We start from the raw sequence: 57,192 nt of genomic DNA, 5'->3' as shown, positions 1-57,192 counted from the left end.
CCCATCTTTACTGGCAGAATACAAGCGAGTTCGTGTTACAACTTAGGGAAGCGCCGTATACCGAACGGTACGTGCGGTGCTGTGGAAGGTCGGAACGGGAATTAATCCCGTTCCTCCTATCCGATTTCGTAATCATTTACAACTTAAGGTTGTAAAATTGAGTTATGAGGAAATTATTTTAATCATTTTTCTTATTGTGCCATTCTTTATGAAGGCATAGGTAGGTCACTTTATCCAAGTGCTATTCCTCTTAAAATATACGTTTATATGAATTCTAAAGATGAATAATTGGAATACCTGTAAAAACGAAATTGTGCAGCACCATTCAAATCATTGGCTGGTCAAAAAAATGAAGTTAACAAGGTGATAGTAATAAAAAAATATTCTAATTTAAATTAGGACTTTTGGGGAAGTTAGCAACATGCGCATATTTAGGTCCCAAACTTATTAAGGCTTTTTTCCAAAGATCTTCTCCATCTGTGATAAAGGTAAGTTCTGAACTAAATTTATTGTGTACTGCCCAAGAGTTTTGATTGATTTCATCTAAAAGTTGATGTTCTGCCCAACCTGAGTAGCCTAAGAAAAATTTAATTTCATCAGTCGACAGATAACCATCATTAATCATCGAAATAGCCATGTCAAAATCTCCGCCCCAATATATATCATTATAGATGTGCGTGCCATCTGTTATTTTGTCAATTGCGCGGTGCAAAAAGAAAATAGCATTATTTTGCACAGGACCACCAATGTATAAGGGGAAATCAACTACTTTTTCATCCATCACATCAGATAACAACAATTGAGAGCGATGATTGAGAATCATACCTACAGAGCCATCATTATTGTGCTCACATAGTAATACCACCGAACGTTCAAAATTTGGATCTAGCATGAATGGTTCTGACAATAATAAACTACCTTGTTTTGGATCGTGTGTATTGAACATTATTCTATTTCCTTTTTAATCATAATAAAACTACAAAAAAATAATTATCAAAAAATAAAATACAATTATTTAATCGACTTTGTAGGTAGATATTTATAACGCTTTTAGTAAGTTTGTGCTACACTTTATTCAGAATTAATGGCGATAGAACATAAAGATATAGCAGCAATTCGTGAAGATTATGCAATGGGTTCTTTATCGGAACTTGATGTTTTAGAAAATCCTACCCAACAATTCCAAGTTTGGTTTGAACAAGCGTTATCTGCACAAGTATTGGAGCCTAATGCGATGGTTTTGGCTACCATTAATAATCAGGGCTATCCATCGACACGAGTTGTGTTATTAAAAGATATAAAAGCAGAGGGATTTAGTTTTTTTACAAATTATACTAGTCAAAAAGGACAAGATTTAGCGCGTAATTCTAAAGTAAGTTTATTGTTTTTTTGGGGAGAGTTGCAACGTCAGGTTCGCATTGAAGGAGATGTCGAATTTTTGCCAAAAGATGATTCGGATGAATATTTTGCATCACGTCCCAAAGGTAGTCAGATAGGTGCTTGGTCTTCACCACAATCTCAGATAATAGCTAGTAGATCTATACTAGAAGATAGAGTGAAGGAAAAGGAAATTGAATTTGAACAGATGGAAACAATTCCAAGGCCCTCATTCTGGGGTGGTTATCTTGTAAAACCATTTAGAATGGAATTTTGGCAAGGGAGAAGTTCAAGATTACATGATAGGATAGTGTACCAAAAAGAAAATGATACATGGACGAAAAACAGATTAGCACCATGATAGATAAATTATTACAAGATTTGCAAAACAAGTTTGGTGAATCTATACACGCTGTAGAAGGAGCAAAGCAAGCAACTTTAATTGTCTCATCTTCAATTTTAGTTGAACTATCTAAATATTTAAGAGATTCTTCAGCATATTATTACGATTTTTTAGCTAATATAACGGCTGTAGATTATTATCCAGAAAATCGTTTTGCTTTAGTATATAACCTGACATCTTTGCCTTACCAAACACAATTGACAATTCGTGTGGAATTACCTGTAACGAATCGCGAAGAGAATAATTTGCCTGAAGTGCCATCAGTGAGTTCAATTTGGCGTACGGCCGATTGGCACGAACGCGAAGCATATGATTTAATGGGAATATATTTTACTGATCATCCAGATTTACGCCGTATTCTATTGCCAGATGATTGGGAAGGTTTTCCATTGCGCAAAGATTATGAAGATGCAGAATATTATCACGGTATTCCAATAAAAGGAGAATAATATGCTTGAAAAATATAATCAAGGTTATCAAAAATATATATCCAAAATAGCAAGTGTGGGCTCGACAGAGATGGTTATTAATATGGGGCCACAACATCCATCTACACATGGGGTATTACGATTGGAGCTCATAACGGATGGAGAAATCGTTACAGATGTTATACCACATTTAGGTTATTTACATCGTTGCTTTGACAAGCATGCGGAGTCAATGAATTATGGTAAGTCTATTCCATTTACAGATCGTTTGGATTATCTATCATCCATGAATAACAGTCATAGCTTTGTGATGGGAGTCGAACGAATGCTTGGTATGGAGGATAAACTGCCGAAACGAGTAGAATACATCCGAGTATTGGTATGCGAATTGAATCGAATAGCTTCGCATTTAATAGCTATAGGAACATACGGAATCGATATAGGTGCATTTACACCTTTCATGTGGTGTTTTAGAGATAGGGAGCATATAATGAATATGTTAGAATGGGCTTCTGGATCTCGTATGCTATACAACTATATTTGGGTAGGGGGACTTTTTTATGATCTTCCGGTTGGTTTTGAAGAAAGATGTAAGGACTTTGTTAAATATTTTCGTCCAAAATTGGATGAATTGGATGAAATTTTGACGAATAATCAAATTTTTATTGAAAGAACGGCAAATATTGGAGTTTTACCAGCTAATGTAGCTATAAATTATGGTTGTTCTGGCCCAATGTTGCGGGCAAGTGGAATAAAATGGGACTTAAGACGAGTTGATGGTTATTCTGTCTATCCAGAACTGGATTTTGATATTCCTACAGGATCAGGGGCGATGGGGAGTCTAGGCGATTGCTGGGATAGATACAAAGTAAGAGTTGATGAAGTTTGCGAATCTTTAAAAATTATTGAACAATGTTTGGATCGATTAATGTCGGATTTTGCGCGTTTGCCTGATTTTGACCCGAGGGCACTAGTGCCAAAAAAAATTAATTTAAAAGCACAGTCTTACTATATGCGTGCTGAAAATCCAAAAGGAGAGTTAGGTTTTTATTTTGAAACGCAAGATAAAACTGATGTTCCAAGACGTGTTAAAGCGCGTGGGCCAAGTTTTAACAATTTGTCTGTACTGCCGGAATTAGGAAAAGGTGTTCTTATTGCGGATTTAATCGCGATTTTAGGTTCTATCGATATTGTGTTAGGTGAGGTAGATAGATAATTAATAAAAACGCATAAAAACGCATAAAAAATTTGCATAGTAAACTAAATTTTGTACTTTTGTGTTCTCATAATTTAAGTTTATAATTGGTTAATAGGTGAGTCTATCGCAGCCCTGCGGTAGGCTCATTCTTTTTATATAAACTCTCCTTAATTTTTTTTATATTCATCTGTGTTAATTCCGATAGACTATGTTGCGCTTATTGTTTATCTTCTGCCTAATGATGCATATTCAATTTGTCATCGGACAATTGTGGAATGCCCCTGAAAATAAGCAGCATAGTATTATTCCTTTTGAGTTCGTTAATAATTTGATAATCGTATCTGTTCAGTTGAACAATGAGCCTTTGTCTTTTATATTGGATAATGGTGTAAAGGAAACATTATTATTTGGAGAGGTCGATTCTTTACGGTTAAAAAATACATCATCATTCGTGTTCCAAGGCTTTGGAACTGGCCAACCGATTAAAGGATTGATGTCTAAAGAAAATAAACTTCAAATTGGAAATATTGTGGATAGCAGTCACCATTTATATGTTATTACAGATACGGCGTTTAATTTGTCTAAGAATATAGGTGTGCACGTGCACGGTATTTTAGGAAGTGCTTTTTTTCGTAATAATGTAGTCGCAATAGACTATTTGAAGAAGAAGATTGTATTTGCAAGAGATGTTTCTAAGCTGGGATTAAGAATGTCTAAATTCAATAAATTTTCTATTAGAGTGGAGAACGACAGGGCTTATGCTTTTGTAAATATACAACCACGCGATAAGAAATTGTTTAATCAAAAATTGTTATTGGATTTAGGGAACTCTAATCCCATGATGCTTTTTGAATCGGTAATTCCTCATTATGAAATCGATACGCCATCCATAAGAGATTATTTGGGGGTAGGATTTAACGGGGCCGTATATGGTGTGAAGAATAAAATAGAACTTGTGTCGTTCGGTTCCTATGAAATTCCTTATCCTATTGTTTCCTATCCCGACACTAATAGTTACGATAAAAATAAAATTGCTAAAGATAGAGTTGGATCTATTGGAAATCAAATTTTAAGTAGATTTTATATAGTGTTTGACTATCCTAATAATGTTTTCTATTTAAGACCAAACAGAAATTTTAAGAAAGCTTTCACACTAGACATGAGCGGTCTGGAAATAGTGCATTCGGGCTTTGATTTTGTGCGACATCGTTATACGAATTTTACAAATAAAGGAGATGATGGTGGGGTGAGTATTAATTTTAGTAATGAAGTAAATTACCTCATAGAATTACATGCTAATTATATAATCGATCAGGTAAGACCCAAATCTCCAGCAGAAAAAGTTGGATTGACTGTAGGAGATAAACTCCTAAAGGTAAATGGACGAAGAGTCGGTAAAATGAAATTGCAGGATATCAAAAATAAATTGCAATCAGGTGATGGCAAAATTACACGATTAGAAATTGAAAGAGCAGGTAAGAAAATAGATTTTCAATTTAGATTAGTAGATCCTTTAGCTAAATGAGGGATTAGTTACACATGATTTTTTCCAAGAAAGTTAAATAATATATAAACTACCGAACTAATAATTGCTGGCCATGTATTTTGTCAGATATCTTGTTGATAGGTAACAACTCAACACATTTATAAAAATCCCTCAAAAGCTGTGTGCTGATGAGGAATTTTTCAATCAAATATATGTTGATTACTCGAAGTATTCTTTTATTCTTTCGAAGAATGATTTTTCACTTTTGCCAGGTTGTGGTTTGAAATTTGAAGAACCTTTTAGTTTTTCAAGAATTTCACGTTCTTCCGGTGATACCGCTTTCGGTGTCCAGATATTCACATAGATTAATTGGTCACCTTTATGGTAAGAATTAACTTCTGGAATACCTTTACCTTTCAAACGTAAGATTTTGCCACCTTGCGTTCCTGGGTCGATTTTGATTTTAGCTTTACCGTCGATAGTAGGTACTTCTACACTTGTACCTAAGGCTGCATCGGCAAAATTGATATACAAATCGTAAATAACGTTTACGCCATCACGTTTCAAAGATTCGTGAGGAACTTCTTCGACTAAGATAATCAAGTCTCCAGGAATACCACCACGAGGAGCCGCATTACCTTTGCCACTCATGGACAATTGCATGCCTTCGCTTACACCCGCAGGGATATTGATAGAGATTGTCTCTTCACCTCTTTCCAATCCATCACCTTTACATGTTGTACATTTCGCAGTGATTTCAACTCCTTCACCATTACAAGTAGGACAGGTACTAGTAGTTTGCATTTGTCCCAAAATCGTATTGGTAACTCGTCTTACCGAACCTGCACCGCCACATGTTTTACAAGTGTGGAATGAAGATTTATCTTTTGCTCCAGAGCCATCGCAAGTCTTACAAACAATTTGTTTATTGACTTTGACTTTCTTTTCTACGCCTTTGGCAATTTCTTCTAAAGTTAGTTTAACTTTAATGCGAAGATTCGTTCCTTTTTGCACACGACGACCACCACGTGAGCCTCCGCCACCGCCAAAGAAACTTTCAAATGGATTGCCTCCACCAAAAATGTCACCAAATTGGCTGAATATGTCATCCATATTCATACCACCTCCAGCACCACCAAATCCCGCAGAATTGCCTGCATGACCAAATTGGTCATAACGCGCTTTCTTGTCTGCGTTACTTAATACTTCGTAGGCTTCAGCTGCTTCTTTGAATTTTTCTTCTGCTTCAGCATTACCCGGGTTTTTATCTGGGTGATACTTTATCGCTAATTTGCGATATGCCGATTTTATTTCTGCAGCGTCAGCTTGGCGTGATACGCCAAGTACGTCATAATAATCTCTCTTTGACATTTACTTGTATATTATTGTCCAATCACTACTTTAGCGAAACGGATTACTTTATCATTTAATGTATAACCTTTTTCCACGACATCAATTACTTTATTCTTCATGTCTTCTGACGGAGAAGGGATAGCTGTAATTGCTTCTTGGAAATCAGCATCGAACGTTTCACCAATAACAGTCATTTCTTTCAAACCTTCGTTTTCTAAGATTTTTCTGAATTTGCTGTTTACTAATTCCACACCTTGTTTCACTGATTCTACATCTTGGGCTGTTGCCATAGCGTTTAATGCTCTATCAAAATCATCTAATACAGTCAATAATTTTGAAATCACTTTTTCGCCAGCAGTCGATATTAACTCGACACGCTCTTTAGATGTACGTTTTTTATAATTATCAAATTCTGCAAATAAACGAGCAAATTTGTCATTCGCTTCTGCCAATTGATTCGATAAAATCTCCTCTTGTGATAATTCAGCAGCTTGCTCTTTTGCAGTTTCTTGCTCTTGATTCTTTTCGTTTTGTTCTAAATTCTCGTCTTGAATGTTCTCTTTTTCGTTCATCATCACACTATTTTTAAGATATTTGAATAGCTCAAATACTTTTACCAATAATTTTGCCATTATAAAAATATCCGACACCTTGTCAGTGTTTGTTGTGCTAACACTTCCAAAATGTCGGATTACATAAGTTTTGTCAGTTTATTTAAATGCTTACGTTGTCGTGCAATCCACCATCACCTGTGCGAAGAATGCGTGATGGCATATTACGTATGATTTGATAGTCATGCGTAGCCATCAATACAGCTGTGCCAGATGCCGCAATGTCACGTAGCAATAATACAATTTCTTCTGAAGTAGCAGGGTCAAGGTTGCCTGTTGGCTCATCCGCAAGAATAATTTCAGGGTCATTGAGCAAAGCACGTGCAATTACAATGCGTTGTTGCTCACCTCCCGAAAGTTCATGAGGCATTTTGTGCAATTTAGAGCGTAAACCTACTTTTTCCAAAACATCAATCATTTTGTTTTGGATGAGATTTTTATCTGTCCAACCTGTCGCTTTTAAGGCAAATTCTAAGTTTTTCTCAACTGTTCTGTCATTCAATAAATGAAAATCTTGGAATACAATACCTAATTTACGACGCAAGAAAGGTACATCGTTTTCTTTCAATTTCTTTAAATCAAAACCAGCTACAACACCTTCGCCATCTGCGATATGTAATTCACCATAAATGATTTTTAGTAAAGAACTTTTACCAGAACCCGATTGACCGATTAGATAAATAAATTCGCCATGACCAATTTCTAGATTGACATTGGAAAGGACTAAATGCTTTTGTTGGTATATATCTACGTTTTTAAGACGTATTACTGTATTATTTGCCATTTATTCTAAAGTTCAATTTTTTTTATTTGACCAAAAGGTAACTCTTGAACAATTTTCATGATTTCTTCTGCTTTGTCTTCAAGACCAATTTTCACTAAAGATTTGTCCGGTCTGTCTACTCTGAAATATGCCAATAAAGTAAATGAATCATCACGCAATTGCACATAATCAGGGATTTTAGCTACACCTTTTACTTTTATCACATACATAGATAACAAAGTTAGAATTTTTTACCAATTGCTTATCAACCAAACGTTATTATTTCAATATTATTGGTTGTCCGTCAAAAATTGCAATGTATTAATGCCATCTGCATAATCATCTAAGGCTGGACATTGACTACCGCCTAATGAAAATAGGGGAGTGTCTATGTTAAGATTTGCCATTGATGTCACACATTGTATGTTTTCTTTTCTCTCGTTGATATAAGTTTCAACTTCGGATAAGTCCGTGTATTCTTGGTAGAAAATAACTGCCAAAGGCGACGCAATGTTTTCATCTTGTTTCAACAATAAGAAGCCATTGTCATAATGTTTGTCCCCATTGACAAGGTAAATAGACTTATTATAATCGTAATTGTTATTGTATTTGTAATGGTCTTTTATTTCGCTGTATTTTTCAATCGCTTCAAAAAATGTTGCTATTGGATATTCTTTAGGAATAAATAATTTGGAGACCGAACGACAACCCAAGCCAAAGTAGTCAAAGATATCATCTCCTAAATTCGATAGTTGTTCAGCTGATTCATTGCCTGTCAAAACAGCGATAGAATTTCTGTTTTTGCGGATAATATGTGGTTTTTTGCCAAAATAATATTCAAAATAACGAGCTGTATTATTAGAACCTGTTGCGATAACCAAATCAAAATTCGCTAATCGCTCTACAATTTGGATTTGTTGTTGAAACTGTGGCTCTATTTCTATAAGCTTATTCAAAACAAGCGTACTTAAGCCAGCATCATCCGAAGAAAGTTTGATTTGTGCTGTATAACCTAAAATCAATGTAGATAAAACATCATGAAAACCGACCAATGGAATATTTCCAGCTAAAACTAAACCAACAACTTTTGAAGTATTTGTTACGTTATAAGGAGCCGTCCAGTTTTCAAGCTTTTCAATTGTTAGATTTTGTCCTAAGGCTTGAAATTGTTTCAATATATTTTCTTTCGTGTACCAAGGGTTACGATTTTGTATACTTTCGATGTGCCAAATGGTGTCTTGGTCGAGTTGAAGCATCCATTCTCCTAGCTTCGCAAATGCCTTAATTCTATCGTTCTTTGTCAAAATATGTTATTTAGAATAATTCTGATAATTTTTTGCTTTATCTTTGTTTTGTCAAATAAGTAGAAAGCCTACTAGATTTGTATACTTTTATTATGAAAGTTGGAAATCGATTTTTACTTTTGACATTACAAAATTAGTTTATTTATTATAATTGTGAGGTTATAAATGGCGATAAAAATTACAGACGAATGCATTAATTGCGGGGCTTGCGAGCCAGAATGTCCAAATAATGCGATATATGATGCTGGTGTTCCTTGGAAATTCTCGGATGGAACGTCTTTAGAAGGTGTGATAGACTTTGGTGATGGTGTTACTATTGATGCTTCTGCATCACAAGACGCTGTTTCTGATGAAGTGTATTATATTGTTTCTGACAAATGTACAGAGTGTGTTGGTTTTCATGATGAACCTCAATGTGCTGCTGTATGTCCAGTAGACTGTTGTGTAGAGGACGAAGAGGTAGTAGAATCTGAAGAAGAATTATTAGCTAAGAAAGCTTGGTTACACGCTGAATAGCAGTTAGATATTGTTTTTTTATGAAAGGCACGATTATTTATCGTGCCTTTTCTGTTTGTGTTCCTTAGGTATTTTTCTATTTTTGTTTAGTATTTAAAATTTTACTCCATGTCAAAAAAGAACGTGGGTTATGTAATGCTGATTACGATAACCATTGCCATTATTATTACCTTACTGTACGAATTTAATATTGTAAATGTTGCGCCTGAAGTAATGATGGCGGTTAGATGGGTTACTGCTGCAGTATTAACACTTAATGCTTTAGTCAGAAGAAATCTTACAACTTGGATATTGACTTGTTTAGTTCTTGGAGTTTTTGTCGGATTGGATTTTCCAAATTTGGCGATTTCTATGCAACCATTAAGTCAAGGATTTATCAAGTTGGTAAAAACTATCGTTGGACCAATCTTATTCGCGACATTAGTATTTGGGATTGCAGGACATTCAGATTTAAAGTCCGTAGGACGTATGGCTTGGAAGTCTATGTTGTACTTTTTCTGTGCCACAACATGTGCGATATTTATCGGTCTTGCTGTAATCAACATTACCGAAGCGGGAGTGGGTATTGATGTGGCGAATATGCCTCACGAAGAGCTTCCAACTACATCGGCTGTCTCAGCTGCAGACGAAAAAGCATTGACTCATATTAGTGAAAATGTACATTGGGTGTACAAATTCAATGCTTTCGTGCGTGATACATTTCCAGAAAATATCGTAAAATCTGTATATGAAAACAAAGTGTTACAAATAGTAATTTTTGGTGTTTTGTTTGGTATAGGTTTAGCAATGGTAGAGGAAAAGAAACGTAAACCATTGGTTGACTTCACGGAAAGTCTTTCTGAAGCTATGTTCAAATTTACCAATCTAGTCATGCTTTTTGCACCAATTGGTGTAGGAGCGGCGATGGCGTATACAGTTGGTCATTTGGGGGTGGATATATTGAAAAATCTCTTTATGCTCTTAATGAGTTTGTATATCGCGCTGTTAGCTTTCTTGTTTTTAATTTTATTGCCTATTGCTTTATATTTGAAAGTTCCTCTTAAGAAGTTTATTGAAGCTATAAAAGAACCTGTATCGATTGCTTTTGCGACGACGAGTTCGGATGCGGCATTGCCAAAGGCTATGGAAAATATGGAACGTTTTGGTGTGCCACGAAAAGTTGTTTCTTTCGTTATTCCTACTGGATATAGTTTTAATCTGGATGGTACGTCATTGTATCTTTCATTAGCTTCTATATTCGTAGCGCAAGCGGCTGGAATTGATTTGAGCATTGGTCAACAATTGATGATTGCTTTTACGCTGATGATTACCTCCAAAGGTGTAGCTGCTGTGCCTCGTGCTTCGTTAATTGTATTAATTGCGACAGCTGACCAATTCGGTCTGCCAACATTCGTCATCGCGGCAATATTGGGTATTGATGAGTTAATGGATATGGCTAGAACATCTGTGAATGTAATTGGAAACTGTTTGGCTACAGTAGTAGTGTCGAAATGGGAGGGTGAATTTGATGAAACAGCTTCACAAGACCCTGACTTTTTGACTAAGCCAATGGATTAATCTTAATCTTAAGTTTAAAATATTAATATAGGTCGCAGTTTTTGCGACCTTTTTTTGTAAATTGAGACTTAGAAATTCAAGGAACCTTTATGGGAATTGCATCAAAAAATATACAGCATATAAAAATCGAGGGAGCATGTTCAAAATGTCAAAGTGAAAATTCATTAGTCGTTAAGATTCATCAAAAGTACCTGCAGTACAAATCTCTTTCAATAGTACCGATTGGAAAACGTTTTGAAATAAGTTTTGGTAATTGTTATAATAACCTCACAGTTGAGCAATTAGATAATAATACTTTGACAAGTTATCAAAATTCTATTAAAAATGTAAAGACGCCATTATGGACATTTTCATGGATATTTGTGTTAATTATACTTGTTTTCTGTTGTATTGCATTTGTTTTATATAACAAATCACGAAAGGTAGATCTTATTAAGAATCCTTTAATAGGTGATGTTTATGAAATTAAAGAAGGTAAAAGGCAATATACGTTGTATAAAGTGGTAAGTGTAAATGAAGGGAAAGTAGATGTAATTATAAATGAATATACGGCGGATAATGTGAAAGCAATTGATGATTTGTTTGATAGACCATATTTAAATGATACGATAAGTTTACCCATTACTTCACTACTAAATTTAATTGATGTTGGTAGGTTATTTGAGATTCATCGTAATAAGTAACAAAACTGTTTCATTAATATTTATCGCATTTATCCCTGGTTAATTATCATTATTTTTCGCTTATGAAAAACCTATTTCTAAGTATTGTTATTTTATTGTTTCAGACAGCTCAATTGACACAAGCGCAGGATTTTAATTTGTTAGAGGCTGAATTTTCAAAGTCTACAATATTACCTCGTCATCATTTTGGTTTTTGCTTGTACGATTTGGATAGTAATAAAGTCGTATTTGGAAAGAAGGAAAATCAGCATTTTACTCCTGCGTCTAATACAAAGACTTATACGTTGTTCAGTTCTTTGAAGCATTTGGGAGACTCTATTGCCGGTGTTCATTATGTCGAAAGAGGAGATTCGCTTATATTTTGGGGTACAGGAGACCCGACATTTTTGCATCCTAAATTGGATACACGCAAGGTTTATGATTTCTTGAAGTATAGTGAAAAAAAGTTGTTTTATGTGATTCAAGAAGCGAGTGAGCCAGTTTATAGAAATGGTTGGTCAATAGAAGATTATCAAGAATATTATCAACCTGAAATTGCTCCTTTTCCTATTTATGGGAATATCGTAAATATTCGTGCTCAAGGTCGTGGGCTGGTAGCAACACCAAGTTTTTTTGATAAGCAAATTGGTATTCGTGAGCGTATGCATAGAAGCTTCTGGGTATCTAGAAAATTGAATAGTAATCAATTCGAGATGACTAATCTCAATGTTCCTAAAAATTACAGTACAAATAAGCCTTTTATTTGGTCTGATAGTTTAGTTGTGCAATTGCTTCAAGATACGCTGAAAAGAGAGGTTGGTATGCTTGCAAATTACGAAAGACCACATGATTTGAAGACCGTATATTCGACGAGTAGAAATGTGGTTTTGCGTGAAATGATGTTGCCTAGTGACAATTTCTTGGCAGAACATTTAACGATGTTGATTTCTGATAAAGTCTTTAATGGATTTTATACCGATTCGTTACGCAATCATATGCAAAAGAACTATTACGATAATTTTCAGGATACTATATTTTTGCGTGATGGGAGTGGTTTATCAACTTATAATAAGATTACGCCACGCAATATGGTTGATTTATTGTTAGCTATCAAAGATTTAGTTCCAGATGATAGTCAACGTTATTTATTTTTTCCGGCAGGGGGAGTGGATGGCACATTAAAATCCGCGTATTCGTTAGACCAAGGTGTTCCATTTATTTGGGCAAAGACAGGGACGATTAATTCTGTGCATTGTCAATCGGGCTATATAGAGACGCGAACAGGTAGAAAATATGCTTTTTCATTTTTGAATAATAATTATGCAGTTCCAACATCGTATATTCGAAGAGAAATGGTTCGCATTATGACGTTTATTCGTCAGAATTATTAAAAAGAGTAGCTATTTCCGGTTAATATGGAGGAATTTCAAAAGAACGATAAAAAGTTAATCCGTTCATGGGCAATGTTTGATTGGGCAAATTCTGCTTACAATCTTGTAATCACATCAACCATCTTTCCGATTTACTACATCACGATTACCTCGTCAAGTGATGGTGGAAGTGATTATGTGAATTTCTTTGGTTTTGAGGTAATTAATACGGTTTTGTCAAATTATGCTTTGGCTTTTGCGTATTTGGTAATGGTATTAGCACTTCCTTTTTTATCTTCATATGCAGATGCCAATGGTAGGAAGCTTCAGGTTATGAAACTTTTTACCTATATAGGTTCTATAGCTTGTATGGGATTGTTTTTCTTCAAATTAGATACCTTAGAATTAGGCATAATTTGCTTCACATTGGCGGCAATGGGATACATAGGCGGCGTTGCAGTCAATAATTCATACCTACCGATAATCGCGACACCAGATAAACAAGATGCTGTCAGTGCCAAAGGTTTTGCCTATGGATATGTTGGCTGTGTGACCATACAAGTCATTTGTTTTGTATTTGTATTAAAACCAGAATGGTTTGGAATTACAGACGCATCATTTCCTGCTCGATTATCATTTTTGTTGGTAGGACTTTGGTGGTTAGGATTTTCGATGATTCCATTTAGAGCATTACCTAATAATTCGACTTCAATGGCTGCAAAAGGTGTTACTCTTTTCCAAAGAGTAAACGCCGAGTTTAGAAGTGTATTACAGCAAGTAAGAGCAAATCAAGGTATTAAAAGATTTTTGCCAGCATATTTTTTCAATTCTGTAGGTGTCCAAACCATTATGGTGGTGGCGACAATGTTTGGGCAAAAGGAGTTGGATTTAGAGCAGCAATCGTTGATTATAACGATTATTTTGATTCAATTGGTTGCTATTATTGGTGCATTTATTATGTCTAGATTAGCTAAATATTGGGGTAATATTGTAGTGTTGCTTTTGGTTACATTATTATGGGCAAGTATTTGTGTTTCTGCCTATTATTTGAGTAGTGCGACTCAATTTTATGGATTGGCTGTGATGGTTGGTTTATTGATGGGAGGGATACAGTCACTGTCTCGCTCAACTTATTCCAAAATGCTTCCTGAAAATCTAGAAGACACGACTGCATTTTTCAGTTTTTATGATATTACAGAGAAGTTGGGGATCGTGGTAGGATTGGTTTGTTTTGGTTTGATTGAGCAACTAACGCACAATATCAGATACTCCGCTTTATCGCTCTCGATTTTCTTTATTTTAGGATTTTTACTATTATTGAGGGTGCTAAAATTTAATTCAACTCTTAAAACAAGTGTCAATGCGTAGAAAGGTGGAATTGTTTATCCCTTGTTTTATAGATCAATTGTATCCGGAAACAGCTTTTAATACCGTAAAATTACTGGAGAGAGCAGGATGTGAAGTGGTTTATAATACAGAACAAACATGTTGTGGACAGCCTGCGTACAATGCAGGTTTTTGGGATGATGCCAAGGAAGTTGGAACTAAATTTTTGAAAGATTTCTCGACCGAAAATTACATTGTATCACCATCAGCATCATGTGTAGGTATGGTAAAAGGTGGCTATGATGATTTGTTTACAAATTCAATAGAGCATAATACATGCCGAAGCCTACAACGCAACATATTTGAGATATCAGATTTTTTAGTTAATGTGTTGAAAAAAGAATATTTCGGTGCGGAATTGGTTGGTACGGCAGTATATCATGATTCATGTTCTGCTCTTCGCGAATGCAAAATAAAGGATGAACCGCGCAAATTGCTTTCGCAAGTCGGTGGACTTGATATTGTAGAAATGAAAGACCAAGAGAGCTGTTGTGGATTTGGAGGTTCGTTTGCGGTGAAATTTGAAGGTATATCGAGTGCCATGGCAGAACAAAAAGTCTTAAATGCGCAAGCGGTCAATGCGGATTATATTATTTCTACGGATTCATCGTGCTTATTGCAAATTCAAGGTTACATAGACAAACACCATATTCCCATAAAAACGATGCATTTGGTCGATGTGCTGACATCAGGTTGGGCAAATATTTAACAAAGATATAAACACTAATACTTTATAAACATGAATACTAGAAGAGAATTTCTAAGAAACTTGGGGTTGGTTGCTGCAGGAGTGACTGTCGCTCCGTCATTAGACTTACTTGCAGCAAAGAAACCTTGGTTTGAGATTTCGTTAGCACAATGGTCATTACACAAAACTTTGTTTAAGGGTGATTTGAAAAATATTGATTTTCCTCAATTTACTGCTGAGAAATTTGGTATTTACGGCGTTGAATATGTCAATCAATTCTTTAAGGATAAAGCGCAGGATATGACTTACTTGAAGGATTTGAAAAATCGTGCAAAATCAAGTGGTGTTAAGAATGTGTTAATCATGGTCGATGGTGAAGGAAATTTAGGTGATGAAGATAATTCAAAAAGATTGCAAGCTGTAGAAAATCATTATAAATGGATTGATGCTGCGAATTTTCTAGGTTGTACTTCTATTCGTGTCAATGCAGCTGGTAAAGGCTCAAAAGAAGAAGTAGCTAAGCGCGTCGTAGAAAGCTTATCTACCTTAGCTGATTATGGAAAAAAAGCCAAAATCAATGTAATTGTTGAGAATCATGGAGGTATTTCATCACATGGTGATTGGTTAGCTGGGGTATTAAAATCTGTTGGTAAGAAAAACTGTGGTTCTTTACCTGATTTTGGTAATTTCTATGAATATGATCGTTATCAAGGTGTTATCGATTTGATGCCATATGCCAAAGGTGTAAGTGCTAAAGCCAATGTATTTGATGCGAATGGAAACGAGCGTAATATAGATTACGACAGAATGATGAAAATTGTTAAAGACGCTAAATATAAAGGTTTCGTAGGTATCGAGTACGAAGGCTCTGAATTAAGCGAAATAGATGGTATTATCGCTACTAAAAAATTATTAGAAAGATATAAATAGGCGAGTATGCTGAAGAATTGCTTTCTTATTGTTTTTCTTCTGGTCTTAACGAAGGTGTCCTCAGGACAAAACCTTCAAAAGATGCAAATATGGCAAGACAGCTTAACTAATTTAGGTAAAGCAATCTATGCACATAAATCAGATGTGGAACGGTTAGAAAGCAATTTTTTATTCGTTAAAACATTAGTTTCAGCTCTAAAGGAAACAAATTCGTATTTTTTCAATTTTGAGCAGTTGAATATGATATCGGCTGTAAGAAGTCCCGATGATAGTTTTCGTGTTTTTTCTTGGAATATTCCATTGCAAGATGGATCTTTTTTGTTCTACGGCAGTATTCAATTCAAATCGGGTACACTCAAACTTCTACCATTACTTGATAAAACATTTGAAATTTCTGATGTAAATAAGAACATTGTTGATTCTAAAAATTGGTATGGAGCACAGTATTATGATATAATTGCTTTAAAACCTAATCAGTATTTGTTATTGGGATGGAAAGGGCATAATGCTTCTGTTAGCCAAAAAGTAATTGAAGTATTAAGTTTAGACTCTAGTGGTAATGTGAAATTAGGTCAAGGTATTTTCGATGATGATTCTACTATAGTGCGCAAGATTTTTTCTTATGCAAAGGACGCTACTATGCTTTTACGCTTTAATAAACAGGAAAATAGAATTGAATTTGATCATTTAATTCCATTAGATGGCGGAAAGAAAGATCAGAATGTGCCAGATTTGTCTCATGATGCTTACAAGTTGAAAAATAATAAGTTAGAGCTATTGAAAAATATTACTATATTAAATTTAGAAAACTAAAATATAAATTATTAGTGACAGATAAAGATTCTGTCTGCTGAAGATTAGGCTGTAATTTTTTTGAGAGGTTAGGTATATATTCAAAAAAAATCTTTTCTTTGTCGCTGTTAAGTAGTGAAATTTTTCATTTTAATCAAAAATTATGATTCAACAAAACGAAGAATTATTAGAACCGCATTTGGATAAATTGGGTGCTAGCAATAAGAAGGTGTTTGGTCATCCTGCCGCATTATTTGTATTGTTCTTTACAGAAATGTGGGAGCGATTCAGTTATTATGGTATGCGCGCCTTATTGACTGTATTTTTAATCACCGAAATTACTAAAGGTGGATGGGGATGGACAAATGCAGATGCAATGAGTTTATATGGTTGGTATACAGGTTTAGTGTATGCAACACCAGTGTTAGGGGGGATAATAGCTGACAAGTTAACTGGATTTAAGAAAGCTATTCTTATTGGTGCTTTATTGATGACATTGGGTCACGCATCTATGGCTTTAGAAGGTTTTGAGAAAAATTTCTTTTATATCGGTCTTGGGTTAATGATATTAGGTAACGGTATGTTCAAACCAAATATATCTTCTATGGTTGGACAGCTATATCCTGACAAAAGTTCTAAAAAAGACGCTGGATATACCATTTTTTACATGGGGATCAATGCAGGCGCTTTTTTAGGTTCATTATTGTGTGGTTACTTAGGGGAAAAAATTGGATGGCATTATGGATTTGGTTTAGCGGGTGTCTTCATGTTCTTTGGTATGTTGCAATTCTATTTTGGTCAAAAAATATTTGGGGTAATTGGGGATAAACCAAAAACAGCAGAAGAATTAGCAGCAGCTAAAAAAGATGATACTGAAGAAGAACTTCCTAAAAATGTAGTTCGTGATAGATTATTTGTGGTAGCGGTATTGATGATTGCAAGTATATTTTTCTTCTTGGCATTCGAACAAGCAGGTGGTTCACTAAGTATATTTGCTAAGGACTTTACACAACGTGTATTAGAAGGTAGTGCAGCTACATCTTTCAAATGGATTGATGCAATATTAACTATATTTCCTATTGTGGTTGTAACTTACGTGTTGTTATCATTAGCTAAGAAAATTTTTAAAGACTATCCGTTAACAATTTTATTTACACTAATATCTTTTGCTTCAATCGCAGTTTTAGGACTTTGGAAAGTACAAAGAGAGTTTACGTCTTTAGAAACAGAAGTAACGGTGTCGTGGTTTCAAATTTTAAATGCTTTCTTTATCGTAATGTTTGCATCTGCATTCAGTAAGTTATGGGAACGTGTGTGGAATCCTTCTGGTCCTATTAAATTTGCATTAGGATTGTTCTTAGTTGGATTTAGTTTTGTTGTGGTTGCATACGGAGCTATGGATATCCCTGCTGGCGCTGCAGCGGGAGCTGTGCGTGTTAGTATGGTGTGGTTGATTTTGGCGTATTTCTTCCAAACAATGGGCGAACTGTGTTTATCTCCAGTTGGATTATCCTACGTAAGTAAACTATCTCCGAAAAAATTATTAGGACTAATCTTTGGTTTTTGGTTCTTAGCTTCTGCGATTTCAAATAAAATTGCTGGTGTAATGGGAGGTATGATCGATAAAATTTCAGCAGAATATTCGTTGTCAACATTCTTCTTAATTATCGCTATCATGCCAATTGCTGTAGCGTTAATTTTGGTGCTTATGAATCCAATGCTTAAAAAGAAAATGCACGGAATTAATTAATACACTTCATTTTTAAATAATAACGCCCATTGTTTTAAAACAATGGGCGTTATTATTTTTAGATTACTGTTCGTTATCAAATTTGATAGTTGTACTTTTGAATTAAAATATAAAAAAAATAGTAATGAGTCATATTACAGACGAAAATTTTGCAGAACAGCTCAGAAAGGATGGTATAGATGACAGTATGGTGCTAGGTCATCCATCTGGATTATTTGTATTATTTTTTACCGAGATGTGGGAACGTTTTTCATTTTATGGAATGCGTGTGTTATTGGTGTTGTTTCTAACAGCAGCTATTACGGGAGGAAATCCAGGATTAGGTTGGTCAGCTGAAAATGCTGGAGCGTTGTATTCTACCTATGCGATGTTGCTTTATATTACTCCAATATTTGGCGGTATCATAGCAGATAGATTTATTGGTTACAGATGGGCGGTAGTGATTGGGTCTATCGTTATGACGTTGGGACACGTAGCGATGTTCTTTGATGGACAGATACCTTTGTATTTGGGATTAGGATTGCTTGTAATAGGTACTGGTTTTTTCAAACCTAATATGACTTCAATTTTATCGGAGATGTACAAAAAATTCCCGCAAAAGAAGGATGGTGCTTATACTATTTTCTATATGGGTGTGAATGCAGGTGCATTTTTCGGTATGATGCTTTGTGGATATTTAGCGAGTAACTTGGGTTGGCATTATGGTTTTGGTTTGGCGGCAGTTTTCATGGGATTGGGTACGCTTCAATTTTGGTTAGCAAAACCTTTGTTTGGTACAATTGGTGAAGTGCCTAAAAGAGCTTCTGAATCAGCTGTAACGAATTCTGCTGATAAAGAAGATGATGGTAAAAGAAATCCTTTTTCTACACTTGACTACATCTTGATTGTTATTACGACTATTGTCGGTTTATTATTTGCTTTTGATGCTCCTTTATATGTAATTGGTCAAATAGATTTACTTCCAGCTGTTGATATGTCTTTCTTGGGGCTTGATACATTGAGGGGTATGTATGTGTTGACTATTGCAGGATTATTACTTTTCATCGGTTTGATAATATCACGCTTAGCTCGATATGAAAAAGTGGTGAGAGATAGAATGATAGCAGTAATCATTTTTGCATTCTTTACTATCTTCTTTTGGATGAGTTTTGAACAAGGAGCTTCTTCATTGGTAATATTTGCAAGAGATAGTGTTGATCGTTCATTAGCAGGAACTTCTTTAACTATTTTCAATACGATTAATACGTTATTGACAGTCGTTCCTTTAATTCTGATTTCATATGTTTTGTATTTATTGGCTAAAGGTACTTGGAAAAAAGCGCCTTCTACAAATATTGTTTTAGCTATTACATTTGCTTTTGTATGGCTCGTGGCAGGATGGATGTTGTACAACGAGTTCACAAAAGAATCATCAGAAATTGATCCCTCATGGTTCTCAATTTTAAATTCCTTTTTCATTATTACATTCGCTTCCTCAGTTTCTAAAATTTGGGATTCTAAATTTAATCCACCAGCAGCAGTAAAATATGGATTAGGGTTAATCATTATGGCAATAGGTTTTGGCTTGTTGGCATATGGAGCACACGGTATAGCTGAAGGTATTAAAGTATCAATGGTTTGGTTAATTTTAGCATACTTATTCCATACTTTAGGTGAATTGTGTTTGTCACCAGTAGGATTATCTTATGTATCTAAATTAGTTCCAGCACGTATGATAGCATTCATGTTTGGTATGTGGTATTTGGCGATTGCAATTGGTAATAAATTAGCTGCCTTATTAGGAGGACAGATTGAAAATATAACTGAAGCCTATTCTTTAAGTACGTTTTTCTTGATATTTACTATAGTGCCAACAGTAGCCGGTATTTTAGTAATATTACTGCATCCAGTACTCAAAAAATTAATGCACGGCGTTAAATAATATTTAATAAAAAATGCTCCAATATTGGAGCATTTTTTATTTGCAATATGAACAATCAAAGCAACAAAAATGACTTTTGTTAGTTGTTTATTTTGTTATTTTTGTATTTCATAGAATAGAAATATAGTGGCTGATAGTATAGTAATAATTCCAACCTTTAATGAAATTGAAAATATTGAGAATATCATTCGAAAAGTTTTTTCATTAGATGTAGAATTTAATGTTTTAGTAGTTGATGATGGTTCTCCTGATGGTACTGCTGATGTGGTCAAAAAGCTGATGCAAGAATACGATGGAAAGCTATTTATTGAAGAAAGAAAAGGCAAATTGGGATTAGGAACAGCGTATATTCATGGTTTCAAATGGTCTTTAAAGCGTGACTATACGTATATTTTTGAGATGGATGCTGACTTTAGCCACAATCCAGAAGATTTAATACGATTGAGACAAGAAGCTCTTGATGGTGCTGATATGACAATAGGGTCACGCTATATAAAAGGAGTGAATGTTGTCAATTGGCCGATGAGTCGCGTTCTGATGTCTTATTTTGCTTCTGTGTATGTACGTCTGATTACTAGAATCAATATACAAGATGCTACAGCTGGATTTGTTTGTTTTCATCGTAAGGTTTTGGAAACTATTAGATTGGATGAAATAAAGTTTGTTGGTTACGCTTTTCAGATTGAGATGAAATTTAAGGCTATACAATATGGTTTTAATGTCGTAGAAGTTCCAATCATCTTTACAGACAGAACATTGGGCGAATCCAAAATGAGTACAAAAATATTTAGAGAAGCTTTTTTTGGTGTAATTCAATTAAAATTAGAATCTTTATTCAAAAGTTATAAATAATGAACGAAAATCTTGATCCAAATCCAGAAAGATTGAATCCAACCGACAAGGAGATGGAAAGAGTTTTGCGTCCGCAGACTTTTGATGATTTCACCGGTCAAGCCAAAATTCTAGAAAACTTATCTATTTTCGTTCAGGCTGCAAAACTTAGGGGAGAAGCCTTAGACCATGTTTTATTACATGGGCCTCCAGGATTAGGTAAGACTACATTATCGCACATCATCGCCAATGAAATGGGGGTAGGAATAAAAATTACTTCTGGACCTGTATTGGATAAACCTGGTGATTTGGCAGGATTGTTAACGAATCTTGAAGAAGGAGATATTTTATTTATAGACGAAATACATCGTCTTTCGCCAGTGGTTGAGGAGTATTTGTATTCGGCTATGGAAGATTTCAAAATTGATATCATGCTGGAGACTGGGCCTAATGCCCGTTCGGTACAGATTACCTTGAATCCTTTTACATTGGTTGGGGCAACTACACGCTCGGGGTTATTGACATCTCCATTACGTGCACGTTTTGGGATAAATGCTCGTTTGCAGTATTATGATGCGAAACTTTTAACATCAATTGTACAACGATCATCGAGTATTTTGGGTGCTGCTATTAGCGAAGAAGGTGCTTACGAAATAGCTCGCCGTAGTCGAGGAACACCTCGAATTGCGAATGCATTATTACGTCGTACGCGAGATTTCGCACAAATCAAAGGTAATGGTGATATTGATAAAGCTATAGCTAAATATGCATTAAATGCGTTAAATGTTGACGAACATGGTCTAGATGAAATGGATAATCGTATATTGTCAACAATTATTGATAAATTTAAAGGCGGGCCAGTTGGTTTAAAGACAATTGCGACTGCTGTAGGTGAGGATGAGGGAACGATAGAGGAGGTATACGAACCTTTCTTAATTCAAGAGGGGTATATTATGCGAACCTCTAGGGGAAGGGAGTGTACAGAAAGTGCCTACAAACACCTAGGAAAAATAAACTATAATAAAGGTAATACTTTATTTTAGAAACTATATCTACATCTATGAAGTTACGTTTTGCAATGTCTCTAGGGATATTATTGCCCTTTTTTGCTTTTTCACAGTACTGTCCGCCTACATCAGGTAAATTGGGTGAATACAGTCCATTTCATGTCACCGCAGGCTATGGTATTACTAAAATGTATGGTGATATTAATAATAATTCAGCTATTGGTGGTGCAGGAACTATTCAGTTGGATTACCAATTTATTCGAGGCCTATATATTGGTGTTGAGACACAGTTTGGTTCATTGAAAACAGAAGTGAATTCTAATGCAGAACCAAGACAATCCCATAACAGTTATTTTGCAGGTGGTTTAGTACTTACGGCACATCCATTCCAACTGGTTGCGAAGCGAAATTATATGCATAGGAAATTAGCTGATGATATCTTGGAATCTTTCTTTGTTGGAGTAGGATCTTTTTATCTTATAAATAACTATGATCATATTTATAGAAATGTGAACGATCCATCAACTTATGGTCCTATTGAAGATTTTGATGAGAATCAACAACCTATTTTCAAAACAAGAACTCGGACTTTGATATTGCCATCACTTAATGTAGGTTCGGTAATTCCTCTGACTCAAAGATCTTATCATAATGCAAATATTTTGAGTTTAGTTGTTAAAGCTCAGTTCAATTTTGGTCAAAATGATTTATTGGATGGATATACGCCATATAACTCCAACGGAAGAGTGGTTGAGGCAGAGAATGACGTATACAATTTTTATTCTTTAGGTCTACGCTATTCGTTCTAATTTCTTTAAGACTCTTTTAGCGCGACTTTTGAGTGCGGGTGTTTCATTTATGGAAATATCAAAATGAATGCGTTGTCTGAGTTCAGGTATAATCCAAAGTTCATTTGTAGAAAGTAAGCAAAGAATATCATAACAATTACATCTAACAGCAATAGGACATTCGGTATTTTCTAATATATCGAATGTCTTATTCAATAATAGTTCGGTTTCTTTTTCGTCTATAGATGAAGCAACAACTTCAAGTGTTTCCATTACTATTTTAGAAATACTTCTTAATACACTCCAATTATTTGAATTAGAATAAACCTGTAAAGTGCTATCTTTTTTATTTATTAAAGCTAATTTATCGCCATTTAATAATACATGCTCCAAGCACCATGCTGCACGAAATGCTGTTCTTTCTACAGGATACAAAGACAATTCGTATAATTGTTCAATGGTGGCGTACTGAAGAATTCCTTCTTTAATTACAGAAGCACTATTGGTATATAGTGCTTCTGTGATTTGATTAATTCTTTTTTGTTGCATTAAAAATACTATCGTGTCAATGGTCTTTCTTTATTAATTTCGGTAATGTCGACCTCATTCATTTTAGAATCTCCTAATAGATGTTCACTAAAATAGTCAGCCATCTTCCAAAAGAAATATTCTGTCATATTACCAAAAGCATGTGCTTGTCCAGGTAATAATAAGAAATCAAATCTTTTGTTGGCTTTGATTAATGCGTCCACCATACGAATAGAATTTGCAGGATGTACATTGTTGTCCACATCACCTGTCGCAATTAACAAATTTCCTTTCAGATTTTTAGCTAATTCTGTGTTTTTTGCAATATTGTATGTAAAAGTAGTATCACCTTTATCCGAAACTACCTCTTGTACACCATGATGACGTTCAGACCACCAGCGGTTATAAATATTGTTTTCATGGTTACCAGCGCCAGAGACAGCTACTTTGAAGAAGTCTGGATATACCAGCATTGCGGCAGTAGACATAAAACCACCACCAGAGTGTCCTGTGATACCTACGCGATTGATGTCAATAAACGAATGTCTATTTGCTAATTGTTCTGCTGCAACTTTTTTGTCTTCCAAACCGTAATCACGAAGATTACCATAACCATATGTATGGTACCACTTCGAACGAGCTGGATGACCACCACGGTTTCCGACAGACACGACGATGAATCCCATTTGCGCTAGTCGATCAATTCTGTCCATGCTTCTACCGAAACTTTTGTTTACGGCTTCGGTTTGTGGTCCAGGATATACATATTGTACTAATGGATAAGTTTTCGTAGAATCAAAGTCATATGGTTTGTACATTACTCCATATATATCTGTTATTCCATCACCCGCTTTTACTTTGAAAGGCTCTGGAAATTTATATCCTGCAGCAAATAACTGACTTAAATCTGCTTCCTCAAGCTTCATAACCAATTGGCCAGTTGAAGAATATAAATTGGACTGCGGTACTGTATTTACACGAGAGAAATTATCAATGAAATAATTGCCATATTCATTTCCTTCTAATTGATGATCGTAGTCTCCAGGTGTTAGTAATTTAATAGCACCTCCATTTTTATTTACAGCATACAAGAAGTTGTAATACGGATCTACATCTTTTTCTTTACCATTAGCTTGGAAGAAGATAGTTCCAGTAGATTCTTGATAAGCGGACAAATTATTGCAATGAAATTCTCCTTTGGTAATTTGATGGACCAATTTACCACTGATATCGTATAAATAATAATGTCCCCAGCCATCACGCTGTGACCAATGAATAAATTGTTTGCCACCGTTAATGAATTTTGGCTTTTCGATATCTTGGTATACATTCATTCTTTCTTCTACCAAAACACGTGTCGAACCGTCAATATTCACAGCTACAACATCTATTCTTTTCAAATCACGGGATGAACGTGCGATGTAAAACTCTTGATTATTTCCCAGCCAGTAGTTAATGTAATGTTTGCCTTTAAGATTTTCTTTACTGAAGTCTTTATTCCAAAGAGACAATGTTTGGTTTTTGAAAGCTGCAATATTAATTTTACGCGGTTGATGGTTTGTGCTATCAAAAATGTATAATTCAGCTTCAGTAGAATCCACTTCACCTGGCATTAAATATTTATATGTTTCCAATTCAGGACGTTTTTTGTCAACGTTATGAATCACCCAAAGTGCAGATAAATCTCTATTATCTTTACGTGTCAAAACAAAATGTCTTCCATCAGGCGACCATGTTAAGCGTAATGGTTTACGTTTTGTCTTTTCTTCCAATAAGGATTTACGATCACCAGTAGTGGTGCTGTATTGATCACCACCCCAAGCATAATATTGTACGCCATCTTTTGTAACCTGATGTTCAACAATGGTCGAATCTTTTTCGTCTTTTACAGCTTTTAAGTAGTTGTTGTAATCCATCCAATAGATGTTATAATCCTTGGCAAAATACACTTTTGTTGTATCTGGATTGAAAATGGCCCAATTTGGTTTAGTTTTTTCTTTTGTTGTATCGCTAATTTCTTTTAATTGTTTGGATACGATATCGTATTCGAAATGGAAAACTTTCTTTTTGAGTGTATCCCTTTTGTTAGTTAGTTTTTTAATTTCTTCTTTACTTTTTACTGTGTCCTTCGTACTCTGTACTTCAAAACGTATTATTTGGTCACTATCATCTTTGAATCGTAAGTTTTGAATAGGCAAATGCTGTGCATCAAATGGGTTTTTGACGATTGAAGTAACTTTCGCTGCCATCTCTCCATTTTCAAACAACGGACTTTTTCTACGAGCAGCAGGATCTACAATGTACCAATTCTTGCCTGAGGAAGTCGAATATTCGTACCAAAACTTGTCAGAATAATTGATGTAATTTGGTTTCACTTCAGTAGAGAAAATTATATTTCTCAATTTTGCAGGGCTAAATTTTGCCGCTAAAGAATAATTGGGCTTTACATCATTTTTCTTTTCTTGCGCTTGCGTAAAGAAAAATACTAGAGTCATTAAACCCGTAAATACGTATTTCATGTAGGTTATTATGTAATAAATTAATTTACTGCAAAAATACCTTTACTATTTGGCTGATTTAGATTTTACATGTAAAATTTTAGATAGAGTATTTGTGAACACAATATAGACTCAATTGTTAAACTTAAAGTGATGGTTCAATAAACATGTATTATGAAGAAGAAAAAAGAAGAGAATCCAATAAAAAAATATCCACAGCCTCCATTTCCTAAACAACCACAAGATGCACCAGGAGTCACCTCATCTATGGAACCTGTACCAGATCATGGTGAAAGGACATATGTGGGTAGGCAATTGCTACAGGATAAGGTATGCATAATCACGGGTGGAGATTCTGGAATTGGCAAGGCAGTGGCAATAGCTATGGCTAGAGAAGGAGCGAAAGTAATTATTAGTTATAAAGAAAAAATCGAAGATGAGGATGCAAAAGATACATTAGATTGGGTTCAGAAAGCCGGTAGTGAGGGGTTTGTAATACGTGGTGATATACGCAGTGAAAACCATTGTATGAAAATTGTGGAACGTACGCTAGCTAAGTATAATAAAATTGATATTCTTATTAACAATGCTGCCTACCAAATGACATATGATAATTTGGACGAGATTGACACGACAGAGTGGAATAAAACTTTTGATACGAATATAAGGGCAATGTTTTATTTGGTGAAATATGCCAAACCACATATGAAACCGGGTAGTTCGGTTATTAACACGACATCAGTCAATGCTTATGACCCAAATCCTTCGTTACTTCCGTATGCAGCAACAAAAGGAGCCATTCAAAATTTCACAGCAAGTCTCGCACAAATGTTTATGGAGGATAAGTCTGGGATTCGTGTAAATGCCGTAGCACCGGGACCAATATGGACACCACTAATTCCAAGTACAATTCCTGATCATGAAAATTTTGGAAAGGATAATTCACCTATGGGAAGACCTGGACAGCCAGCAGAGATTGCACCTATTTATGTTTTTCTAGCTTCAGAAGCAGCATCGTACATTTCTGGAGCGACTATTCCCGCTACAGGAGGAAGAGTGACAATTTAGCTTTATATACAATTTATAATATACAAAGGCGACTTATTAAAGTCGCTTATTTTATACTTTCCAGCATTCTTTTAAATTCATTATTCACAGAAAAATCTTGAATATTTTCTGCTTTCTGTAAGTGCTTTTTTGCTTCGACTATGTCTTTTTTATAAAAATAGCTGATTGCGAGCATTTCGTATATTTTTCCATTTATACTGTCTAATGCCAAACCTGTTTTTAGTTCTTTAATTATATCATCTAATAGTTTTTGGTCTTTATTAGACTGATAGATATGTGATTGAGCAGAAGCCATTGAAAGGTGAAAATTTGCACTTGAAGGATTATATTTTTTTGCCAACTCGAAATATGTTAAAGCTTCAGTGGGATTGCCTTTAATGCCTATTATGTTAGCAAATCCCCAATAGGATTCGTAATACGTGGAATCAATGAGCCATGCTTGGTTGAATCTTTTCATAGACGTTTCATAATCTTGTTTATAAAAATATTCCCAAGCTAATTTAGTATGTTCTTTTGCAGCCTCGACTCTAGATTTAAAACTTTTATCAATCTCATTTATGAATTTAATGTCAGAATTTATTTGTTCTTGGCATTTTTCAATTTTACCGTACATGGGCAATTGATTAATATTTTTGGGACAATCTTGAGAATGACAATTAGTAAATAGAAAAACTATAAGACCTAGTAAATTTTGTTTATTCATGATTTGATAATTGTTGTTTAAATATACTAATTAATTAGGTTATTTATTTTAACTCGTTATTTTTATTTGTTGGTAATTATGTGGTTTGTAAATATTTTGTTATTTAATATTTCTTAAATATTAAATATTTTTATTTCAAACGATTTTGTTTATGTTTGAAGGATAATCAACTAAACTAATTCATGAGGTTACTATTATCTGGCGTAGCATTATTTTGTACTGCCTATGCTTTTGCTCAAGACATACCCGATTGGGAAAATCCTAAGGTATTCGCGATTAATAAAGAACAAACGCGAAGCACTTCCATACCATATGACTCAGAAGCTAAAGCCTTAAAAAATCACTTTACAGCTTCTCCTTATTACAAATCACTAAATGGAAATTGGCAGTTCTATTGGGTAGACAAAATTTCTGATGTGCCCAAGGATTTCTATTTAGAAGAAAATTATACTCAAAATGTAACCCAAAAATGGCAAAAAGGAACACCGAACCAAATTTCAGGACAGTCTGGATGGACGCTGATGCCTGTGCCAGGCAATTGGGAGTTTAATGGTTATGGTATTCCGATGTATGTGAATATTGGTTATGGCATTCCTATTAATCCTCCATTCATAGACCGCAATGATTCGCCGACTGGCGCGTATAGACATCAATTCGAAATTCCTAAAAATTGGGATGGCAGACGTGTGTATTTGCATTTTGAAGCGGGAACTAATTCGATGTATGTATGGGTAAACGGTAAGAAGGTGGGGTATACCGAGAACTCCAAAAGTCCTGCTGAATTTGATATCACGGATTATGTGCGTACAGGAACCAATATGGTGGCTTGTCAAGTGCATAAGTTTAGTGATGGATACTACATGGAAGACCAAGATATGTGGCGATTGGGAGGCTTCAATCGAAGTGTATATCTGTATAGTACGGTGCAGACACGTATTCAAGACTTTTTTGCGGTGGCTGATTTGGATAGTAAATATAAAGATGGGCTGTTCAATGTAGATGTGAATGTGCAGAATTATTCCAAAAATGCGATTCCGCAAATGGTAGAAGTAAGTGTTTTTGATAAGGAAGGAATGAAAATCTTTACGCAAATTAAAAAGGTAAATGCTGAAGCTAGTAAAACCGTAAAAGTAAATCTTGGTGGTGTGGTCAAAAATCCGTTGCAATGGACTGCTGAAACACCAAACTTGTATAATATGCTGATTACGCTACGTGATGCTAAAAATAATATTATCGAAACTACTTCACATCGTATTGGATTCCGAAAAGTTGAAATTAAAGATGGTCAGCTATTTGTGAATGGCAAGAGAATATTAGTGAAAGGGGTGAATCTACACGAATTTGATACTAATTCAGGCAATGTGGTGGACTCTTTGACATTTATTCGAAATATTCAATTGATGAAAGAATTGAATATTAATGCTGTTCGTATGTCGCATTATCCGCAGAATCCATTGTGGTATAGAATGTGTGACGAATACGGTTTATATTTAGTGGACGAAGCGAATTTAGAATCGCATGGATTAGGACAAGGCGAATCCAATATTGCTTATTTTGATGAATGGCAAGAGGCTCATTTGGACCGTATGATTCGATTGGTGGAGCGCGATAAGAATCATCCTTCTATCATTATTTGGTCTTTGGGAAATGAAGCAAGTAATGGAAAAGCGTATTATACGATGTATGATTGGACAAAAAAACGAGATAAAACTCGTCCAGTGCAATATGAGCAAGCTTTCTCTGCTCCAAACACCGATATTATTTGTCCTATGTACCCAAGTTGGGATGAAATGGTCGCAATCTCTAAAAAGGACTTAGGAAGACCATTCATTATGTGTGAATATGCGCATGCAATGGGTAATAGTATGGGTAATTTCCAAGATTACTGGGATTTAATTCGCAGTAGCAAAAATATGCAAGGTGGTTTTATTTGGGAATGGTACAATCATGGTTTCAAAACCAAAGACGAGCAGGGGCGTGAATACTTTGCTTATGGTGGTGATTTGTATGGCTATAATAAGCAAAATGATGGTAATTTCTGCATGGATGGTATTGTTACACCAGATTTGCAGTACTTGCCACACACCTATATTGTGAAGAAGGTGTATCAAAATATTTTATTTGAATCAAAAAATCCTAATTCAGGTAAAATCACGGTTATTAATGATTTCAAATTTATTCCTATTCAGGCGAAGGATTATACCTTCAAATGGGTGTTGTTAAAAAATGGAGAACAAGTAGGTACGGGTAATTTTGAGGTAAATATTGCTGTTGATTCACGTCAGGAAGTTCAGTTAAATTTGCCAAAGATTAACCAAGAAGTGGGTGCAGAATACTTTTTACAAGTATTTTCTTATACCAAACAAGCTACACAGTTTATCGATGCGGGATTTGAAGTAGCGAAAGAAGAATTTGCATTGAGTGGTGGGAGTTATTTTGCAGCGGTTCAGACTGATGGTGCACCTGTAAAGAAATATGAAGAAGACTGGAAGCTAACTTTTGTAGCGAACGGTGTGACTTATGAATTTGGTAAAAATGATGGCTTTAGATGGGTAAATGGTCCTGGTAAAGATTATATCACTAAATTTCCAACACCTAATTTCTGGAGAGCACCTACAGATAATGATTTTGGTGAAAAAGCGCAAAAATCATTACGTGTATGGGAAGCTGCTTCATACACGCAGAAATATCAATTTGATGGTATAGATGAACGGAATGGTACTTATACCGTTAAGTTTACAGTAAAACCAGTTGGGGTTGAAGCAGAGGTTAAATTACATTATACGATTAATAAAGACGGAAGTTTGACAGTAGATGCAACTTATAAAGCATTAGGGGATAATTTGCCAGAATTACCTCGATTTGGTTTAAACTTCGAGTTGCAAAATCGTTTCCACAATTTCACATGGTATGGTAGAGGACCTAGGGAAAATTATGTAGACCGCAAATTTGATACCTTTATGGGTATTTGGAAAGGCGATGTCAAAGACCAAGCTCATGCCTATTATCGTCCGCAAGAAACAGGCAATAAAACGGATGTGCGTTGGTTGACATTGACGGATGATAATGGAAAAGGTATTCGTATTGAAGGGGCACAACCTCTGTCCGTAAGTGCGACAAATTATAGAATTGAAGATTTGGATGCAGGCTTAACCAAGAAACAACAACATTTTGTGGATGTCCTGCCAGCCAAAAATGTCATTCTGAATGTGGATTTATTCCAACGTGGGTTAGCTGGATTAGATTCTTGGCAGTCTCCACCATTGGATAAGTATAGATATTTCGGTAAAGAGTACCGTTACCAATTCACGATTAGTTATATCAAATAATCAAATAGTTTAATTTTTGCAGAAAGCCATGTCATATGATGTGGCTTTTTTGTTAATCGTCACTTCGACGTCAGGAGAAGTCTGTGGTTGATGAAGAATTGATAATTGTGTTTAGATACTTCTTCGGTCGACATGACAACTCCTTAACATTGTCAGTTTAATAAAACTTCTCATTAAAATTAACCAAGAATAGTTCCTTAGTAGCACGTGTGATGCCTGTGTACAACCAGCGCAGAAATTCTGTATTGAGCATTTCGTCGGTCATATATCCTTGATCCACAAATACCAAAGGCCACTGTCCACCTTGTGCTTTATGACAAGTGATAGCGTAAGCGAATTTTATTTGCAAAGCATTGTAATAAGGGTCTTTTTTGATGGCTTCCATACGGTCTTTTTTCGTGGAAATATCTTCATAATCCTGTGCTATAGATTGATAAAGTTTTTGTTGATCCTCATAAGGCAATTGCGCAGCATCCACATGTAAACTATCGAGTAATACCCGACAACGAATAGCGTCCCCTTCATTATTATCCATGAATTCCAGATACAAATCTGCAAAGCGATAGCCATGCATTTCGTGGATATTACTTACCTTCTTGATAACAGCCATATCACCATTGGCAATGAAACCTGTATGTTTTTCATCATGCTGCTGTAGCCAATAATAATTGTTTTTTACAATCATTATCATATCGCCACCTGTGATTTCTTCTTCTCGAAAAAGTATCTGATTGCGGATATGCTTGTTGTATAGGTTAGCGGATTTATTGGAACGACAGATGACCATACAATTTTCGATATCATACTTGTCGTAAGCATAATGTAGTCCTTCTATAAGACGATCTCCATTCATTCTGAAAATATCTTTAAAACCTTGTGTTACGAATTTTGGAAAAGTATAAGTTGGTGATTCATCATCGAGTTTTATCTCATTACGTATTTTGGTCGCATTGTATAGAATGCCAGAACCTTTATCTTGGCGAACAACATCCGTCATTTCGTAGGTAAAGACTTCAAGGTTAAATTCCGTATTGATGTACTCAATATCAAGCGCAGGGCTATAATCCAAACCTACAGGCGGTAACTGTGCAGTATCGCCGACCAACATTAAGGTGCAATTTTGTCCAGATTTAACGTATTGTATCAGGTCGCTTAACAGTCCATTTGAATAAAGTGTAAAACCTTCGGTCGTAATCATGGACGCTTCATCGACAATGAACAAGGTGTCTTCGTGCAGATTTTCACCTAAGTCAAAATCCATTTGCAACGATGTCGCATTTTTTTTTCGGTATATTTTTTTGTGGATGGTTAAGGCTTTACGACCCGAATAAGAACTCATTACTTTAGCTGCACGACCTGTAGGTGCCAATAGGACAGCTCGTTTATTCAATCGAGATAAGGAATTGACTAAAGCAGAAATAATAGTGGTTTTACCAGTGCCTGCATAGCCTTTCAAGATAAAGCAGGATTGAGGGGAAAAAGTGTGTAGGTAATCAGCCAATAACCTAAAAACTTGCTCTTGTTGGGCAGTGGGTGACCATAAAAATTGTTGTAATAGTAAATTTTTTATATGCACATTCAAAGTTATTCAAAAAGGTTTGTCAATTCAATTCTAAAAGCTAATTTTGTTCTGAGGGCACACTGTTGGAGTCTGTTTCATAAGCACTTTTATACATGAACTACATATCGGGAGATTTTCATTTACATTATATACCATCATATACCTTGTATGTGCAGAGTGATTTATTTAGAGATCATTTAGTCGTAATAGGTCCTGAAATGGATGTGTTGGTCTATATCACTTATGATAATGAAAAGCCTTCGTTGGAAGCTACAAAAATGCTAAGTATGCCTTTTGAGAGGGTGTATGTTAGTTTGCCACATCAAAGTTTGATTTGGATCCCGACAGAGGTATTTGATATTAGAGAGTTGGATTTATATAAGGATTACTTTTTAGATACGCGAGAAGAAAGGATTGAATTTACTGAAATCGAAAGTCAAGGTGTGACTGCATTATATCAAATTGAATCTACTTTACTAAATCGATGGAAGAATATATTTCCAATGGCTATTATATTGCCAAGTTTTTCAGCGGTATTAGGTCAAGCATTTAGAAATATTGATTATGCATTAGAGTTGCTTACTGTGCATATTTACGGTAATCAAGCTGATATTTTTCTTTTTGTGAATAGTGAAATTCGCATCTATAATACATTTGAAATTCAAAACCCTGATGACTTGGCATATTATGTTCTTTGTATCATGAAGAATTTTGCGATTGAAGGGAAAGTTCAAAAAATAATGTTGAGTGGTGCAACAAAAGATTCTGAATGGGGAGTGAGATTATCAAAGTATACCAAACAGTTGGAAGAAATGAATTCAACCTACAATTGGAAATCACATAATAGTAAAGTATCGCATGCCATAAAGAACTTAAATACACTAGCCGATTTATCGATATGCGAATAATAGGAGGTAGGATTGGTGGTATTCGATTACATCCACCCACAAATTTGCCAGTTCGCCCAACTACTGATATAGCTAAGGAAGCATTGTTTAATATTTTGCAACATCAGCTAGATTGGGAAGATATTAGTTGTTTGGATTTGTTTTGTGGAACAGGAAATATTTCCTTTGAATTAGCATCGCGAGGCGTGAAAGAAGTGGATGCGGTAGATATTCATAGCAAATGCTTGTTTTATGTAAAGGATATTGCAAAACAATATGATTTGAATATTTCAACTCGAAAAGCAGATGTTTTTAAATTTGTGTCTTCTTGCAAAAAAAGTTACGAATTTATATTTGCTGACCCCCCTTATGATGTAGGACAACTACCTCAGTTACCGCAGATGATTTTGGATAATGGATTGTTGAAAGAAGGTGGTATATTAGTAGTAGAGCATCCATCCATGCGTCAATTGGTCGATCATCCTTTCTTTGTAGAAACACGCAAATATGGAAATTCATCATTTAGTTTTTATCAAAACAAATAGATTATGAAAATAGCAGTTTTTCCAGGTTCATTTGACCCTTTTACCCATGCACACAAGGATTTGGTGGATAGAGCATTGACACTTTTTGATAAAATCTATATTGCCATTGGTGTCAATTCTGCTAAGAAAGGCTTAATGGATTTTGAAACGAGAAAAGCTGCGATAAGCGAATTATATACGAATGAATCCAAAATTGTTGTTGATACGTTTACGGGGTTGACAGTGGACTATTGCCAAAAAGTTGGGTCGCAATTTATTTTGCGCGGACTTCGTAATGCCACGGATTTGGATTTTGAAAATGCTATTGCACAGAATAACCTTATTCTTGCACCTGAAATTGATACTTATTTCTTGTTAGCTCGTACAGGATTATCACATATTTCTTCGACTATAGTTCGGGATATTTTGGCAAACGGCGGAACTGTTGATACTTTAGTGCCTCCGGAAGTTTTAAAGTATATAAAATAAAAAAATAAAAATATTGATATAAAGCGTTTTACATAAAGTAAGATGCTTTTTTTATTTTAATTGTAACCTTCTGCATTCTTAATGCAACTAATCTAATAAAAAGAAGAAGTTATGGAAAAGGAAACTATGGTCGCCCTCATATGTTTAGGGTTTTTTACAATGATTGTCTTATCAATTTATTTTATTATGAAATATAAAACATTGATGCAACCTAAGGTTTATGATATTAATGAGAAGATAGAAAAATCAGATTGGCAAAAACCTGGAATAGTGATGTTGGGTACAGGAATCGGGGCTTTAATTGTAGGTATTTTAAATACTTTCCAAAGTTTAAATATAAATGGGGTAATTGTAGTAGGAGTTATAGTTATTTCAACTGGGATAGGATTAATAGTAGCGCAACAATTCGACAAAAAGGACTCTATTGAGGAATAATATAATGGATAAACTTTACATCGAAAAAGTATTAGCTGGGGATTTACATGCTTTCAAATATTTTTTGGAGACATATAAAGACATGGCGTATTCGGTGGCAATATCCATTGTCAAGCAAGAGCATCTTGCTGAAGAAATTGTGCAGGATGCTTTTATTATTTGTTATCAATCTTTGAAAAATTTTAAGAACGAATCAAAATTTAGTACTTGGCTGTATCGTATAGTCGTAAATTGCGCATTTGGTGCCTTGCGAAAGATAAAAAGTAAAGTGCAGGAGTTTGATTTGGAAGTACATGATTATGCTTTTGATGAGACAGCATTTCATATTTTGGAAAAGAAGGAAAGAGAATTCTTAGTGCAGGATGCACTACTAAAAATTCCCGCAAATGAAGCTTTGACTTTGCGATTATTTTATTTAGAGGAATTAAGTTTACAAGAAGTACGACAAATTACAGGCTGGACAGAGACGAATATTAAGACTATACTTTACCGAGGACGCAAGCATTTATATGCTGTTATGTCCAAAATAATGAAAGGAGAGCATTATGGAATTGCAAGATAATAAAATGAAAGAATTGCTTTCTTATAGCAAATTAGAATTGCCCTTTGCTGATTTTGAAGACAATATGTTGCAAAAAATTCAGGAAGATGAAATAAAGAAAAAAGCTGCTGAGAAATATAAATTTTTTAGTCACGTATGTTTTCTTGCAGGAATTATCCTAGGATTTTTAATCAATTATCTGATGTCTAAGAATTTGAATGAATTGATTCCTAATTCGGATTTGCAGGAGAAGCTAAATTCTGGGATACAATTGTTTTATGTAGTTATGATTGTACTTTTTGCCAATAAATTATGGGGTTTGTCAAAAATGGATCTCAGGAATATTTTTAAATAATTCAATTGATTATCATGCTGATTGTTGATGAAGTATGGAAGAATTGACTTCGAATGTTTCGTCAAGTCTCAACATGACAATTTAATATCTTCTTATGTTCGGATAAATTTAATTTTATTGCCTTTTATCTTTCCATTGCTACCATCTTTAATGATTATAGAGGCTACATGTCTTTTCACAGCGATATAGGCGTCTTTATCCTTAACTTCAATGACACCAATATCATCTTTTTTCACGCCATCCAATTTTAAGATATAACCTACGATATCAATTTTATTGACTTTATCTTTTTTACCTGCATTAATGTACAAAGTGGAATAGGGTGTGTTATTTGGAAGATTCAAATTCTCTTCAACCTTAATTTCTTCTGTGTTTTCTGGTAAATAAGGGAAATCATCGTCAGGTTTGAGTATTACAATTACTTCTCCTTTGGCATGCATACGTGCGGTACGGCCGTTTCGATGAATAAAAGCATCTTCTTTACTCGGTAATTGATAATGAATAATCACATCAATTTCCGGAATATCCAATCCGCGGGCTGCCAAATCTGTAGTCAATAAGATTCGGTTGCTATTATTTCTAAACTTTAATATCGATAATTCTCTATCACGCTGTTCTAATCCTCCATGAAAGACATCATGTATCAAGTCTCTGTCATCAAGGAGTTCTGAAATATGATCTACTGCTTCTCTATGATTACAAAAAATTAGAATTTTTTGTTCTCCCAGCATACATAATAAATTAAAAAGTGTCCTCAACTTATATTGAACAGGAGAAATCACCTTTTTATAGGTAAGTGAGGGTTTATTGTCTTCTGAGTCTAAATTATCTAGCTTAATAACATTTTCTAATGTCACAAAGTCAGGTAATTCTGCCAAATCTGTTGCCGATGTCAGTATCTTTTGTTTTATATTAGGATGTGCATCAATAATTTCTTTCAGTTGATCTTGAAAACCAAGTTCTAATGATTTGTCAAACTCATCCAACACTAAGGTGTGCACATCAGCTGTAGAAATGTAATTGCGTTCTAAATGGTAAATAATACGCCCTGGAGTTCCAATTATTATAGTTGGAGTTTCCTTTAGTGCATTTCTTTCTATCTTGGTATCATGCCCGCCATAGACGCACAGAATTTTGTAGCCTGTAATTACTTTTTTAACAAAAGATTCGATTTGTAAGGCCAATTCTCGTGTAGGCGCGATAATCAAAACTTGTGTTTTTAATGATTTGTCGCCCTGAAGTAGCTTGGATACTAATAAACTAAATGCAAGAGTTTTTCCAGAGCCAGTAGGTGACAATAAGACAAAATCTTGGTTGTTTTTGAATTGTTCTAACGTGTCTCGTTGCATGCTGTTCAATTCATCTATTTTTAGTTTTTTTAGTATCGATGTGATTTCCATGACGCAAAAGTAGGTAATTAATATTCGGATGAGGGGAATTGTTAAAATTTTGTTAATAACAAGCTGCCATATTGAGTTTGGCACAAGGATTGAATATGTTTTAGTAATTCATAATTTAGGTTAATAATTGGTTAGTTAAGAAGCCTTCAATCTCCCCGGTTGAAGGCTTTTTTAATTTTATTAAGTTGTGTATTTAATACTTATTAATATTTAGTTATTTTTGAATTAAATAGTATTATTACTATATTAGTGTCCGAAATACACTAAGTGTATATTAAATAGTCATAAACCCAATTAAAATAGAATGAGTTTAATTATCGATGTTAAAGCGCGTCAAATTTTAGATTCGCGCGGTAATCCAACAGTAGAAGTTGATGTAACTACGCAAAATGGTTTTGTAGGTCGTGCAGCAGTTCCTTCAGGAGCTTCAACAGGAGCTTACGAAGCAGTAGAATTGCGTGATGGTGATAAATCAAAATATTTAGGAAAAGGCGTTCTTAAAGCTGTTGAGAATGTGAATACTAAAATTGCAGAAGCTTTAGTAGGTGTTGATGTTTTCGAACAAAATGCTATTGACAAGATCATGATCGATCTTGATGGTACAGAAAATAAAGGTAATCTTGGTGCTAACGCAATTTTGGGTGTTTCTTTAGCTGTTGCTAAAGCTGCTGCTCAAGAGTCACGTCAACCATTATACCGTTACATTGGTGGTGTAAATGCAAATACATTGCCTATCCCAATGATGAACATCATCAACGGAGGTTCTCACTCTGATGCTCCTATCGCATTCCAAGAGTTTATGATTATGCCTGTTGGTGCACCTTCATTCTCTGAAGCATTGCGTTGGGGAGCGGAAGTATTCCACACATTGAAAAAAATATTGCATGACCGTAACTTATCTACAGCTGTAGGTGACGAAGGTGGATTTGCGCCTACATTTGATGGCACTGAGGATGCAGTAGAAACTGTATTGAAAGCTATCGAACAAGCAGGTTACAAAGCTGGTGAAGAAATTTGTTTAGCATTAGACTGTGCTGCTTCAGAATTCTACAAAGATGGTAAATATGATTATACTAAATTTGAAGGTGACAAAGGTGCAGTTCGTTCTAGCGAAGAGCAAGCAGCTTACTTAGCAGAATTATCAGAGAAATATCCAATCATCTCTATCGAAGATGGAATGGCTGAAGATGACTGGGCTGGTTGGAAAACATTGACTGAAAAAATAGGTGATCGTGTACAATTAGTTGGTGATGATTTGTTCGTAACGAACACAGTACGTTTACAACAAGGTATCGATGCTGATACAGCAAACTCTATCTTAGTAAAAGTTAACCAAATTGGTTCATTAACTGAAACTATCAACGCCGTTACATTGGCTCAAAACTCTGGTTATACTTCAGTAATGTCTCATCGTTCGGGTGAAACAGAAGATGCTACAATCGCTGACTTAGCTGTTGCATTGAACTGTGGTCAAATCAAAACAGGTTCGGCTTCACGTTCTGACCGTATGGCTAAATACAATCAGTTGTTACGTATTGAAGAAGAATTGGGTGTTAATGCTCGTTTCATCGGTAAAGATTTCAAATTCGCAATCAAAAAATAAGTTTAACTTATTTTAGAATATCAAAAAGGAGAGACGTAAGTTTCTCCTTTTTTTCTTTGCTGAAAATTGATATCTTTATTAGAAATATAAAAAGTTAATACTATTTTTGTGTCATGGAAAGAGCCGTATCATTAGTAAAAAATAAATTCCTAATTGCGGGAGTAGCATTCTTGGTATGGATGTGTTTTTTTGATCGATATGATTTTGCTACGCAATATGGTTATCAGAAAGAGCGAAATAAGCTTGAGTATGAAAAAGAATTTTACACTTCTGAAGTTATTAATCTAGAGAAATCCATAAAAGATGCGCAATATAATCCCAATGAAATACAGCGTATCGCTCGTGAGAAATATAAAATGAAAAAGGATAACGAAGATATCTATGTGATATCGGAAGTTGAGCCGAAAGAATAAAAAACTTTATATAAGATTGTCTGATAACATCTTGTCTAGCTAATAATTAAAATCCCTTTCTTAATTTCTTTTTACAATATTATACGTATTTCTATTTACTAATTCGAAAATCGTAAATATATACAATTGATTATATTTAATATTTAAAATGGCTCTATGACAAAGTTTGTGGAAATAAAAAAATCCTTTCAATACTGAAAGGATTTTCTGCGGAGAGCGAGGGATTCGAACCCCCGAACCTGTTACAGTTAACGGTTTTCAAGACCGCCGCATTCGACCACTCTGCCAGCTCTCCGCCACAAAAGTAGAAATTCTACCCTGATTTGCAAAATTTATTTTAAAATAAAATCCCTTTAAAGCCTATAAGAGGATTATTTGTTTGTAAATTAAGATTTTACAAATTGTAAATCCGCTGAAAACTTAACTTCCTCTGAAACCATTACACCACCCGTTTCTAATGCAGCATTCCACGTTAAATCAAAATCAGTTCTATTTAATTTACCGCTCACAGTATAACCAATTTTATCATTTCCCCAAGGATCTTTAGCAACACCCCCAAATTCTACTTCTAAAGAAATAGGTTTTGTAATTCCTTTAATAGTTAAATCACCTTTAACTTTATACTCATCATCGTCTTCTTTACTAATCGACGTAGACTTAAACAAGATATATGGATTAGTTGACGCATCAAAGAAGTCAGAACTTTTTAAATGTTGATCACGTTGTTCATTTTTTGTATCAATCGATTCAACTTCGATTTTAACTTCTACTTGTGCACCAGTCAAATCATCGGATTCATTTTCAACATTTACTTCAAAAGTTTTGAATTGTCCTTTAACAGTTGAAATCATCATGTGACGAACTTTAAATTCTAGCTCGCTGTGTGCTGTGTCTAATTGCCAATTTGCCATAATTACGTAGTTTTTATATGTTGGATAATATTTATTTCTAACAATTACAAAGATAAATGTTGCCTACTATTCGATTTCTTAATCTAGATTAAGAAATTAAGAAATTTTATTCAATTGTCTAGCAAATAGTTATTGAAATAAAGGTAAAATTTAGCGTTGATATTTTGCAAATAATGAACAAAACACTACTTTTGTATTACCGAAAGGGAGGCGCCAATAGCTCAGCTGGATAGAGCAACGGTTTTCTAAACCGTCGGTCAGGGGTTCGAATCCCTTTTGGCGTACGTCTTTCAAAGCTCTTCATTTTTTTTGAAGAGCTTTTTTTATGTTTTTTAAGTTCTGCTAATTGGGAAAGTGTGTTGAAATTAATCTAGGCAGTATTCTTCCTGTTTAACGGGTACTGTTGCGCCTTTCATCTCTACTTTTACTAAGAATACATAGGTCAAAATTGCTCCAATACTAGCCATTACGACCCCTACCAATGAAGGGTAATTATATGTAAACCCATATATAATTGGTATTGCGCCTAAGTATGCGCCTATAGAATTACCAATATTAAAAGCTGCTTGTCCAGCAGATGCCGCAAATGTTTCAGCGCCTTTCGCATTATTAATAAGCATCATTTGCAAAGAAGGAGCGATACTAAAAGCAATCATTCCTGTGATAAATGCCATTGGATAAGCTAAAATAGTAATGTGAGCAATGAAGAAAAGTACAAGTAGACACGTAGCCATAGCTAAGAAGCAAGCAATAGCTGCTTTGCTAGGGGAAAGGGTGTCTGCCACTTTACCCCCAAGAAGGTTCCCTACACACATACCAGCTCCAATCAATATCATTATTATAGATACATTTCCCTCTGCTAGACCAGAGACAGTAGTCACTAATTTTGCAATATAACTGATCCATGCAAATAAGCCTCCAGTACCTATAGAAATGATCGCAATAATTAACCAAGCATCCCAACGCTTGAAGTAACTGATTTGTTTCTTAATATTACTGTCCTTATTGGCTGGAAAATTTGGCATCCATAGATATATAGTCAAGAAAGTAAGTAATCCTAACAAACTAATAACTCCATATGTAATGCGCCAATCGTAGTAGTGTCCTATATATGTACCCAAAGGTACTCCAGCCAAATTGGCTAATGTCATTCCCGTGAACATAATAGATATGGCCTGAGCTTCCTTACCAGGTTTTGCTAGTTTTGAGGCAACAACTGATCCGATACCAAAAAAAGCCCCATGTGGTAGTCCTGATACAAAACGTGAAACAAACAAGCTCCATTGATTAGGTGCTAATGTGAATATAGCGTTGAATACGAAGAACAACAACATTAAAAAAAGTAAAACATTCTTTGCAGGATATTTCGATGTAGCGGCCACAAGGGTAGGAGCTCCGACTACAACTCCTAATGCATAGAGTCCTATTAAATTACTAGCTGTTGGAATATCGATGTTAACATCTTTCGCTATATCGGGCAAGATTCCCATCATGGTAAACTCTGTCATTCCAATGGCTAAACCACCAAAAGCAAGAGCTATTAGTCCTTTATTTATTGACATATATACTATTTTAGACAGTGCAAAGGTAGGGATTATATCTGAAAGATTTGTGTTACAATGGTTTACTTATTGTAAAAAGTACACTTAGTTGTCATTTGATTTTGTAGTTCATTAACCCAGCTTTTTAAACTTAATAAATGATAATTTACGATAGTGTCTCTAAAAGTTAAATTTAGTTATTAATATTGCTGTTTAACAGAATACTAAATATGTCAATTAACGATATTGCCAAACATCTTAAAGTTTCTAAATCTACAGTTTCATTAGTAATAAATGGTAAAGCTGAGCAAGGACGTATAAGTCAGTCATTAGCTAAACGTATTTTGGATTATGTTGAGGAAATAGGTTATAAACCAAATGCTTTGGCAAAGAGTCTTGCTACAGGAAAATCTCACACAATCGGACTCATTGTTGAGAATATAGGTGATTCTTTCTTTGGACCAATCGCACTCTATATAGAGGAGAAATTACGACAATATGGTTATCACGTTTTTTACAGCAGTACATTAGGTAATCAAGATAATGCAAATGAAATCTTGAATATGATGCTTGAAAAAAAAGTGGAAGGAATTATATTATCTCCTACATTAGGACAAAAGTCACCTATTGAAAAAATTCTTAAGAAAAAACTACCCTTAGTTCTTTTTGATCGACGGGTTGAGGGTGTCGAAGCAAACTATGTAGGAACAGATAATTATGTTGCAAGTAAAAATGCTGTTCAACATCTATTCGATAATGGATTTTCTAGAATTGGATTCATAACAATTGAATCTTCACAACCTCAAATGCTAGATAGGTTAAAAGGTTATGAGGATGTAGTCAGTGATAATTCTGTTGAATCAATTATAATTAAGTTGCCATATCAAAGTTCTATCGATGAGTTTACGCTAAAAATTCAAAGTATGTTTAAAACATACCCAAATATGGATGCACTTTACTTCAGTACAAACTATTTGTGTGTGAAGACTTTGAAAATTTTACAAAATATTAATTACACTAATAAATTCGGAATGGTCGCATTCGATGATCATGATTTATTTGAATTATATACTCCGACTATTACTTGTGTAAGTCAGCCTTTGGAAGAATTAGCACTAAAAGCTGTAAATAGTATTATATCGCAGCTGAAAGAGAATACTGGAGAAGTAGAAGAGTTCATTATTCCCTCAAAATTGATAATTAGAGATAGCACTAAAAAATAAATTTGGATATATTAAATATATGCTATAATTTTACTTCAATTGCAAAACCGGTTTTGCAAAATTTTATAACCAATATAAATCATTATGCACAAACTAAAGTTATACATTATACGGATAACAGCATATGCCTGTTATATTTCTGTTAGTGTCTGGGCCCCAGTAATATACCTCTATGGGGAAGTAGATGATTCAAGTAGACACATTAATTTTCAACAACAAATCTACAAGGGTAAAGTACTAAGTAGCGAAAGTACTCCATTATCAGGAGCATCAGTTCGAAATACTAAAACCAATGTGACAACATTAACGAATGCTTTCGGTGAATTTTCCATTTCAGGTAATATTGGGGACGAGTTAGTTGTTACTTATACTGGATATACGTCTGGATCAATGGTGCTTTCATCATTATATAATCTTGAAATATCCCTCAACAGTAGTATTAAGGATGTAGAAGAGGTAGTAATAGTTGGATACAATAGTTTGAAAGAGTCCAATATTTCTGGAGCAGTGAGTAGGGTGGATATGCAAGTAGCGCAAAAAAGACGTGTACAAGATATAGCGCAAATGTTACAAGGTCAAGCATCTGGTGTAAATATTACCCAATCTACTGGTCAACCAGGAGATGCCATTGATATTCGTGTCAGAGGTATCGGAACAATTGGTAATAATTCTCCTTTGTTTGTTGTCGATGGAATTCCAACTACCAATTTTAGTTTTGTTAATCCTGCGGATATTGAGTCAATTACTGTTCTTAAGGATGCTTCTTCAGCGTCTATTTATGGGTCGCGTGCAGCAGCAGGTGTAATCTTGATTACGACGAAGTCTGGTAAGATAGGTAGTGCAAAATTTGAAGTCAATGCATTTACAGGAATTAATTCTGCCGTGAATCTTCCTAAGATGATGAACACTTCGGACTATTTAAATACTTTGGAAAAAGCTTGGAGCAATACATATTCATCGGGAACAAATCCATATATAAGTCAGAAGGGCAGAACGGATATCGCTAATACCAATTGGCTGAACGAACTATTCGAACAAGGCAAAACAAAAAGTTTTCAATTATCAGCATCTGGAGCTACTGACCGTGTTTCTTATATGTTCTCAAGTGGTTACTATGACCAAGATGGTATTGTTATCTATGACAATGATAAGTATAGACGTATAGAGCTAAGGTCAAATGTGAAGGCCAAGTTAAGCGATAGAGTAGAAATTAAAAGTAATATTTTGTTGAATCATCAAGATAAAATGGTGGTATCATCGAGAGGTGATGTGCCGGGAATTATACGTCATGCACTTCTCAGACCTCCTGTATTGAGTGTTTTTAAAGACCCTAGTGATCCAACTTATAGCGTTGATAATCCATATACTGATTTACCATTTTATGTAAATCCCAGAAATTTTCAATCAAACTTATATGAATGGACTCAAAACCCAATAGCCTTAGCTAATTATTCGGATAATAATCAAAGACAATTCAAGTTGTTTGGAAATGTAGAAGCGGCATTTGATTTAGTGTCAGACAAATCATTACGATTTAGATCTAATGTAGGGGTAGAGCTTAATTTTAATCATAACAAGTTGTTTATGCAGAATTTTGGTGATGATGAACGTGTCGATCCTACTGTTGATGTGGGGCAAGGGCGTCACAACAGACCTAATGGATTAAATGAGGATCGTGGAGAAGATTATATCATTACTTGGAATAATGTATTAAGTTATGACAAAACATTTGGCGATCACCTTATAAATGCTTTGGTAGGGTCAGAATTCATTAATAATCAAAGTAATTCAATAAATGCTTCACGTCGAAGATTTGAATATACGCTAGACAGATTTCAATATTTAGATTTGGGTGGAACTGGACAGGATCTATGGAATGGTGGGTTTGCCCAAGAATGGGCGCTATTCTCCATGTTTAGCTCTGCTACTTATTCATATAAAAATAAATATAGTGTAACAGGGAATGTGCGTGCTGATGCTTCCTCAAGATTTGGTACTGACAATAAATGGGGGTACTTTCCATCCATTGCATTAGGATGGACTTTGAGTAATGAAGATTTCTTTCCCGAAAATTCAACTATCAATTATTTAAAATTTAGAGTAAGTTCAGGTAAATTGGGAAACCAAAATCTTCCTAATTATGCCTATTTATCACTTTTCAGTAGAGAAGGCAACATTACCAGATATGGAAATCCGCAGCTAAGATGGGAGAGCACATTGCAAAATAACTTTGGGTTAGACTTACGTTTGCTAAACAATACACTAGAGATATACGCCGATATTTACCATAAAAAAACACAAGATATTCTTTTGGCAGTAAGCTTACCTACATTCATAGGAAATGTGGATGCTACTTATGTAAATGCCGGACAAGTCGACAATAAGGGGTTTGAGTTAAGTGCAAAATATAGAAATAAAATTGGCGACAGTGGCTTTTATCATTTTGGAGGGAATATAAGTAGTGTAAATAACAAGGTTGTTGGTTTGCATGAAAATGTACCACGCATTATTGGTACTTATTCGCGTGCGGAGATTGGCCATCCTCTAGATGTTTATTATGGTTATCAAATGGAAGGTATTTATCAAAATAGCGCTGAGATTACTAGCCACCTACATGCTGTAGCAAATCCAACTAATAAGCCTGGTGACATTAAGTTTAAAGATATTAACGAAGATGGTATAATCAACGATATGGATAGAACATATATTGGAAATCCTATACCAAAATGGAGTTATGGTTTTTTTGCAGGATTTGATTACAAAAAAATTGATTTGAATATCTTTTTTCAAGGAGTAAGTAAGGTAGATCGTTACAATGATGGTATGCGTATAATAGATTTTGATACTCGTCCATTCAATTATAGTGAACGAATGTTAGGGGCCTGGGACGGAGAAGGTTCATCAAATACCTTACCGCGGGTAGCTTTTGAAGACACTGGTATTAGTAAATTTTCATCTTTATATATTGAAGATGCATCCTACTTACGACTTAAAAATGTGGAGTTAGGATATTCCTTTAGTGATTATGTCAAAAAATTAGGCATTAACAATGCGCGATTATACGTGTCAGCGCAGAACTTATTTACATGGACAAAATATGGGGGTTTAGATCCTGAAACAACAGATTTGATAGATCGAGGCACCTATCCGCAATCTAGGTCAGTATTATTAGGTCTTAATTTTAACTTCTAAGTCATGAGAAAAATTAATTTATTACTTGTAGTGATAATACTATTATCTACGAGTTGTTCTAAATATTTGGAAAAAGATCCAATTGGTATTCTTACAAAAGAACAAGTGCAAGTTGATCCTACTGAGGGTACAGTGCGCACTGGTATCGAAAATGCTTATCGACCACTGTCTTATACATTAAATATATATGGCGACTGGGATTGGAATGGAGGACTAGTTATACGTCCTGATTTTTTGTTAGAAGATATTGCGTCTGGCGACGCTATGAAGAAATGGAATCCTGATGGAGATCAAGCATGGATGGATGATATTGCAAATTACAATTTCACTCCTGAGAATGGTGCTTTCGCTGGAATTTGGAAATACAATTACGAAGGAATTTCCAGAAGTAATACAGCAATTTTCCAACTTACTGATGAGACTACTTTGGCCAAACTAAATATTGCAGAATCACAACGCATTCGATTGTTAGGGGAAGCATCATTTTTACGTGCTTTTTTCTATTTCGATCTTGTGAAATTATTTGGTGACGTTCCATTATTGCTCAAGCCACTATCAAATTTTAATGAAGCTTACGAAGTAGCAGTACGTTCGAGTAAATCTGATGTATATAATCAAATAAAGGCAGATTTGAAAAATGCAATTGATGGATTGCCGAACACAAAATTTAGTAATGATGCTGAGAAATGGAGAGCATCCAAGGGCGCAGCGATTGCATTATTAGCGAAAGTTGCTTTATTTGAAGAAAATTGGAAGGAAGTAATCACTCAAGTAAATGCTCTTGAACAATTAGGTTTTTATGACCTCAATGCTAATTATTTTGATGCATTTGATGAAACAAAATCATACTTAGAAAAAGAAAATATTTTTATTTATGACCATCAGACTGGTTTGCAGCCTAGCAGGGGAAATGGTTTTACCGCATTAATGGGCTGGGGATTTATGGCTCCATCCACTAATTTTTTAAACTCATTTGAAAATGGTGACCCAAGAAAGGAATTAACGGCAAATGTTGCCGATACTGTACGTGCTGTTTTCAAACTTTTAGGCGCCAAAGATATTGGTTTTAAGGGTAATGATAATTCGCCTGTAAATAGAATTTATATTCGATATGCTGATGTATTGTTATGGAAAGCTGAAGCATTAATCAAGGATGGACAAATTCCCGCAGGTATTGCTATTATAAATCGAATACGTCAACGTGCGCGCGGAGGTAATAATTCTATATTGCCTGATCGTCCTACGAGTACTGATGCTAGCCAAGCTATGACTTGGCTTCAGCAAGAAAGAAGGGTAGAATTAGGTATGGAGAGTCATAGATTGTCCGATTTAAAGCGTTGGAAGATTGCGAAGCAAACATTAACAGGAATGGGAAAACCATTTGCAGATAAACATATGTTATATCCTATTCCTCAAGCGGAGGTAGATAAAACAGTAGGTAAAATATCACAAAATCCAGATTATTAATCAATTTTAAACTATTTATAGATGAAGTTACTTAATTTAATATTTCTAATACCTGTCATCGGTGTTTTGACAAATTGTACGAATTCTTCTTCCGTGAAGAATGATGACCCGAAAGATACTATTTGGTATTTAGGCGGCTTTGTACGTCCAGCAGATGTTAATCCTATCATGAAGCCTGATTCTACAACTACATTTTTTGATCCCATGTCAAAAAAGATGGTTCGTTGGGAAGAGAATGATACATTTAATCCTGGTGCAGTTGTCAAAGATGATACAGTATTTATGTTATATCGTGCAGAAGATAAATTTGGAATAGGGATAGGTTTTCGTACGTCTAGACTCGGTTTAGCTTATAGTTTAGATGGTATTAATTTCACAAGGTTTCCTGAGCCTGTTTTATTTCCTGATGAAGATGAGCAGAAGAAATACGAATGGCCAGGCGGTATAGAAGATCCACGTGTAGCGGTGACAGATGATGGTACTTTTGTTGTTTTCTATACGCAATGGAATAGGGATACACCAAGACTAGGAGTCGCTACGTCTAAAAATCTTAGGGAATGGCAGAAACATGGTCCAATATTCCAACATGCTAAGTATTCAAAATTTATGACCACGCCTCATAAATCGGCTTCCATCGTGACAGAAGTTAAGGATAATCGACTTGTTGTTTCTAAGGTAAATGGTAAATATTTTATGTATTTCGGAGAACATGGTGTTCATGGCGCTACCTCGGATAATTTAATTGATTGGGAGCCAGTATTGGATTCTGTCGGTAATCCAGCAAAATTCATTGATGTACGTGAAGGTTATTTCGATAGTGCACTAACAGAGTGTGGACCTCCTGCGGTAAAAACTGATAAAGGAATATTATTGATTTACAACGGTAAAAATCATAATGAAACTCAATTTGCAGACAAGCGTCTACCTACAGGAACATATAGTGGCGGTCAAGTATTGTTCGACAAAGAGGACCCATCAAAAGTATTAGAAAGAATGGATATTCCATTTATGCGACCAATGGAGGCTTTTGAGAAAAGTGGTCAATATGCAGATGGTACCGTATTCTTACAGGGCTTAGTGTTTTATAAATCACAATGGTATATGTATTATGGATGTGCCGATTCAATGGTAGGAGTTGCTGTGTATAATCCGAAAGTACAATCATCATTTGATCCAATGCCAATTTCATCTGAATAGTTATATGAAAAAAAATATGCTTTGTTTGGATATAGGTGGGTCGCATATCTCTTCAGCAGTGGTTAAACAATTGAATGATGCACGCATTGCTGTGGCGTATAATAGATCGGCAGTAGAGAGCATGGCTGATAAAGAAAGTATTCTGTCGCAATGGAAGTATGGTATTATGAAATCGATAGATAATATCTTAGGCGATATTGAAGCTGTTTTTGTTTCAATTCCTGGGCCATTTGACTACGAAAATGGAATTTCTTTGATGGATGGAATGAATAAGTATCAATCCTTATTGAACATGGATGTCAAGTCTTACTTGAGCGAAATATGTGCTGTGGATAAGGAACATATTTATTTTTACAATGATGCTCAGGCTTTCTTGTTGGGAGAGATTTATCATCACAAATTAAAGGATACTAAAGTGGTGGGTTTGACTTTAGGTACAGGATTAGGATCTGCTTTATATGAAAATGGAATAGTTAATGATCTTAATTATGGGTCAGCAAATTTTCGAAATGGTATCTCAGAAGATTATATCTCTACACGAGGTATAATCTCCTATGTGAATAATAGATTTGGTGTAAAATTTAACAATGTCAAAGAGTTGGTGAGTAGTAATCAACATGAGAAAGAAGTAGAAAATTCTTTTCGTTTTTTGACTGAGGCTTTGGCTGAGTTTATTTCGATATATGTGCTACCACTAAAAGCTGATTATATAGTTATTGGCGGAAGTATTGCAAAGTCAAGTCATTTATTCTTAGAAAACTTACAAATAACAACGAATATTCCAATTAAAATAGCTTCTATGGACGACCTTAATATATTTTATGGGATGATCTCTACTACAGAAGTTTAAACTAAAATTATAATCACTAATATATGAAAAATGTTTGGAAATATGCCCTTATAGCATCCTTAGGAGGTTTTTTGTTTGGCTTCGAAACAGCCGTTATCTCAGGTGCAGAACAAATTATTCAAAAATTGTGGCAACTCGATTCCTTTTGGCATGGGCTTACTGTTTCAATCTCTTTAATAGGGACCATTTTGGGAGCAGTATGTGCAGGTAATTTTATGAATAAATATGGTCGTAAAAAAGTATTGCTATTCATAGCTATATTATATTTATTGTCTGCGGTAGGGTGTGCTTTAGCAAATTTTTGGTCTATGTTTTTATTTTTTCGATTCATTGGCGGAGTTTCAGTAGGGATTAGTTCTGTTGTAGGTCCAGTTTTTATTTCTGAAATATCTCCATCCAAAGATAGGGGAAAACTCACAGGTTTATTTCAAATAATGATTGTAAGTGGAATTTTTATTGCTTATCTGACAAATTTCCTATTTGCAGGTATGGGTGAAGACGCTTGGCGATATATGCTAGGAATTATGGCGATACCATCTGTATTGTTTTATCTGCTTTTGAGAAATACTCCCGAAAGTCCGCGTTGGTTAGTGTTGCAGAACAGAAAGGAAGAGGCAAAAGTGATTTTTGATAATTTGGGTATTGAAAATCAAATGGTAAGTGATCAGTCAAAATCCACTACATCTTTATTTCAAGCAAAATATTTCAAACCGATTAGTTTCGCAGTTTTATTGGCTTTCTTTAATCAAATGACTGGCATTAATGCCATTCTATATTATGCTCCACGCATTTTCGATATGGCAGGTTTTAGTGCGGATTTGAGCTATTTACAACCTATCTTTATTGGCGGTACGAATGTGTTTTTCACACTATTGGGTATGAGTATCATTGATAAAGTAGGACGTAAAAAACTATTATTATCAGGAGCTATTGGAATGTTTATTTTTTTGATGTTGACAGCTTTCGGTCTTAAAGGTGATGCTTCTAGTTACTTGTTGTTTTATATTCTTGGATTTATAGCATCGTTTGCATTATCACAAGGAGCAGTAATATGGGTGTTTTTGGCAGAGATATTTCCAAATGAGGTACGTGCGCAAGGATCTTCATTAGGTAGTACTACGCATTGGGTATTTGCAGCATTGATATCTTGGATATTTCCAGTTATCGTGGAAGGAAATGCACAAGGAGGTTTTTATATCTTTTTGTTATATGCAATAATGGTAATACTCTCTTTCGTATTTATTCTATTTCTTCCCGAAACAAAAGGAAAGTCTTTAGAAGAAATTTAAGATATTTTTTATCTACCTATCTATTTATTAAAGCAGCGACGAATATCATCGCTGCTTTTCATTTGATTACTATTTTCCAAACATTCCTGCTAAGGAATCTAAAATAGAACCTTTTTTGTTGTTATCATTTCCTTGATTGAAGAATTCACCCGCTAAATCTGTTAATCCTCCTAAATCGCCTTGAGAAGATGATTGATTGCTATTTCCGCTGCCTCCCAATACACTTCCAAGTATAGAACCTATAATTCCACCACCACCAGAAGAAGTTGATTGACCACCACCCAACACACTTCCCAGTAAATCGCCAATGCCACCACCGCCGGATTCTTGTTGTTTTTGTTTTCCTAAATATCCCATTACGATAGGAGCTAGGATAGCTAAGGCACCTCCAATTTTGTCCGCAGATAAGCCGGTTTTTGAAGCAAGATTGTCTTTTACTACCTCTGTATTCTTCCCGAACATATGATTCACAATCTTGTTATCGTCTTCAGATGGACCATTTCCAAATAGATTTCCGATTTGATCGAATATTCCACCATTATGCTTTTCTAAAGCCTTATTAATGCCTTCTTCTTTTTCTTTGCTTTTCTTAGAATTATAATTCAAAGCAGCAATCATTAAGGGTACGGCAGCTGCTACCACCCATTTTGCCTTACTTTCATCAATGTTTAGCGTTTTAGCAACAAGGCTAATAGCTTTTGATCCTATGCCTCCAGTAATCAAATCAGTAATATTCATGTTTTTAGTTTATAAAATTGTTTATACTTTTATTATTGTAATTAACACATAAATCTAACAAATGAAATTTCAAGTTGTTTCTATTTTTGTAATTGCATTATCATTATCTTTTTGGAGTTGTAGTGATAAATCTGCAAATAGTAATACTACTTCCAATCCCTCAGACACAATTCAACATTTGATGTTAACGGAAGCACAAGCAAAGGGTATTTTTGAATTGCCTATTCACTGCCTAGAGGTAGAATATCCTAATAAATTAGGTCAAGTATTAGGCTCAGATGCGGATTTGAAATCTCCTAAACAGCTACGGCCTATTTTCTATGGTTGTTTTGATTGGCATTCTTCGGTTCATGGATACTGGTCTATTGTCGAGCTAATGCAAAAGTATCCTGATTTGGATTCCGACGGTAAAATAAGAAACATCCTCAATAAACATATTACTCCTGAAAATGTGGCGGTTGAATTAGCCTTTTTCAATGATGAGAATAATAAAAATTTCGAACGTACTTACGGATGGGCTTGGCTGTTTAAACTCCAAGAAAGCCTTTCAAATTGGCAAGATGAAGATGCACAACGTTGGGAAGCAAACTTACAGCCTCTAGCTGATTTACTAGTTAAGCGTTATATAGAATATTTACCAAAACTTATTTATCCTATTCGTGCTGGACAACATGATAATTCAGCTTTTGGTTTGTCTTTGTCTATTGATTATGCGAGATCAGTCGGGAATAAAGATTTTGAGAACGCAATAATCAAACACGGAAAACGGTTATTTCTGAATGATATTAATTGTGATTTGGCTTATGAACCTAGCGGATATGATTTTCTTTCACCTTGTTTGGAAGAAGCATATTTGATGTCTAAAATTTTGGAGCAACAGGAATATAAAACTTGGTTAGGGAATTTTATGCCAGGTTTATTTAAAGTAGATTATAGATTGGATCCCGCTGTTGTAAAAGACAGATCGGATGGCAAATTAGTGCATTTAGATGGTTTAAATTATAGTCGAGCTGCTTGTTTGTACGGCATTAGTAGCAAAGAGTCTGAATTGAATCATTTGAAAAAAATCGCAAATGAGCATATAAAATTCTCTTTGCCTAATCTATCAGTACAAGATGATTATATGGGTTCGCATTGGTTAGGGACATTTGCATTGTATGCATTGTCGCATGCGAATTAATAATTGGGCGATAAATAGGTAGCAAATTGCAATGACCAAAATGCTAACGTCATCGACGAGGAACGAGGAGAAATCTAAAGTTATGTTTTTAGATTTCTCATTGCGTTATATAAGAGTCGATGACGAAGTAATTTTCATAAACAGTTATTCATTCTCAATAGGACAAAGGAATAAGAACATTATCCTCCAATCGTACAGGAATGGATTTCACTGTTGTGAATCCATCATCTTTTGAAAGAATCTGCGACAAGTCGATTCCTTTGCGAGAGAAAGCTGTGATAATTGCTGTGCGGAATGTTGCTTTAGCTGAACCCCAACCTTGGCCTTTTACAGTTTCATTGTTTAGTTGGATAAGTTCTTCAATCGAATAATTACTGAATTTTTCGATAAGGTGCTGGTACAAATGTGTTGTGTTTGACATACAATTTAAAAATTTAAAAGGTTAAACTATAAATTGTATCCAGAAACTTTAGGGGAAAATAAGCGTTGTTTAGGACGTTTATTTTGGTACAAAACCCGTATTATTTTACCACCGCGGTGTCTACACTCGGTTGGTATTGCACGATGCAATTCTGAATACTCTACAAATATAGTAGACTTTATTTTGTTTTCAAAAAAAATATTTAGATTTAAGAATGAAAAGTTTTCTTTTATTGGGTGTTATGTCATTCCTGTTCTTTAATGTTTTTGGACAGAGGGTTAAAATTGATACGATTACAAAGATGAGTATTGAACATCCTCCACAGCCGAAGGAGGGCCTTCAAAATTTTAAAAATTACATGCTTAAAGAATTTAAGATATCAAGGGAAATGGATAATAGAGGGCTTAAGGGGAAGATAATGTGTTCTTTTATAGTAGAAAAAGATGGTAGCTTTTCAGATATTAAAGTATTAGAAGATCTAGGTTGCGGTACAGATAAAGAAGCTATTCGAGTATTACAAAAATATTCGTCAAATTATAAATGGATCCCTAGAATAATAGGAGGTAGATACGTTAGAGATTTAAAGGAAATAGCGATACTATTAGATTTAAAAAGCAACTAATCCCATTCTGACACTTCCTCTGTCAAAATGTCCTGAAAAATCCTTTTGGAACGTGCATTGATAAATATTCTGTGTAAAATTTAAACTGAAAAATTTAAAATATATGAGCACAGAAAAAGGCACTATTTCGATTCATACCGAGAATATATTTCCGGTTATCAAAAAATTCCTTTACTCAGACAATGAGATATTCCTACGTGAGTTAGTTTCAAATGCAGTAGATGCTTCTCAAAAAATCAAACGTCTTTCTTCATTAGGTCAATTTAATGGCGAGGTGGGAGAGTTGGTTGTTGATGTAAAATTCGACGAAGAAGCAAAAACAATTACCATTTCGGATAATGGTATTGGAATGACTGCCGAAGAGATTAAAAAATACATCAATCAAATCGCATTCTCTGGTGCGACTGAATTTATGGAAAAATTCAAAGAGGCTAATGATGCAAATGAAATTATTGGTCGCTTTGGTTTAGGATTCTACTCGGCATTTATGGTTGCTGATAAAGTCGAAATCGATTCTTTGTCGTACCAAGATGGGGCAGAGGCTGCACATTGGGTTTGTGATGGTAGTACATCGTACGAAATTTCAGCAGGTACACGTACTACACGTGGTACAGATGTAATATTACACATTAATGAAGATTCAAAAGAATTTTTAAGCAAATTCAGATTGCAAGAAATCTTAGACAAATACGCTAAATTCTTGCCTGTACAAGTTCGTTTCGGAACGAAAACATCTTCTGAACCAGATGGCGAGGATGAAAATGGTAAACCAAAATACAAATCAGTAGAAGTTGATAATATCATCAACAATACGAATCCAGCTTGGACAAAAGCGCCTTCAGAATTAAAAGACGAAGATTATTTGGCATTCTACCGTGAATTGTATCCTAATACTTTTGACGAGCCATTATTCTGGATTCACTTGAATGTAGATTATCCATTCAATTTGACAGGTATTCTATATTTCCCTAAAATCAAGAATGAATTAGAAATCCAACGCAATAAAATCAAATTGTACTCGCGCCAGGTGTTTATCACGGATGAGGTAAAAGATATCGTTCCTGAATATTTGATGTTGTTGCATGGTGTGATTGATTCGCCAGATATTCCATTGAACGTATCGCGTTCATTCTTGCAAGCGGATGGTAATGTGAAGAAAATTAGCAACTACATCACGAAGAAAGTTGCTGACAAATTGCAAGAAATCTTCAAATCTGACCGTAAAGGTTTTGAAGAAAAATGGAATGATATCGGCTTATTTATCAAATACGGTATGTTGAGCGAAGAAAAATTTGCGGAGAAAGCAAATGAATTCTGCTTGGTTAAAAATACAGAAGGTGAAAATTATACCATCAAAGAATATTATGAAAAAGTAAAAGATATTAATGTAGACAAAGACGGTAATATCGTTTATTTATATACTTCGGATGCTGCACAACAAGATGGATTTATATCGAATGCTAAAGCAAAAGGTTATGATGTATTGGTATTGGATGGACCACTAGATACACACTTCGCTTCGTACCTAGAACAAAAAGGTGGCGAGAAAGTACAATTAAAGCGTGTGGATTCGGACGTAGTTGATAAGTTAATTCAAAAAGACGAAAAAATTGAATTAACATTAACCGAAGAAGAAAGCAAAAAAGCTTCTGAATTATTTACGAAAGCTATCAGCCGAAATGATATGAATGTTCAAGTAGAAGCTTTAGCAGCGGATGAATTGCCTGTGTCAGTGACTTTGGATGAGTTTATGCGTCGTATGAAAGACATGGCAAAAACTGGTGGTGGTATGGGCTTCTATGGCACATTGCCAGACAACTACAAAGTAACGGTAAACGGTAATCACCCTTTAGTAAAGCGCATCGTAGAAAGTTCAGATGAAGAGGCTGAAAAATTAGCAAAACAAGCTTTTGATTTAGCTTTATTATCACGTGGATTGTTGACAGGAGCGGATTTAACCTCTTTTGTGAAGCGTAGCGTAGAGATGATTTAATATTTATTAAAAAATAATTCCTTAATCCTCATTGTGTTATTTCATAATGAGGATTTTTTATGTAGAAATATTTGCATAGAATGGGGTTTTCTACTACTTTTGTAGCACAAACACGGTAGGTATAGCTCAGTTGGTTAGAGCACTAGATTGTGGTTCTAGGGGTCGTGGGTTCGAGCCCCATTACTTACCCGCTTCTAAAGGCTTCACAGTAATGTGAGGCTTTTTTGTTTTATTATTTTAATTTTCATAGAAGGTAGGGATCATGGGGATCATACGGATCAAGCAAAAAAGGGATCATGTACAAAACCTGTGGACTAAGCAAATAACTTAGTCAATCTGAATAAGAAAAAATTGATATCACGAACCCCTCTAAACTGACTTCTGAATGCTTTTATTTTTGCATTAAAAGATTCTGCTGAAGCATTGGTACTTCTGTTATCAAAGTAGTTTAGAATCTTTTTGTGATGCGTATTTATAGTTCTTGACACGGTATTGAAAGACTTGAACCCAGCTTGCTCTACCTTCTCAGCCCATTTAGCTAGTCGTGTAAAAGCATATATTTTATCTACAGTTGTTTTGTATATCCAAGATAGTTCTTGGCATAATTTGTAAGCCTTTTGAATTTCAGTATAGCGTTCAAATAGTAAACTAGCTCTTTCCTTTTGTTCTACTGTCCATTTATGTTCACTTTTATAGAGTAAATAGCGACTTCTAGCTAGCATTTGCTTTATAGTATCACCATTTGATAGGATTTCTGGACAGTAAGTTTCTTTCCTTTTTTTAGCGTCTTCAATGGCCATATTTTCTTCATCAATAGCTTCCCAACGGTGTTTTATCCGGATTTCTTGAAGTGCCTCAGTTGCCAATTGCTGCACATGAAAGCGATCAATAACCTGCACTGCATTAGCAAAACACTTCTTAGCTATAATCCCCATATTACCAGCTAAGTCAAGTGTTATTTCCCGTACTTTGTTGCGTAATCGAGTGGAATTTGTTGAAGCACAGGGATAATACTATCGGATTTAGTTCCTTTGAGAATTGCAACTATAGTCCCTTTCTTTCCGTGAGCTTCTTTATTAGTTACCACCGTATAAAGTTCACCATGAGAAAGAC

General features: G+C 34.9%; 52 protein-coding genes, 3 tRNA genes and 1 riboswitch. Of the genes, 38 read left to right on the top strand and 17 right to left on the bottom strand.

The window, feature by feature from the left end; translation table 11 throughout:
- Positions 1 to 385 precede the first annotated feature (385 nt).
- Complete coding sequence (locus tag GOQ17_RS13310) at positions 386 to 946, bottom strand: YqgE/AlgH family protein (protein WP_159638115.1); 561 nt, start codon at positions 944 to 946, stop codon at positions 386 to 388.
- A 138-nt stretch (positions 947 to 1,084) separates the two neighbouring features.
- On the opposite strand from GOQ17_RS13310, the gene pdxH reads away from it, so the two are divergent.
- The 4 genes from pdxH to GOQ17_RS13290 all read left to right on the top strand — a co-directional run bounded on the left by pdxH (position 1,085) and on the right by GOQ17_RS13290 (position 4,931).
- Complete coding sequence (gene pdxH / locus GOQ17_RS13305; RefSeq protein WP_159638113.1) at positions 1,085 to 1,738, top strand: pyridoxamine 5'-phosphate oxidase; 654 nt, start codon at positions 1,085 to 1,087, stop codon at positions 1,736 to 1,738.
- On the top strand, positions 1,735 to 2,229 hold the full coding sequence (locus GOQ17_RS13300; RefSeq protein WP_159638111.1) for an NADH-quinone oxidoreductase subunit C: 495 nt from the start codon (positions 1,735 to 1,737) through the stop codon (positions 2,227 to 2,229). Before pdxH ends, GOQ17_RS13300 begins: the two co-directional genes overlap by 4 nt.
- Before the next feature lies 1 nt (position 2,230).
- Positions 2,231 to 3,424, top strand: a complete 1,194-nt coding sequence (locus GOQ17_RS13295) for an NADH-quinone oxidoreductase subunit D (RefSeq protein ID WP_159638109.1) — start codon at positions 2,231 to 2,233, stop codon at positions 3,422 to 3,424.
- A 220-nt stretch (positions 3,425 to 3,644) separates the two neighbouring features.
- Positions 3,645 to 4,931, top strand: a complete 1,287-nt coding sequence (locus tag GOQ17_RS13290) for a PDZ domain-containing protein (RefSeq protein ID WP_159638107.1) — start codon at positions 3,645 to 3,647, stop codon at positions 4,929 to 4,931.
- Positions 4,932 to 5,111: 180 nt separating this feature from the next.
- On the opposite strand, the gene dnaJ is transcribed toward GOQ17_RS13290, so the two are convergent.
- The 5 genes from dnaJ to GOQ17_RS13265 all read right to left on the bottom strand — a co-directional run bounded on the left by dnaJ (position 5,112) and on the right by GOQ17_RS13265 (position 8,923).
- Positions 5,112 to 6,263, bottom strand: coding sequence for a molecular chaperone DnaJ (dnaJ, locus tag GOQ17_RS13285; protein WP_159638105.1), 1,152 nt, complete (start codon positions 6,261 to 6,263; stop codon positions 5,112 to 5,114).
- 11 nt (positions 6,264 to 6,274) lie between these two features.
- Positions 6,275 to 6,877: a nucleotide exchange factor GrpE gene (locus GOQ17_RS13280; RefSeq protein ID WP_317163276.1), complete on the bottom strand. Its 603-nt coding sequence runs from the start codon at positions 6,875 to 6,877 to the stop codon at positions 6,275 to 6,277.
- Positions 6,878 to 6,959: 82 nt separating this feature from the next.
- The gene (locus GOQ17_RS13275) at positions 6,960 to 7,640 is read right to left on the bottom strand and encodes a cell division ATP-binding protein FtsE (RefSeq protein WP_159638103.1); all 681 of its coding nucleotides are present in this window, start codon (positions 7,638 to 7,640) and stop codon (positions 6,960 to 6,962) included.
- Positions 7,641 to 7,645: 5 nt separating this feature from the next.
- The gene (locus GOQ17_RS13270) at positions 7,646 to 7,849 is read right to left on the bottom strand and encodes a fructose-6-phosphate aldolase (protein WP_159638101.1); all 204 of its coding nucleotides are present in this window, start codon (positions 7,847 to 7,849) and stop codon (positions 7,646 to 7,648) included.
- A 60-nt stretch (positions 7,850 to 7,909) separates the two neighbouring features.
- Positions 7,910 to 8,923, bottom strand: a complete 1,014-nt coding sequence (locus tag GOQ17_RS13265; protein ID WP_159638099.1) for an acyl-CoA reductase — start codon at positions 8,921 to 8,923, stop codon at positions 7,910 to 7,912.
- A gap of 165 nt (positions 8,924 to 9,088) precedes the next feature.
- Between GOQ17_RS13265 and GOQ17_RS13260 the strand changes: the two genes are divergently transcribed.
- From GOQ17_RS13260 to GOQ17_RS13200, 13 genes are all read left to right on the top strand, one after another.
- The gene (locus GOQ17_RS13260) at positions 9,089 to 9,439 is read left to right on the top strand and encodes a 4Fe-4S binding protein (RefSeq protein WP_159638097.1); all 351 of its coding nucleotides are present in this window, start codon (positions 9,089 to 9,091) and stop codon (positions 9,437 to 9,439) included.
- 108 nt (positions 9,440 to 9,547) lie between these two features.
- A complete protein-coding gene (locus tag GOQ17_RS13255; RefSeq protein WP_159638095.1) occupies positions 9,548 to 10,996 on the top strand; it encodes a dicarboxylate/amino acid:cation symporter in 1,449 nt (482 codons plus the stop codon).
- A gap of 89 nt (positions 10,997 to 11,085) precedes the next feature.
- Positions 11,086 to 11,679, top strand: a complete 594-nt coding sequence (locus GOQ17_RS13250) for a hypothetical protein (protein ID WP_159638093.1) — start codon at positions 11,086 to 11,088, stop codon at positions 11,677 to 11,679.
- 62 nt (positions 11,680 to 11,741) lie between these two features.
- A complete protein-coding gene (locus tag GOQ17_RS13245) occupies positions 11,742 to 13,049 on the top strand; it encodes a D-alanyl-D-alanine carboxypeptidase (RefSeq protein ID WP_159638091.1) in 1,308 nt (435 codons plus the stop codon).
- Between the two features lie 24 nt (positions 13,050 to 13,073).
- Positions 13,074 to 14,396 carry an MFS transporter gene (locus GOQ17_RS13240; RefSeq protein ID WP_159638089.1) on the top strand — a complete coding sequence of 441 codons (1,323 nt, stop codon included), beginning with the start codon at positions 13,074 to 13,076 and terminating at the stop codon, positions 14,394 to 14,396.
- Positions 14,389 to 15,123 (top strand): (Fe-S)-binding protein, encoded by a 735-nt coding sequence (locus GOQ17_RS13235; RefSeq protein ID WP_159638087.1) that lies wholly within the window; start codon positions 14,389 to 14,391, stop codon positions 15,121 to 15,123. The genes GOQ17_RS13240 and GOQ17_RS13235 overlap by 8 nt, the downstream gene beginning before the upstream one ends.
- Before the next feature lie 30 nt (positions 15,124 to 15,153).
- A complete protein-coding gene (locus GOQ17_RS13230) occupies positions 15,154 to 16,032 on the top strand; it encodes a sugar phosphate isomerase/epimerase family protein (protein WP_159638085.1) in 879 nt (292 codons plus the stop codon).
- An 81-nt stretch (positions 16,033 to 16,113) separates the two neighbouring features.
- Positions 16,114 to 16,845: a hypothetical protein gene (locus GOQ17_RS13225; RefSeq protein ID WP_159638083.1), complete on the top strand. Its 732-nt coding sequence runs from the start codon at positions 16,114 to 16,116 to the stop codon at positions 16,843 to 16,845.
- A gap of 142 nt (positions 16,846 to 16,987) precedes the next feature.
- On the top strand, positions 16,988 to 18,574 hold the full coding sequence (locus GOQ17_RS13220) for a peptide MFS transporter (RefSeq protein WP_159638081.1): 1,587 nt from the start codon (positions 16,988 to 16,990) through the stop codon (positions 18,572 to 18,574).
- 124 nt (positions 18,575 to 18,698) lie between these two features.
- A complete protein-coding gene (locus GOQ17_RS13215; RefSeq protein WP_159638079.1) occupies positions 18,699 to 20,495 on the top strand; it encodes a peptide MFS transporter in 1,797 nt (598 codons plus the stop codon).
- Positions 20,496 to 20,621: 126 nt separating this feature from the next.
- Positions 20,622 to 21,347: a polyprenol monophosphomannose synthase gene (locus GOQ17_RS13210; RefSeq protein WP_159638077.1), complete on the top strand. Its 726-nt coding sequence runs from the start codon at positions 20,622 to 20,624 to the stop codon at positions 21,345 to 21,347.
- Complete coding sequence (gene ruvB, locus GOQ17_RS13205) at positions 21,347 to 22,369, top strand: Holliday junction branch migration DNA helicase RuvB (RefSeq protein ID WP_159638075.1); 1,023 nt, start codon at positions 21,347 to 21,349, stop codon at positions 22,367 to 22,369. Before GOQ17_RS13210 ends, ruvB begins: the two co-directional genes overlap by 1 nt.
- 17 nt (positions 22,370 to 22,386) lie before the next feature.
- Positions 22,387 to 23,142, top strand: coding sequence for a hypothetical protein (locus GOQ17_RS13200; RefSeq protein WP_159638074.1), 756 nt, complete (start codon positions 22,387 to 22,389; stop codon positions 23,140 to 23,142).
- Here GOQ17_RS13200 and GOQ17_RS13195 read toward each other — a convergent pair.
- Together GOQ17_RS13195 and GOQ17_RS13190 are read right to left on the bottom strand one after the other, a co-directional pair.
- Positions 23,125 to 23,670 carry a hypothetical protein gene (locus GOQ17_RS13195; protein ID WP_159638072.1) on the bottom strand — a complete coding sequence of 182 codons (546 nt, stop codon included), beginning with the start codon at positions 23,668 to 23,670 and terminating at the stop codon, positions 23,125 to 23,127. The genes GOQ17_RS13200 and GOQ17_RS13195 overlap by 18 nt on opposite strands.
- 8 nt (positions 23,671 to 23,678) lie before the next feature.
- Positions 23,679 to 26,168 carry a S9 family peptidase gene (locus GOQ17_RS13190; protein WP_159638070.1) on the bottom strand — a complete coding sequence of 830 codons (2,490 nt, stop codon included), beginning with the start codon at positions 26,166 to 26,168 and terminating at the stop codon, positions 23,679 to 23,681.
- A gap of 153 nt (positions 26,169 to 26,321) precedes the next feature.
- Between GOQ17_RS13190 and GOQ17_RS13185 the strand changes: the two genes are divergently transcribed.
- Entirely contained in the window at positions 26,322 to 27,215 is an 894-nt protein-coding gene (locus GOQ17_RS13185) for an SDR family oxidoreductase (protein WP_159638068.1), read from the top strand.
- 46 nt (positions 27,216 to 27,261) lie between these two features.
- Here GOQ17_RS13185 and GOQ17_RS13180 read toward each other — a convergent pair whose 3' ends face one another.
- Entirely contained in the window at positions 27,262 to 27,918 is a 657-nt protein-coding gene (locus GOQ17_RS13180; RefSeq protein WP_159638066.1) for a tetratricopeptide repeat protein, read from the bottom strand.
- Positions 27,919 to 28,100: 182 nt separating this feature from the next.
- Here GOQ17_RS13180 and GOQ17_RS13175 point away from each other — a divergent pair, with 182 nt between their 5' ends.
- Positions 28,101 to 31,247: a glycoside hydrolase family 2 TIM barrel-domain containing protein gene (locus tag GOQ17_RS13175; RefSeq protein ID WP_159638064.1), complete on the top strand. Its 3,147-nt coding sequence runs from the start codon at positions 28,101 to 28,103 to the stop codon at positions 31,245 to 31,247.
- Positions 31,248 to 31,404: 157 nt separating this feature from the next.
- Here the strand turns inward: GOQ17_RS13175 and GOQ17_RS13170 are convergent, their stop codons facing one another.
- Positions 31,405 to 32,823 carry an ATP-dependent DNA helicase gene (locus GOQ17_RS13170; RefSeq protein WP_159638062.1) on the bottom strand — a complete coding sequence of 473 codons (1,419 nt, stop codon included), beginning with the start codon at positions 32,821 to 32,823 and terminating at the stop codon, positions 31,405 to 31,407.
- Between the two features lie 98 nt (positions 32,824 to 32,921).
- Between GOQ17_RS13170 and GOQ17_RS13165 the strand changes: the two genes are divergently transcribed.
- The 6 genes from GOQ17_RS13165 to GOQ17_RS13140 all read left to right on the top strand — a co-directional run bounded on the left by GOQ17_RS13165 (position 32,922) and on the right by GOQ17_RS13140 (position 36,039).
- A complete protein-coding gene (locus GOQ17_RS13165) occupies positions 32,922 to 33,716 on the top strand; it encodes a DUF3822 family protein (protein WP_159638060.1) in 795 nt (264 codons plus the stop codon).
- A complete protein-coding gene (locus tag GOQ17_RS13160) occupies positions 33,707 to 34,240 on the top strand; it encodes an RsmD family RNA methyltransferase (RefSeq protein ID WP_159638058.1) in 534 nt (177 codons plus the stop codon). Before GOQ17_RS13165 ends, GOQ17_RS13160 begins: the two co-directional genes overlap by 10 nt.
- A 3-nt stretch (positions 34,241 to 34,243) precedes the next feature.
- The gene (gene coaD / locus GOQ17_RS13155; RefSeq protein WP_159638056.1) at positions 34,244 to 34,708 is read left to right on the top strand and encodes a pantetheine-phosphate adenylyltransferase; all 465 of its coding nucleotides are present in this window, start codon (positions 34,244 to 34,246) and stop codon (positions 34,706 to 34,708) included.
- 111 nt (positions 34,709 to 34,819) lie between these two features.
- Positions 34,820 to 35,143, top strand: coding sequence for a hypothetical protein (locus GOQ17_RS13150; RefSeq protein WP_159638054.1), 324 nt, complete (start codon positions 34,820 to 34,822; stop codon positions 35,141 to 35,143).
- Positions 35,144 to 35,147: 4 nt separating this feature from the next.
- Positions 35,148 to 35,705 carry an RNA polymerase sigma factor gene (locus GOQ17_RS13145; RefSeq protein WP_159638052.1) on the top strand — a complete coding sequence of 186 codons (558 nt, stop codon included), beginning with the start codon at positions 35,148 to 35,150 and terminating at the stop codon, positions 35,703 to 35,705.
- 4 nt (positions 35,706 to 35,709) lie between these two features.
- Positions 35,710 to 36,039: a hypothetical protein gene (locus tag GOQ17_RS13140; protein WP_159638050.1), complete on the top strand. Its 330-nt coding sequence runs from the start codon at positions 35,710 to 35,712 to the stop codon at positions 36,037 to 36,039.
- 92 nt (positions 36,040 to 36,131) lie between these two features.
- Here the strand turns inward: GOQ17_RS13140 and GOQ17_RS13135 are convergent, their stop codons facing one another.
- Positions 36,132 to 37,439 carry a DEAD/DEAH box helicase gene (locus GOQ17_RS13135; RefSeq protein ID WP_159638048.1) on the bottom strand — a complete coding sequence of 436 codons (1,308 nt, stop codon included), beginning with the start codon at positions 37,437 to 37,439 and terminating at the stop codon, positions 36,132 to 36,134.
- Between the two features lie 304 nt (positions 37,440 to 37,743).
- Here GOQ17_RS13135 and eno point away from each other — a divergent pair, with 304 nt between their 5' ends.
- A complete protein-coding gene (eno, locus tag GOQ17_RS13130; protein ID WP_159638046.1) occupies positions 37,744 to 39,042 on the top strand; it encodes a phosphopyruvate hydratase in 1,299 nt (432 codons plus the stop codon).
- Positions 39,043 to 39,155: 113 nt separating this feature from the next.
- Positions 39,156 to 39,455, top strand: a complete 300-nt coding sequence (locus tag GOQ17_RS13125; protein ID WP_159638044.1) for an FtsB family cell division protein — start codon at positions 39,156 to 39,158, stop codon at positions 39,453 to 39,455.
- 210 nt (positions 39,456 to 39,665) lie between these two features.
- Here the strand turns inward: GOQ17_RS13125 and GOQ17_RS13120 are convergent.
- A tRNA-Ser gene (locus GOQ17_RS13120) sits at positions 39,666 to 39,750 on the bottom strand.
- A gap of 91 nt (positions 39,751 to 39,841) precedes the next feature.
- Positions 39,842 to 40,366, bottom strand: a complete 525-nt coding sequence (locus tag GOQ17_RS13115) for a YceI family protein (RefSeq protein WP_159638042.1) — start codon at positions 40,364 to 40,366, stop codon at positions 39,842 to 39,844.
- A 210-nt stretch (positions 40,367 to 40,576) separates the two neighbouring features.
- Here GOQ17_RS13115 and GOQ17_RS13110 point away from each other — a divergent pair.
- Positions 40,577 to 40,650, top strand: a tRNA-Arg gene (locus GOQ17_RS13110).
- 81 nt (positions 40,651 to 40,731) lie between these two features.
- On the opposite strand, the gene GOQ17_RS13105 is transcribed toward GOQ17_RS13110, so the two are convergent.
- Entirely contained in the window at positions 40,732 to 41,928 is a 1,197-nt protein-coding gene (locus GOQ17_RS13105; protein ID WP_317163275.1) for an MFS transporter, read from the bottom strand.
- A 209-nt stretch (positions 41,929 to 42,137) separates the two neighbouring features.
- On the opposite strand from GOQ17_RS13105, the gene GOQ17_RS13100 reads away from it, so the two are divergent.
- From GOQ17_RS13100 to GOQ17_RS13075, 6 genes are all read left to right on the top strand, one after another.
- Entirely contained in the window at positions 42,138 to 43,130 is a 993-nt protein-coding gene (locus GOQ17_RS13100) for a LacI family DNA-binding transcriptional regulator (protein WP_159638040.1), read from the top strand.
- 84 nt (positions 43,131 to 43,214) lie between these two features.
- Complete coding sequence (locus GOQ17_RS13095; protein WP_159638038.1) at positions 43,215 to 46,322, top strand: SusC/RagA family TonB-linked outer membrane protein; 3,108 nt, start codon at positions 43,215 to 43,217, stop codon at positions 46,320 to 46,322.
- A gap of 3 nt (positions 46,323 to 46,325) precedes the next feature.
- Positions 46,326 to 47,789 (top strand): RagB/SusD family nutrient uptake outer membrane protein, encoded by a 1,464-nt coding sequence (locus tag GOQ17_RS13090; protein WP_159638036.1) that lies wholly within the window; start codon positions 46,326 to 46,328, stop codon positions 47,787 to 47,789.
- A gap of 21 nt (positions 47,790 to 47,810) precedes the next feature.
- Entirely contained in the window at positions 47,811 to 48,986 is a 1,176-nt protein-coding gene (locus GOQ17_RS13085; protein ID WP_159638034.1) for a beta-1,2-mannosidase, read from the top strand.
- 4 nt (positions 48,987 to 48,990) lie between these two features.
- A complete protein-coding gene (locus GOQ17_RS13080; protein ID WP_159638032.1) occupies positions 48,991 to 49,836 on the top strand; it encodes an ROK family protein in 846 nt (281 codons plus the stop codon).
- Positions 49,837 to 49,859: 23 nt separating this feature from the next.
- Positions 49,860 to 51,125 (top strand): sugar porter family MFS transporter, encoded by a 1,266-nt coding sequence (locus tag GOQ17_RS13075; RefSeq protein WP_159638031.1) that lies wholly within the window; start codon positions 49,860 to 49,862, stop codon positions 51,123 to 51,125.
- A gap of 69 nt (positions 51,126 to 51,194) precedes the next feature.
- Here GOQ17_RS13075 and GOQ17_RS13070 read toward each other — a convergent pair whose 3' ends face one another.
- On the bottom strand, positions 51,195 to 51,863 hold the full coding sequence (locus GOQ17_RS13070) for a DUF937 domain-containing protein (protein ID WP_159638029.1): 669 nt from the start codon (positions 51,861 to 51,863) through the stop codon (positions 51,195 to 51,197).
- A 61-nt stretch (positions 51,864 to 51,924) separates the two neighbouring features.
- Here GOQ17_RS13070 and GOQ17_RS13065 point away from each other — a divergent pair, with 61 nt between their 5' ends.
- Complete coding sequence (locus tag GOQ17_RS13065) at positions 51,925 to 53,043, top strand: DUF2891 domain-containing protein (RefSeq protein WP_159638027.1); 1,119 nt, start codon at positions 51,925 to 51,927, stop codon at positions 53,041 to 53,043.
- A 154-nt stretch (positions 53,044 to 53,197) separates the two neighbouring features.
- Here GOQ17_RS13065 and GOQ17_RS13060 read toward each other — a convergent pair whose 3' ends face one another.
- The gene (locus tag GOQ17_RS13060; protein ID WP_159638025.1) at positions 53,198 to 53,464 is read right to left on the bottom strand and encodes a 5-oxoprolinase; all 267 of its coding nucleotides are present in this window, start codon (positions 53,462 to 53,464) and stop codon (positions 53,198 to 53,200) included.
- A gap of 69 nt (positions 53,465 to 53,533) precedes the next feature.
- A riboswitch (SAM-I-IV-variant riboswitch) is annotated at positions 53,534 to 53,628 on the bottom strand.
- 50 nt (positions 53,629 to 53,678) lie between these two features.
- Here GOQ17_RS13060 and GOQ17_RS16220 point away from each other — a divergent pair.
- From GOQ17_RS16220 to GOQ17_RS13045, 3 genes are all read left to right on the top strand, one after another.
- Entirely contained in the window at positions 53,679 to 54,086 is a 408-nt protein-coding gene (locus GOQ17_RS16220; RefSeq protein ID WP_201288621.1) for an energy transducer TonB, read from the top strand.
- A gap of 103 nt (positions 54,087 to 54,189) precedes the next feature.
- The gene (gene htpG / locus GOQ17_RS13050; RefSeq protein WP_159638023.1) at positions 54,190 to 56,079 is read left to right on the top strand and encodes a molecular chaperone HtpG; all 1,890 of its coding nucleotides are present in this window, start codon (positions 54,190 to 54,192) and stop codon (positions 56,077 to 56,079) included.
- 115 nt (positions 56,080 to 56,194) lie between these two features.
- Positions 56,195 to 56,268, top strand: a tRNA-His gene (locus GOQ17_RS13045).
- A 125-nt stretch (positions 56,269 to 56,393) separates the two neighbouring features.
- On the opposite strand, the gene GOQ17_RS13040 is transcribed toward GOQ17_RS13045, so the two are convergent.
- Positions 56,394 to 57,014: an ISAon1 family transposase gene (locus GOQ17_RS13040; RefSeq protein WP_236537150.1), complete on the bottom strand. Its 621-nt coding sequence runs from the start codon at positions 57,012 to 57,014 to the stop codon at positions 56,394 to 56,396.
- Positions 57,015 to 57,192 lie beyond the last annotated feature (178 nt).

The organism is Sphingobacterium composti, assembly GCF_009829075.1.
Classification (GTDB): Bacteria; Bacteroidota; Bacteroidia; order Sphingobacteriales; family Sphingobacteriaceae; genus Sphingobacterium; species Sphingobacterium composti.
The sequence above is the reverse complement of the archived record's forward strand: the minus strand, read 5'-3'. Positions and strand labels throughout refer to the sequence as shown.

Coding starts and splice junctions, on each gene's coding strand:
- GOQ17_RS13310 (WP_159638115.1), bottom strand. CDS start 946: ATGTTCAATACACACGATCCAAAACAAGGTAGTTTATTATTGTCAGAA.
- pdxH (WP_159638113.1), top strand. CDS start 1,085: ATGGCGATAGAACATAAAGATATAGCAGCAATTCGTGAAGATTATGCA.
- GOQ17_RS13300 (WP_159638111.1), top strand. CDS start 1,735: ATGATAGATAAATTATTACAAGATTTGCAAAACAAGTTTGGTGAATCT.
- GOQ17_RS13295 (WP_159638109.1), top strand. CDS start 2,231: ATGCTTGAAAAATATAATCAAGGTTATCAAAAATATATATCCAAAATA.
- GOQ17_RS13290 (WP_159638107.1), top strand. CDS start 3,645: ATGATGCATATTCAATTTGTCATCGGACAATTGTGGAATGCCCCTGAA.
- dnaJ (WP_159638105.1), bottom strand. CDS start 6,263: ATGTCAAAGAGAGATTATTATGACGTACTTGGCGTATCACGCCAAGCT.
- GOQ17_RS13280 (WP_317163276.1), bottom strand. CDS start 6,877: ATGGCAAAATTATTGGTAAAAGTATTTGAGCTATTCAAATATCTTAAA.
- GOQ17_RS13275 (WP_159638103.1), bottom strand. CDS start 7,640: ATGGCAAATAATACAGTAATACGTCTTAAAAACGTAGATATATACCAA.
- GOQ17_RS13270 (WP_159638101.1), bottom strand. CDS start 7,849: ATGTATGTGATAAAAGTAAAAGGTGTAGCTAAAATCCCTGATTATGTG.
- GOQ17_RS13260 (WP_159638097.1), top strand. CDS start 9,089: ATGGCGATAAAAATTACAGACGAATGCATTAATTGCGGGGCTTGCGAG.
- GOQ17_RS13255 (WP_159638095.1), top strand. CDS start 9,548: ATGTCAAAAAAGAACGTGGGTTATGTAATGCTGATTACGATAACCATT.
- GOQ17_RS13250 (WP_159638093.1), top strand. CDS start 11,086: ATGGGAATTGCATCAAAAAATATACAGCATATAAAAATCGAGGGAGCA.
- GOQ17_RS13245 (WP_159638091.1), top strand. CDS start 11,742: ATGAAAAACCTATTTCTAAGTATTGTTATTTTATTGTTTCAGACAGCT.
- GOQ17_RS13240 (WP_159638089.1), top strand. CDS start 13,074: ATGGAGGAATTTCAAAAGAACGATAAAAAGTTAATCCGTTCATGGGCA.
- GOQ17_RS13235 (WP_159638087.1), top strand. CDS start 14,389: ATGCGTAGAAAGGTGGAATTGTTTATCCCTTGTTTTATAGATCAATTG.
- GOQ17_RS13230 (WP_159638085.1), top strand. CDS start 15,154: ATGAATACTAGAAGAGAATTTCTAAGAAACTTGGGGTTGGTTGCTGCA.
- GOQ17_RS13225 (WP_159638083.1), top strand. CDS start 16,114: ATGCAAATATGGCAAGACAGCTTAACTAATTTAGGTAAAGCAATCTAT.
- GOQ17_RS13220 (WP_159638081.1), top strand. CDS start 16,988: ATGATTCAACAAAACGAAGAATTATTAGAACCGCATTTGGATAAATTG.
- GOQ17_RS13215 (WP_159638079.1), top strand. CDS start 18,699: ATGAGTCATATTACAGACGAAAATTTTGCAGAACAGCTCAGAAAGGAT.
- ruvB (WP_159638075.1), top strand. CDS start 21,347: ATGAACGAAAATCTTGATCCAAATCCAGAAAGATTGAATCCAACCGAC.
- GOQ17_RS13200 (WP_159638074.1), top strand. CDS start 22,387: ATGAAGTTACGTTTTGCAATGTCTCTAGGGATATTATTGCCCTTTTTT.
- GOQ17_RS13195 (WP_159638072.1), bottom strand. CDS start 23,670: ATGCAACAAAAAAGAATTAATCAAATCACAGAAGCACTATATACCAAT.
- GOQ17_RS13190 (WP_159638070.1), bottom strand. CDS start 26,168: ATGAAATACGTATTTACGGGTTTAATGACTCTAGTATTTTTCTTTACG.
- GOQ17_RS13185 (WP_159638068.1), top strand. CDS start 26,322: ATGAAGAAGAAAAAAGAAGAGAATCCAATAAAAAAATATCCACAGCCT.
- GOQ17_RS13180 (WP_159638066.1), bottom strand. CDS start 27,918: ATGAATAAACAAAATTTACTAGGTCTTATAGTTTTTCTATTTACTAAT.
- GOQ17_RS13175 (WP_159638064.1), top strand. CDS start 28,101: ATGAGGTTACTATTATCTGGCGTAGCATTATTTTGTACTGCCTATGCT.
- GOQ17_RS13165 (WP_159638060.1), top strand. CDS start 32,922: ATGAACTACATATCGGGAGATTTTCATTTACATTATATACCATCATAT.
- GOQ17_RS13160 (WP_159638058.1), top strand. CDS start 33,707: ATGCGAATAATAGGAGGTAGGATTGGTGGTATTCGATTACATCCACCC.
- coaD (WP_159638056.1), top strand. CDS start 34,244: ATGAAAATAGCAGTTTTTCCAGGTTCATTTGACCCTTTTACCCATGCA.
- GOQ17_RS13150 (WP_159638054.1), top strand. CDS start 34,820: ATGGAAAAGGAAACTATGGTCGCCCTCATATGTTTAGGGTTTTTTACA.
- GOQ17_RS13145 (WP_159638052.1), top strand. CDS start 35,148: ATGGATAAACTTTACATCGAAAAAGTATTAGCTGGGGATTTACATGCT.
- GOQ17_RS13140 (WP_159638050.1), top strand. CDS start 35,710: ATGAAAGAATTGCTTTCTTATAGCAAATTAGAATTGCCCTTTGCTGAT.
- GOQ17_RS13135 (WP_159638048.1), bottom strand. CDS start 37,439: ATGGAAATCACATCGATACTAAAAAAACTAAAAATAGATGAATTGAAC.
- eno (WP_159638046.1), top strand. CDS start 37,744: ATGAGTTTAATTATCGATGTTAAAGCGCGTCAAATTTTAGATTCGCGC.
- GOQ17_RS13125 (WP_159638044.1), top strand. CDS start 39,156: ATGGAAAGAGCCGTATCATTAGTAAAAAATAAATTCCTAATTGCGGGA.
- GOQ17_RS13115 (WP_159638042.1), bottom strand. CDS start 40,366: ATGGCAAATTGGCAATTAGACACAGCACACAGCGAGCTAGAATTTAAA.
- GOQ17_RS13105 (WP_317163275.1), bottom strand. CDS start 41,928: ATGTCAATAAATAAAGGACTAATAGCTCTTGCTTTTGGTGGTTTAGCC.
- GOQ17_RS13100 (WP_159638040.1), top strand. CDS start 42,138: ATGTCAATTAACGATATTGCCAAACATCTTAAAGTTTCTAAATCTACA.
- GOQ17_RS13095 (WP_159638038.1), top strand. CDS start 43,215: ATGCACAAACTAAAGTTATACATTATACGGATAACAGCATATGCCTGT.
- GOQ17_RS13090 (WP_159638036.1), top strand. CDS start 46,326: ATGAGAAAAATTAATTTATTACTTGTAGTGATAATACTATTATCTACG.
- GOQ17_RS13085 (WP_159638034.1), top strand. CDS start 47,811: ATGAAGTTACTTAATTTAATATTTCTAATACCTGTCATCGGTGTTTTG.
- GOQ17_RS13080 (WP_159638032.1), top strand. CDS start 48,991: ATGAAAAAAAATATGCTTTGTTTGGATATAGGTGGGTCGCATATCTCT.
- GOQ17_RS13075 (WP_159638031.1), top strand. CDS start 49,860: ATGAAAAATGTTTGGAAATATGCCCTTATAGCATCCTTAGGAGGTTTT.
- GOQ17_RS13070 (WP_159638029.1), bottom strand. CDS start 51,863: ATGAATATTACTGATTTGATTACTGGAGGCATAGGATCAAAAGCTATT.
- GOQ17_RS13065 (WP_159638027.1), top strand. CDS start 51,925: ATGAAATTTCAAGTTGTTTCTATTTTTGTAATTGCATTATCATTATCT.
- GOQ17_RS13060 (WP_159638025.1), bottom strand. CDS start 53,464: ATGTCAAACACAACACATTTGTACCAGCACCTTATCGAAAAATTCAGT.
- GOQ17_RS16220 (WP_201288621.1), top strand. CDS start 53,679: ATGAAAAGTTTTCTTTTATTGGGTGTTATGTCATTCCTGTTCTTTAAT.
- htpG (WP_159638023.1), top strand. CDS start 54,190: ATGAGCACAGAAAAAGGCACTATTTCGATTCATACCGAGAATATATTT.
- GOQ17_RS13040 (WP_236537150.1), bottom strand. CDS start 57,014: ATGGGGATTATAGCTAAGAAGTGTTTTGCTAATGCAGTGCAGGTTATT.